49 protein-coding genes (1 of these 49 running past the window's edge) are annotated in these 57,671 nt (G+C 38.1%); 33 read left to right on the forward strand and 16 right to left on the reverse strand.

Translation table 11 applies throughout. From position 1 onward, the window contains the following. Positions 1–370: 370 nt before the first annotated feature. Genes RM541_RS14385 through RM541_RS14395 form a run of 3 tightly spaced genes read left to right on the forward strand, consistent with a single transcriptional unit; the run spans position 371 to position 1,920 of the window. Positions 371–916, forward strand: coding sequence for an RNA polymerase sigma factor (locus RM541_RS14385; protein ID WP_311500830.1), 546 nt, complete (start codon positions 371–373; stop codon positions 914–916). A gap of 32 nt (positions 917–948) precedes the next feature. After that, positions 949–1,473, forward strand: coding sequence for a hypothetical protein (locus RM541_RS14390; protein ID WP_311500831.1), 525 nt, complete (start codon positions 949–951; stop codon positions 1,471–1,473). Between the two features lie 6 nt (positions 1,474–1,479). Continuing rightward, positions 1,480–1,920 carry a hypothetical protein gene (locus RM541_RS14395; RefSeq protein ID WP_311500832.1) on the forward strand — a complete coding sequence of 147 codons (441 nt, stop codon included), beginning with the start codon at positions 1,480–1,482 and terminating at the stop codon, positions 1,918–1,920. 104 nt (positions 1,921–2,024) lie between these two features. Here RM541_RS14395 and RM541_RS14400 read toward each other — a convergent pair whose 3' ends face one another. Continuing rightward, complete coding sequence (locus tag RM541_RS14400; protein ID WP_311500833.1) at positions 2,025–3,092, reverse strand: WD40/YVTN/BNR-like repeat-containing protein; 1,068 nt, start codon at positions 3,090–3,092, stop codon at positions 2,025–2,027. A gap of 109 nt (positions 3,093–3,201) precedes the next feature. On the opposite strand from RM541_RS14400, the gene RM541_RS14405 reads away from it, so the two are divergent. Together RM541_RS14405 and purL are read left to right on the forward strand one after the other, a co-directional pair. Continuing rightward, complete coding sequence (locus RM541_RS14405; RefSeq protein WP_311500834.1) at positions 3,202–4,416, forward strand: RsmB/NOP family class I SAM-dependent RNA methyltransferase; 1,215 nt, start codon at positions 3,202–3,204, stop codon at positions 4,414–4,416. A gap of 507 nt (positions 4,417–4,923) precedes the next feature. Continuing rightward, complete coding sequence (purL, locus tag RM541_RS14410; protein ID WP_311500835.1) at positions 4,924–8,595, forward strand: phosphoribosylformylglycinamidine synthase; 3,672 nt, start codon at positions 4,924–4,926, stop codon at positions 8,593–8,595. A gap of 350 nt (positions 8,596–8,945) precedes the next feature. On the opposite strand, the gene RM541_RS14415 is transcribed toward purL, so the two are convergent. After that, entirely contained in the window at positions 8,946–9,542 is a 597-nt protein-coding gene (locus RM541_RS14415; protein ID WP_311500836.1) for a DUF4136 domain-containing protein, read from the reverse strand. Positions 9,543–9,863: 321 nt separating this feature from the next. Between RM541_RS14415 and RM541_RS14420 the strand changes: the two genes are divergently transcribed. The 7 genes from RM541_RS14420 (at position 9,864) to RM541_RS14450 (ending at position 18,600) form a co-directional block, all read left to right on the forward strand. Continuing rightward, positions 9,864–11,639 carry an AMP-dependent synthetase/ligase gene (locus RM541_RS14420; RefSeq protein ID WP_311500837.1) on the forward strand — a complete coding sequence of 592 codons (1,776 nt, stop codon included), beginning with the start codon at positions 9,864–9,866 and terminating at the stop codon, positions 11,637–11,639. Positions 11,640–11,803: 164 nt separating this feature from the next. After that, positions 11,804–12,268, forward strand: a complete 465-nt coding sequence (locus tag RM541_RS14425; RefSeq protein ID WP_311500838.1) for a MarR family winged helix-turn-helix transcriptional regulator — start codon at positions 11,804–11,806, stop codon at positions 12,266–12,268. A 43-nt stretch (positions 12,269–12,311) separates the two neighbouring features. After that, positions 12,312–14,717 (forward strand): 3-hydroxyacyl-CoA dehydrogenase/enoyl-CoA hydratase family protein, encoded by a 2,406-nt coding sequence (locus RM541_RS14430; RefSeq protein WP_311500839.1) that lies wholly within the window; start codon positions 12,312–12,314, stop codon positions 14,715–14,717. Positions 14,718–14,759: 42 nt separating this feature from the next. Next, complete coding sequence (locus tag RM541_RS14435; protein WP_311500840.1) at positions 14,760–15,110, forward strand: four helix bundle protein; 351 nt, start codon at positions 14,760–14,762, stop codon at positions 15,108–15,110. Positions 15,111–15,150: 40 nt separating this feature from the next. After that, complete coding sequence (locus RM541_RS14440; RefSeq protein WP_311500841.1) at positions 15,151–16,341, forward strand: acetyl-CoA C-acyltransferase; 1,191 nt, start codon at positions 15,151–15,153, stop codon at positions 16,339–16,341. A gap of 49 nt (positions 16,342–16,390) precedes the next feature. Next, complete coding sequence (locus RM541_RS14445) at positions 16,391–16,747, forward strand: four helix bundle protein (RefSeq protein ID WP_311500842.1); 357 nt, start codon at positions 16,391–16,393, stop codon at positions 16,745–16,747. A gap of 41 nt (positions 16,748–16,788) precedes the next feature. After that, on the forward strand, positions 16,789–18,600 hold the full coding sequence (locus RM541_RS14450; RefSeq protein ID WP_311500843.1) for an acyl-CoA dehydrogenase FadE: 1,812 nt from the start codon (positions 16,789–16,791) through the stop codon (positions 18,598–18,600). A gap of 71 nt (positions 18,601–18,671) precedes the next feature. Here RM541_RS14450 and RM541_RS14455 read toward each other — a convergent pair whose 3' ends face one another. Beyond that, on the reverse strand, positions 18,672–19,577 hold the full coding sequence (locus tag RM541_RS14455; RefSeq protein WP_311500844.1) for an SMP-30/gluconolactonase/LRE family protein: 906 nt from the start codon (positions 19,575–19,577) through the stop codon (positions 18,672–18,674). A 238-nt stretch (positions 19,578–19,815) separates the two neighbouring features. On the opposite strand from RM541_RS14455, the gene RM541_RS14460 reads away from it, so the two are divergent. Next, positions 19,816–20,871, forward strand: coding sequence for a mechanosensitive ion channel family protein (locus RM541_RS14460; protein WP_311500845.1), 1,056 nt, complete (start codon positions 19,816–19,818; stop codon positions 20,869–20,871). On the opposite strand, the gene RM541_RS14465 is transcribed toward RM541_RS14460, so the two are convergent. Beyond that, positions 20,857–22,656 (reverse strand): glycoside hydrolase family 15 protein, encoded by a 1,800-nt coding sequence (locus RM541_RS14465; RefSeq protein ID WP_311500846.1) that lies wholly within the window; start codon positions 22,654–22,656, stop codon positions 20,857–20,859. The genes RM541_RS14460 and RM541_RS14465 overlap by 15 nt on opposite strands. A 95-nt stretch (positions 22,657–22,751) precedes the next feature. On the opposite strand from RM541_RS14465, the gene RM541_RS14470 reads away from it, so the two are divergent. From RM541_RS14470 to RM541_RS14490, 5 genes are all read left to right on the forward strand, one after another. Beyond that, complete coding sequence (locus RM541_RS14470; RefSeq protein WP_311500847.1) at positions 22,752–24,959, forward strand: bifunctional alpha,alpha-trehalose-phosphate synthase (UDP-forming)/trehalose-phosphatase; 2,208 nt, start codon at positions 22,752–22,754, stop codon at positions 24,957–24,959. 140 nt (positions 24,960–25,099) lie between these two features. Next, positions 25,100–25,387 carry a YtxH domain-containing protein gene (locus RM541_RS14475; RefSeq protein WP_311495416.1) on the forward strand — a complete coding sequence of 96 codons (288 nt, stop codon included), beginning with the start codon at positions 25,100–25,102 and terminating at the stop codon, positions 25,385–25,387. A 124-nt stretch (positions 25,388–25,511) separates the two neighbouring features. Continuing rightward, complete coding sequence (locus RM541_RS14480; protein WP_311500848.1) at positions 25,512–26,864, forward strand: M28 family metallopeptidase; 1,353 nt, start codon at positions 25,512–25,514, stop codon at positions 26,862–26,864. Between the two features lie 278 nt (positions 26,865–27,142). Next, positions 27,143–27,382 carry a hypothetical protein gene (locus RM541_RS14485; RefSeq protein WP_311500849.1) on the forward strand — a complete coding sequence of 80 codons (240 nt, stop codon included), beginning with the start codon at positions 27,143–27,145 and terminating at the stop codon, positions 27,380–27,382. A gap of 53 nt (positions 27,383–27,435) precedes the next feature. Continuing rightward, positions 27,436–28,428, forward strand: a complete 993-nt coding sequence (locus tag RM541_RS14490) for a YlmC/YmxH family sporulation protein (protein ID WP_311500850.1) — start codon at positions 27,436–27,438, stop codon at positions 28,426–28,428. Positions 28,429–28,592: 164 nt separating this feature from the next. Here RM541_RS14490 and RM541_RS14495 read toward each other — a convergent pair whose 3' ends face one another. Both RM541_RS14495 and RM541_RS14500 read right to left on the reverse strand, forming a co-directional pair. Beyond that, positions 28,593–30,713: a Tex family protein gene (locus tag RM541_RS14495; RefSeq protein ID WP_432264683.1), complete on the reverse strand. Its 2,121-nt coding sequence runs from the start codon at positions 30,711–30,713 to the stop codon at positions 28,593–28,595. 81 nt (positions 30,714–30,794) lie between these two features. Then, positions 30,795–31,760, reverse strand: coding sequence for an App1 family protein phosphatidate phosphatase (locus RM541_RS14500; RefSeq protein ID WP_311500851.1), 966 nt, complete (start codon positions 31,758–31,760; stop codon positions 30,795–30,797). A 68-nt stretch (positions 31,761–31,828) separates the two neighbouring features. On the opposite strand from RM541_RS14500, the gene RM541_RS14505 reads away from it, so the two are divergent. The 3 genes from RM541_RS14505 (at position 31,829) to RM541_RS14515 (ending at position 34,299) form a co-directional block, all read left to right on the forward strand. Then, positions 31,829–32,704: a diacylglycerol/lipid kinase family protein gene (locus tag RM541_RS14505; protein WP_311500852.1), complete on the forward strand. Its 876-nt coding sequence runs from the start codon at positions 31,829–31,831 to the stop codon at positions 32,702–32,704. A gap of 156 nt (positions 32,705–32,860) precedes the next feature. Continuing rightward, positions 32,861–33,436, forward strand: a complete 576-nt coding sequence (locus RM541_RS14510) for a hypothetical protein (protein WP_311500853.1) — start codon at positions 32,861–32,863, stop codon at positions 33,434–33,436. Positions 33,437–33,456: 20 nt separating this feature from the next. Beyond that, complete coding sequence (locus RM541_RS14515) at positions 33,457–34,299, forward strand: PRC-barrel domain-containing protein (RefSeq protein WP_311500854.1); 843 nt, start codon at positions 33,457–33,459, stop codon at positions 34,297–34,299. Positions 34,300–34,384: 85 nt separating this feature from the next. On the opposite strand, the gene RM541_RS14520 is transcribed toward RM541_RS14515, so the two are convergent. Both RM541_RS14520 and RM541_RS14525 read right to left on the reverse strand, forming a co-directional pair. Then, a complete protein-coding gene (locus RM541_RS14520; protein ID WP_311500855.1) occupies positions 34,385–35,062 on the reverse strand; it encodes a gluconate 2-dehydrogenase subunit 3 family protein in 678 nt (225 codons plus the stop codon). Between the two features lie 7 nt (positions 35,063–35,069). After that, positions 35,070–36,770: a GMC oxidoreductase gene (locus RM541_RS14525; protein WP_311500856.1), complete on the reverse strand. Its 1,701-nt coding sequence runs from the start codon at positions 36,768–36,770 to the stop codon at positions 35,070–35,072. Between the two features lie 143 nt (positions 36,771–36,913). Between RM541_RS14525 and RM541_RS14530 the strand changes: the two genes are divergently transcribed. Both RM541_RS14530 and RM541_RS14535 read left to right on the forward strand, forming a co-directional pair. Beyond that, entirely contained in the window at positions 36,914–37,930 is a 1,017-nt protein-coding gene (locus RM541_RS14530; protein WP_311500857.1) for a sugar phosphate isomerase/epimerase family protein, read from the forward strand. A 260-nt stretch (positions 37,931–38,190) separates the two neighbouring features. Then, on the forward strand, positions 38,191–39,405 hold the full coding sequence (locus tag RM541_RS14535) for a bifunctional alpha/beta hydrolase/OsmC family protein (protein ID WP_311500858.1): 1,215 nt from the start codon (positions 38,191–38,193) through the stop codon (positions 39,403–39,405). Positions 39,406–39,421: 16 nt separating this feature from the next. Here the strand turns inward: RM541_RS14535 and RM541_RS14540 are convergent, their stop codons facing one another. Then, complete coding sequence (locus RM541_RS14540; protein ID WP_311500859.1) at positions 39,422–40,516, reverse strand: AI-2E family transporter; 1,095 nt, start codon at positions 40,514–40,516, stop codon at positions 39,422–39,424. 325 nt (positions 40,517–40,841) lie between these two features. Here RM541_RS14540 and RM541_RS14545 point away from each other — a divergent pair, with 325 nt between their 5' ends. The 3 genes from RM541_RS14545 to RM541_RS14555 all read left to right on the forward strand — a co-directional run bounded on the left by RM541_RS14545 (position 40,842) and on the right by RM541_RS14555 (position 44,814). After that, complete coding sequence (locus tag RM541_RS14545) at positions 40,842–41,450, forward strand: superoxide dismutase family protein (protein ID WP_311500860.1); 609 nt, start codon at positions 40,842–40,844, stop codon at positions 41,448–41,450. Between the two features lie 214 nt (positions 41,451–41,664). After that, a complete protein-coding gene (locus RM541_RS14550; RefSeq protein WP_311500861.1) occupies positions 41,665–44,208 on the forward strand; it encodes a cellulase N-terminal Ig-like domain-containing protein in 2,544 nt (847 codons plus the stop codon). Between the two features lie 240 nt (positions 44,209–44,448). Further along, entirely contained in the window at positions 44,449–44,814 is a 366-nt protein-coding gene (locus tag RM541_RS14555) for a DUF2200 domain-containing protein (protein WP_311500862.1), read from the forward strand. A gap of 731 nt (positions 44,815–45,545) precedes the next feature. Here the strand turns inward: RM541_RS14555 and RM541_RS14560 are convergent. The 4 genes from RM541_RS14560 to RM541_RS14575 form a co-directional block, all read right to left on the reverse strand. After that, positions 45,546–46,295 carry a LytR/AlgR family response regulator transcription factor gene (locus RM541_RS14560; protein ID WP_311500931.1) on the reverse strand — a complete coding sequence of 250 codons (750 nt, stop codon included), beginning with the start codon at positions 46,293–46,295 and terminating at the stop codon, positions 45,546–45,548. Between the two features lie 13 nt (positions 46,296–46,308). Further along, positions 46,309–46,620, reverse strand: coding sequence for a 2TM domain-containing protein (locus tag RM541_RS14565; RefSeq protein ID WP_311500863.1), 312 nt, complete (start codon positions 46,618–46,620; stop codon positions 46,309–46,311). Next, the gene (locus RM541_RS14570; RefSeq protein ID WP_311500864.1) at positions 46,620–47,942 is read right to left on the reverse strand and encodes a 2TM domain-containing protein; all 1,323 of its coding nucleotides are present in this window, start codon (positions 47,940–47,942) and stop codon (positions 46,620–46,622) included. Before RM541_RS14570 ends, RM541_RS14565 begins: the two co-directional genes overlap by 1 nt. A gap of 384 nt (positions 47,943–48,326) precedes the next feature. Continuing rightward, entirely contained in the window at positions 48,327–49,631 is a 1,305-nt protein-coding gene (locus tag RM541_RS14575) for an NAD(P)/FAD-dependent oxidoreductase (RefSeq protein ID WP_311500865.1), read from the reverse strand. A 134-nt stretch (positions 49,632–49,765) separates the two neighbouring features. On the opposite strand from RM541_RS14575, the gene RM541_RS14580 reads away from it, so the two are divergent. Both RM541_RS14580 and RM541_RS14585 read left to right on the forward strand, forming a co-directional pair. Beyond that, positions 49,766–50,260: an RNA polymerase sigma factor gene (locus RM541_RS14580; RefSeq protein ID WP_311500866.1), complete on the forward strand. Its 495-nt coding sequence runs from the start codon at positions 49,766–49,768 to the stop codon at positions 50,258–50,260. A gap of 7 nt (positions 50,261–50,267) precedes the next feature. Continuing rightward, entirely contained in the window at positions 50,268–50,906 is a 639-nt protein-coding gene (locus RM541_RS14585) for a DUF8845 family protein (RefSeq protein ID WP_311500867.1), read from the forward strand. A 589-nt stretch (positions 50,907–51,495) separates the two neighbouring features. Here RM541_RS14585 and RM541_RS14590 read toward each other — a convergent pair. Together RM541_RS14590 and RM541_RS14595 are read right to left on the reverse strand one after the other, a co-directional pair. Further along, the gene (locus tag RM541_RS14590; RefSeq protein ID WP_311500868.1) at positions 51,496–52,293 is read right to left on the reverse strand and encodes a lysophospholipid acyltransferase family protein; all 798 of its coding nucleotides are present in this window, start codon (positions 52,291–52,293) and stop codon (positions 51,496–51,498) included. A gap of 74 nt (positions 52,294–52,367) precedes the next feature. After that, positions 52,368–53,009 (reverse strand): NUDIX hydrolase, encoded by a 642-nt coding sequence (locus tag RM541_RS14595; protein WP_311500869.1) that lies wholly within the window; start codon positions 53,007–53,009, stop codon positions 52,368–52,370. On the opposite strand from RM541_RS14595, the gene RM541_RS14600 reads away from it, so the two are divergent. After that, positions 53,008–53,748 (forward strand): peptidylprolyl isomerase, encoded by a 741-nt coding sequence (locus tag RM541_RS14600; protein WP_311500870.1) that lies wholly within the window; start codon positions 53,008–53,010, stop codon positions 53,746–53,748. The two genes, RM541_RS14595 and RM541_RS14600, sit on opposite strands and share 2 nt — an antisense overlap. A gap of 30 nt (positions 53,749–53,778) precedes the next feature. On the opposite strand, the gene RM541_RS14605 is transcribed toward RM541_RS14600, so the two are convergent. Next, complete coding sequence (locus RM541_RS14605) at positions 53,779–54,492, reverse strand: RDD family protein (RefSeq protein ID WP_311500871.1); 714 nt, start codon at positions 54,490–54,492, stop codon at positions 53,779–53,781. Positions 54,493–54,526: 34 nt separating this feature from the next. Here RM541_RS14605 and RM541_RS14610 point away from each other — a divergent pair, with 34 nt between their 5' ends. The 4 genes in view from RM541_RS14610 to RM541_RS14625 are tightly spaced (each overlapping or abutting the next) and all read left to right on the forward strand, a layout consistent with a single transcriptional unit that may run on beyond the window. Beyond that, positions 54,527–55,510 carry a stage II sporulation protein M gene (locus RM541_RS14610; protein ID WP_311500932.1) on the forward strand — a complete coding sequence of 328 codons (984 nt, stop codon included), beginning with the start codon at positions 54,527–54,529 and terminating at the stop codon, positions 55,508–55,510. Continuing rightward, positions 55,485–56,342, forward strand: a complete 858-nt coding sequence (locus tag RM541_RS14615) for a YciC family protein (protein WP_311500872.1) — start codon at positions 55,485–55,487, stop codon at positions 56,340–56,342. The genes RM541_RS14610 and RM541_RS14615 overlap by 26 nt, the downstream gene beginning before the upstream one ends. After that, entirely contained in the window at positions 56,342–57,106 is a 765-nt protein-coding gene (locus tag RM541_RS14620) for a DUF4129 domain-containing protein (RefSeq protein ID WP_311500873.1), read from the forward strand. The genes RM541_RS14615 and RM541_RS14620 overlap by 1 nt, the downstream gene beginning before the upstream one ends. After that, positions 57,099–57,671 carry the start of a DUF4350 domain-containing protein gene (locus RM541_RS14625; protein WP_311500874.1) on the forward strand. 657 nt of this gene lie beyond the right edge of the window, so the window shows 573 of its 1,230 coding nt (coding positions 1–573); the start codon lies at positions 57,099–57,101; the stop codon falls past the right edge of the window. Before RM541_RS14620 ends, RM541_RS14625 begins: the two co-directional genes overlap by 8 nt.

Consider the following 57,671-nt stretch of genomic DNA (forward strand, 5'->3'; position numbering starts at 1 on the left):
TCGATTAGCTGCTAGAGATTCTTACACCAAACATTTACAAATAAAAAATGGACGAAGTAGGTTCGTCCATTTTTAGATGTTACTTCCATTTTGGGGCTGATGAAAATAACACAATAAGTCTGATTTTATTTGGGGCAAAAAAAGACTATTCTCTTATTTTTGATGTTATAAAGATAAAACTTTATTCCGCAATTCCAAGAAAAAAGTGTTATTAAACTTCAAAATATGTATTTTAACGGAATAAATATACTTAATTAACAGTTTTTTCCTACAAAAATTAAAATGATCTGTATTTTCATGTTCTTACTTTTTCAATACCTTTACAAACTAAAGTCCTCATATTCTAAACGATAAGCAAACTTGAAGCAGATTGGAACTATCTGAAAAGGAATTCGTAAAACGCCTTAAGAATGAGGCTACAGCTCAGGAAGCTTTTAGAGAACTTGTCTCTGCATATAAAGAACGACTTTACTGGCAAATTCGGAATATAGTTAAGGATCATGACGATACCGATGATATTCTGCAGAATACTTTTATTAAAATCTTCAAAAATATTGGTAACTTTAAAGGAGAAAGTCAGTTGTTTTCCTGGATGTATAGAATAGCCACTAATGAAGCCATTACATTTTTAAACAAAAAAGCACGAAAAAAACATATTTCCTCACAGGAATTGCAAGAAAAAATCATCGATAATCTCGAAAGTGATGTCTATTTTGAAGGAAATGATATTCAGCTTAAACTGCAAAAAGCTATTAATAGCCTGCCGGATAAGCAGCAACAGGTGTTTAATATGAAGTATTTTCAGGATCTAAAATATAGGGAAATGGCTGAAATTCTTAAAACCAGCGAGGGAGCTTTAAAAGCTAGTTATCACATTGCCGCCAGAAAAATTGAAGATTTTTTAAAATCCCATTAAACCTTTTGAGAAATTAATAGTCAAAACATCAAATGGAAAAGAATAAGCTACCATACAAACCGGATTCGGGACTTAAAGTGCCTGATAACTATTTTGACGATCTCACCGATCGTATAATGGATAGCGTGAACTCCAGTGAACTTGGAGACAATCTTCATTTAAGTCAGGTAGACGGTAGTGGATTTAAAGTCCCGGAAGGTTATTTTGAGAATTTTGAAGTAAAATTATTTTCAAAAGAAGAGAAAGATCCTAAAGTTATCTCTCTGTTCAGCAAAAGGAATTTATACTATGCTTCGGGTGTGGCTGCAATCGTTATTGCGATTTTCAGCACCTTTCATCTTGATTCTTCACCTGAATCTACCTGGGATAATGTGAAGCTCTCTGCGATAGAAAATTATATTGATGCAGGCTATACAGATTTGTCGCCATTAGAAATTACCAATTTTTTATATGAAGGAAATTATGTTGTGGAAACAAATTTTGATAATTTAAATTCTGATGCGGTTTACGATTATCTGGACGAAAATGTTGAAGATCCGGCTTATATTCTTGAATAAGGTATTATGAAGAAGTTTTTATTTGTTTTATTTATGTTTTCCTGGTTCTGGCAAAGTAATGCGCAGGAGGATAAGGAGCGTATAAAAGCTCTGAAAACAGCTTTTATAACTCAGGAAATGAAAATGAGCAATAAAACAGCTCAAAAATTCTGGCCTGTTTATAATGATTATGAAACCAGGAGAAGGGAACTTCATGAAGAAGAAGATACTAAATTAAAAGATACAGAATGTATAAATGAGCAGGATGCAGGAAAAATGCTTGCTGAATATTTAGACATAGAACGAAAAGAATATGTTATAAAAAAGCAACTTTTGGAGGATCTGAAGAAAATATTTTCTGCAAAGGAGATTATAAAATTGCATCGACTCGAAGATGAATTTCATAAAAAACTAATTAGAGAATACAGGGCGAGGAAGCAAAGTGCAAGAGAGGAAAAGAAAAAATAGAATAATATAGTTTTTTGGTTGATTAGTTAGTAGTTAGTTGGGATATTCCGGATGATTAATTTTGTCCGGAATATTCTTTTAATACCTAAACCATCTTCCCCTTATCAATTAAATTTTACCATTGCTATTCTTCCTTTTCCCGCGGCATAAGCGGTAGAATCATTCACAAATCTCAGGGTATAAAAACTTTCATCTGAAAGTTTTACCCAGCTTTCGCCTGCATCTTTACTGTAGGAAATTCCGGTAAATCCAATAGCAATAACTTCATCACCACCCGAATTTGGCAAATATCGCACGCCGCTTTTATAGCCCGGCTCCTTCCCTTCTCCAACCAATTTCCAGGTCCTTCCACCATCCCGGGTAATGACTTTATTCCTGGAATTTTCTTCAGGAGCAGTATAATCACCTCCTATTATTATCCCTATGCTTTCATTGTAAAAATCCATGCTGTAACCTCCCGTTGTAGCGTTTCCCTGCACTAAGGGAGTATCAAAAACTTCCCAGCTTTTTCCTTTATTTGGAGAATAAAAAACCCTCGATTTCATTCCGCCGCTAAGAATCCAGGTATTGTTTCCCTGTATCGCAATATTAGAATTACTTGCCGCAAAAGCAGCTTCCCCTTCTTCAGTTTCCGGCAAGATCGAGCAATCTAATTTTTTCCAGGTTTGTCCGCCATCGCGGGTGATAATAACAGAAAGGCATTTATCGGTAGGGTCGCCAATTGCTATTCCCTCCTGGTCGTTCCAAAAAGCCAGGGCATCGTAAAAGACCTTCTCATTTTCCTCCTTATAAACCAGCTCCATCTGGCCGTTTTCCCCGGTTTTGTAGAGAAGTGCCGGATTTCCAACGCTCAGCATAAAAAAATCGTTCGCAGTACTCGCTACAGCCCTAAATTCTGGAGTTGTACCATTATATTCCTGCACATTCGTTTTCCAACTTCCTTCCGCAGCATTATATAGTCCGTAGACCCCATTGTTTCCTGCAAAGGCCAGGTTATTTCCAATAACTTCAATTGCTCTTACACTCAGCGAATCGTCCTCCAAAATTGTCTGTACATGAACATTAGCAATAAATGTTTCTCTATCTTTTTCTTCTTCGGAAGGATTTCCAGATTTATTTTCAGATTTACAGGAAATGATCAATAATATGGATAGGTAAAGGAGTTTTTTCATATTCAGAATAAGTTATTCAGTAGGCCGAAAATTGCCATTCTAAGCAATGCTTCAAAGATAAATTTTTCCGAAGCAAAAAACCGTACCTTTGCAGCCTTAAAATTTATTTATGCGCTTACACAGAAATTTGGTTTTTGCCACTATCGATGCTTTATCAGATATTTTTAATGAAGGAAAATATGCAGACAAAGTGATCGCAAATGCCTTGAAAAGAGACAAAAGATGGGGTTCCCGTGATAGAAGTTTTATTGCTGAAACCACTTATGATATCGTGAGATGGAAACGTCTTTATGCTGAGATTGCCGAAGTTAAAGAACCTTTTTCCCGTGAAAACCTATTCCGACTGTTTGCAGTTTGGGCAACCCTTCGCGGAATCGAATTGCCGGACTGGAAACAAATTGAAGATACGCCAACCCGAAGAATTAAAGGGAAGTTTGACAGCCTTAGCCAGATAAGAAAATACAGAGAATCCATACCAGACTGGCTGGATGAACTGGGTGTGCAGGAACTTGGAGAAGAATTATGGACAAAAGAAATTCATGCTCTTAATAACACTGCTCCTGTTGTGGTACGCGCAAATTCCCTGAAAACTTCCAAAGAAAATTTGAAGGAAGAATTTTTGAAAGAAAATATTGAAACCCATCCTTTAAAAGCATATCCTGAAGCTCTTGAACTTAATGAAAGAGCAAATGTTTTCAGAACAAAAGCATTCCAGGACGGCTTTTTCGAGGTACAGGATGCATCTTCACAGCAAGTGGCCCATTTTCTTGAAGTGGAACCGGGAATGCGGGTTGTGGATACTTGCGCCGGTGCTGGTGGAAAATCCCTTCACCTTGCTGCACTAATGGAAAATAAAGGACAGATTATAGCGCTGGATATCTACGGAAATAAACTGAAGGAACTGAAGCGGCGCGCTAAACGTGCCGGGGCTCACAATATCGAAACCCGCGAAATTGACACTACCAAAGTGATCAAGAAGCTGTACAACAGTGCAGATCGTGTTTTGATTGATGCCCCTTGTAGCGGACTAGGAGTACTTAGTAGAAATCCTGATGCTAAATGGAAATTGCAACCGGAATTTATCGACAGGATCAAAGCCACGCAATCTGAAATCCTCGATAGCTATTCCAAAATTGTAAAATCTGGAGGAAAAATGGTCTACGCAACTTGTTCGGTTTTGCCGTCTGAAAATCAGGAACAGGTAGAGAAATTCCTTGCCCGGGAAGAAGGAAAAAAATTCAGGTTGATTAAAGACCAGAAATTGCTTTCTTCAGAAACCGGCTACGACGGATTCTATATGGCTTTGCTGGAAAGAACAAGTTAGATTTAAGAGGAGAGAGAAGAGAAAAATTTCAAAAAGACTTCGTTCCTCGTACTTCTAACTTCGTACCTCAACAAGGTCGATAATACATTTTTAGGGCTTCTCTTTTTTCTTTATACTATCAAGGCCAGAGGAATACGTTTCTATCCTGCAAGGTCTTTTTTTGACCTTGTAGGTATAATTTCCAGAAATTTTCTTTTTATGGACTGAATCTAACCAGACCTAAGAGGTTTTAAAACCTCGCAAGAATTTTTTACTTCCCTTTCTTTAGTACAGGTCGATAATTGCCATTTTCAGCATGCCCCTTTCCTGAAATTCAAGAATTTCTTCTGCGAAAATCAGCGACATCTTCGAGAGTTTAAAAACCTATTCGTGGATTCGTGGTAAAATGCCGAAAATTGCCATTTTCAGCATGTCGCTTTCCCTCAAAAATTTCCCAATTCCCAACAATTAAAATTCAGCTGAAAAGCCTAAATTTGTCCTTTCTTAAACATCATTAAACAACCAGGAATGATCCTTTTCTTCGGAACCCAAACTACTAAGGTTTTTGCAGTAGAAACGCACAACAACCTTTCTGCACAAGATATTTCAAAATTAAACTGGCTTTTTGGCGACGCAAAAAAATACAACAAATCTGCTCTGGCAGATTTTTTTGTTGGTCCGCGTGCCGCAATGATCACTCCGTGGAGTACAAATGCCGTGGAGATCACCCAGAACATGGGAATTGAAGGTATTGTAAGGATCGAAGAGTTCCTGAAAATCGATGAAAATTTCTCCGATTTTGATCCTATGCTTTCGCAAAAGTATAACGGACTGGATCAGGATATTTTTGATATTCACATCAATCCCGAAGCGATAATCGAGGTGGATGATATTGAAGCTTATAACCAAAAAGAAGGACTGGCATTAAATATTGAAGAAGTAGCTTACCTTCAGGGTTTAGCAGATAAACTAGGCCGAAAACTGACAGATTCTGAAGTTTTTGGTTTCTCACAGGTAAATTCTGAACATTGCCGGCATAAAATCTTCAACGGAACTTTTGTAATTGACGGGAAAGAGAAACCTTCTTCCCTCTTTAAACTCATCAGAAAGACTTCAGAAGAAAATCCAAATGAAATAGTTTCTGCATATAAAGATAATGTTGCTTTTGTAAAAGGACCAAGAATTGAACAATGGGCACCTAAGTCGGCTGACGTTCCCGACTATTACCAGGTTAAAGATTTTGATTCGGTTATTTCCCTTAAAGCTGAAACCCATAATTTCCCGACTACCGTAGAGCCTTTTAACGGTGCGGCAACAGGTAGTGGCGGGGAAATAAGGGATAGGCTTGCTGGTGGAAAAGGTTCATTACCTCTTGCCGGAACCTCGGTTTACATGACGTCCTATTCAAGATTGGAAGAAAACCGTAACTGGGAACAGGGAATGAAAGAAAGGGAATGGCTGTATCAGACTCCTATGGATATTTTGATAAAAGCCTCTAACGGAGCTTCAGATTTTGGAAATAAATTCGGACAACCTTTAATTTCCGGTTCCGTACTCACTTTTGAACATAGTGAGCATGAGCGGCAATTGGGCTATGATAAAGTAATTATGATGGCCGGTGGTGTTGGTTATGGAAAAGCAAATCAGGCACAAAAAGATATTCCGAAGAAAGGAGATAAAATCGTAATACTTGGTGGTGAGAATTACCGGATTGGAATGGGCGGTGCCGCAGTATCTTCTGCCGATACCGGGGAATTTGAAAGCGGAATCGAATTGAACGCAGTACAACGCGCCAATCCTGAAATGCAAAAACGTGCGGCTAATGCAATCCGCGGAATGGTGGAAAGTGAAGAAAATCCAATTGTTTCTATTCACGATCACGGTGCGGGGGGACATCTGAATTGCCTTAGTGAACTGGTAGAAGAGACCGGCGGAAAAATCGATCTTGAAAAACTTCCTGTAGGCGATCCAACCCTTTCAGCAAAAGAGATTATTGGTAACGAATCCCAGGAACGTATGGGCTTGGTGATTGGCGAAAGTAAGCTGGAAATGCTGAAGAAAATAGCCGACCGTGAGCGCTCTCCAATATATGAAGTTGGGGATGTTAGCGGAGATCACCGCTTTACTTTTGAAGGAAAAACTTCCGGAGAAAAGCCTATGGACCTGGCGCTGGCAGATATCTTTGGCAGCTCGCCCAAGACTATAATGACAGACAAAACGATAGAACGAAATTATGAAGGGTTGGAATATTCTTCAGAAAAAATAAAAGGTTATCTACAGGAAGTGCTTCAATTGGAGGCTGTTGCCTGTAAGGACTGGTTGACTAATAAGGTAGACCGTTGCGTTACAGGTCGTGTGGCGAAACAGCAAACTGCTGGTCCGTTGCAACTTCCGCTAAATAATTGCGGAGTCATGGCGCTGGATTACAAAGGGAAAGAAGGTGTGGCAACTTCTATTGGCCACTCCCCTGTTTCGGCTTTAATAGATCCCGTTGCGGGCTCTAAAAATTCTATTGGCGAAGCGCTTTCGAACATTATTTGGGCGCCGCTGGAAAAAGGATTAAAATCTGTTTCCCTTTCGGCTAACTGGATGTGGCCATGTAATAATGAAGGTGAAGATGCACGTTTGTATGAAGCGGTACAGGGAGTTTCGGATTTTGCGATTGCTTTGGGAATAAATGTTCCCACGGGAAAAGATTCGCTTTCTATGAAGCAAAAATACAAAGACAGCGAAGTGCTCTCTCCGGGAACCGTAATAATTTCTGCTGCCGGGCATTGTGACGATGTTACTAAAGTTGTGGAACCTGTGCTTCAAAGAGATGCGGGGGACATTTTTTACATCAACTTATCCCAGGATTCTTTTAAACTTGGAGGCTCTTCTTTCGCTCAAATCCTGAATAAAGTGGGCAATGAAGTCCCAACCATAAAAGACGACCAGAAATTTGCCGATATTTTCTATAATATCCAGGCGCTTATCAAGAAAGAAATGATCGTTGCCGGCCATGATGTCGCTTCGGGAGGGTTAATTACAACGTTACTGGAAATGTGTTTTGCCGATGTGAATTTAGGAGCAGAATTGGATCTTTCCGCTTTAAATGAGAAGGATACGGTAAAACTTCTGTTTAACGAAAACTGCGGAATTGTTTTCCAGGCCAAAGATGATTTAGCTGAAAAAGTTTTAGCTGAAAATAATATCGAGTTCTTTAAAATTGGCCGTGCAACTGAAGGGAACGAGCTCAAAATCAAGAACGGAACAGAAAACCTGAAGTTCAATATTTCAGAACTAAGGGATGTATGGTACAGAACTTCATTTTTACTGGACCAGAAACAAAGCGGAAAAGATAAAGCAACGGAACGTTTTAATAACTACAAAAATCAGCCACTGGAATTTAAATTCCCGGCAGATTTCACCGGAAAGCTCCCGGTTCTCGACTCCTCCCGAACTGAAAAAAGGATTAAAGCCGCAATAATTCGCGAAAAAGGATCAAATTCTGAACGTGAAATGGCAAGGGCTATGTACCTCGCCGGTTTTGAAGTAAAAGACGTCCATATGACCGACCTTATTAGCGGCCGGGAAACTTTGGAAGACATTAAATTTATCGCCGCGGTAGGCGGATTCTCAAATTCAGATGTATTGGGAAGTGCCAAAGGATGGGCAGGAGCTTTTCTTTATAATGAAAAGGCAAAAACCGCTTTGGATAATTTCTTTAAAAGGGACGATACCCTTTCTATAGGAGTTTGTAACGGCTGCCAGCTCTTTGTAGAGTTAGGACTAATTAATCCAGATCACGAGGAAAAACCGAAGATGCTGCATAATGATTCGGGGAAATTCGAATGTACATTTACTTCAGTAGAAATAAGCGAAAACAAATCGGTTATGCTGAAATCGCTTTCCGGAAGCAAATTAGGAATCTGGGCTGCTCACGGCGAAGGAAAATTCAGTTTTCCTTATGCAAAAGAACGTTACAACATTGTTGGGGAATATGCTTTTGATACTTATCCTTCCAATCCTAATGGTTCACATCACAATACCGCTATGCTAACGGACGACAGCGGAAGGCACCTAGTTATGATGCCGCACCTGGAGCGCTCTACTTTTCAGTGGAACTGGGCATATTATCCAAAGGACCGAAAAGATGAAGTGACGCCGTGGATAGAAGCTTTTGTAAATGCCAGAAAATGGCTTGAGCAAAAAGCATAGTTAAACCTTGTAATTTAGAATATTCATATTTTCAGAAGCCTCTCAAGTTCTATTTTGGGAGGCTTATTTATTTAAAATGCAGGAAAAACCTATTTTGCTCATTTAGGTTTAAGGCATGCACAAGAAGACTTCACCTACCATACACATCACCCTGTTAAGAATGACTTTAAGTTTTGAATCCTTTAATTGCCATGTACTTAAAATTTAAAATTAGCTATTATAGAATGAAATTATGTGGCGACAAGGCTCTTACATAAAAGATAATCTTCAACCAAGACCATATAAAAAACACCTTTTTCAGAAGAATTCCCGAAAAAGGTGTTATTAAAGGTTTTAAAATAAAATTAAGATTAATTATTATTCAACGGGTATTCTTCAAAAATTTCATTTACTAAATCACGCATGGCTGCAGTATTCCTCTGGTCATACAGGGCATCTGAAGTAATTCCTTTCCAGACAGTTTCCTTGGTCTGCCTGTCTACCAGGTTAATGATCACAATACCTTCTTCATAAGCATAAGTATCCGTATCATAACCCATTATTCCTCCTCCAAAAGTATTATATCCACGGTAGTAATAAGAACCATAATAAGGACTTACCGCGCCTACCCCTGCGGTATAGGGATAAGTTGCATATACCGGATCTGTAGTAGTTTCCCTTTCAATTTCTGTAGAAGTGCTAATTAGCACCAAAAGATCTGGATTATCTCTATCTAAGGTATAACCAGTCTGTTCCATATTTTGATTAACTGTTTCTACAATCATGCGGTTTACATTTTCATCATTGTAACCTTTGCCGGGAACTTCGACATTGGTATTAGGCAGGTAAGCAAAAGTTTCATATTTACTAAGATCTGTGTTCATAGGTTTAACCGTTTGTACCCGTGGTCCACAACTTACCGCCAGAAGTATTACGGCAGTGATTAAAACTGTTTTAAGTGTTTTCATAGTATATTTTTTTATGGTTAATATTATAATTTACATATAACCGCGAAAAAGGCACAGGATCTTAACGTAGTTTAAATGCATTTTAACGCTTCATCAAAAATTTTAATATATGTTGAAGGACACAAATGTGGACTTGAAAAATAAGTATACCTCTAAAAAAGGAAGCCTTTGGCAGATCACCTATTAGAGAAAATATCAGAATATCAGAATTCCCCAATAGCTTTCAATACTTTACAAAAAATTACTTCTTTTTTTATAAATTCCATTTGATATAGGACGGAAAATTGCTATTTTGCAGAGAATATCACATTAGCAAAACGAATGACTGAGATAAAAAGACTTTTTGATTTTCCTTATTTTCAGCTGGAGAATCATCCTTTGAAAAAAGCTTTAGTTACGAAATACAACAATTCCTGGAATTCAATTTCTACGCAGCAATACATCGATAGGGCCAATACGATTAGCAGAGGCCTTCTAAGACTTGGGGTTAAACCAAACGAAAAAATTGCGGTTATCTCCTCCTCAAATAGAACGGAATGGAATATTTTGGATATTGGGATCTTACAAATAGGTGCTCAAAATGTGCCCATCTATCCTACTATTTCTGAAGAAGATTATGAGTATGTTTTAAATCACAGTGAAGCTACCTACTGCTTTGTTTCTGATGAAGAAGTTTTGGGAAAACTAAACGCAATAAAAGCCAACACCGGTCTAAAGGAAGTTTACAGTTTCGATGAAATTACGACATGTAAGAATTGGAAAGAGATTTTGAAGCTGGGAGAAGATAAAGGCAATCAGGATGAAGTAGAGAAGTTGAAGAAATCTGTAAAACCCAGTGATCTCGCAACCTTAATATATACTTCAGGCACTACGGGAAGACCTAAAGGTGTGATGCTCTCTCATGAGAATATTGTCAGCGATGTGCTTAACAGCGCTCCACGGGTTCCATTTGAATTTGGAACTTATGTAGGATTAAGTTTTCTTCCTGTGTGTCATATTTTCGAAAGAATGATTCTTTACCTCTATCAATATTACAGTGTTTCCATTTATTTTGCAGAATCCATTGATACAATTAGTGAAAACCTGAAAGAAGTAAAACCACATGTAATTACTGCCGTCCCAAGATTACTGGAAAAAGTTTACGATAAGATTATAGCCAAAGGAAATACGCTTGGAGGCGTGAAAGGAAAACTTTTTTACTGGGCAGTAGAATTAGGATTGAAATACGAACCCTATGGAGCAAATGGCTGGTGGTACGAGACACAGCTAAGCCTGGCACGAAAATTAATTTTTTCTAAATGGAAAGAAGGACTGGGAGGAAATATTGAATTAATCGTATCTGGTAGTGCTGCTCTCCAGCCCAGACTCGCAAGAATTTTTGCCGCAGCCGAAATTCCGGTGATGGAAGGCTACGGGTTAACAGAAACTTCTCCTGTAATCGCTGTGAATGATCAACGAAACAAAGGCTTCAAAATAGGAACTGTAGGAAAGATCATTGATAACGTTCAAGTAAAAATTGCTGAAGACGGAGAAATTCTTACCAAGGGTCCTAACCTGATGATAGGTTATTATAAGGATGAAGAGAAAACCAGGGAAGCCATAAATTCTGATGGGTACTTTCACACTGGTGACATAGGAGAAATAGATGAGGAAGGTTTCTTACGAATAACCGACAGGAAAAAGGAAATGTTTAAAACTTCTGGCGGAAAATATGTCGCTCCACAAATTATCGAGAACACTATGAAGCAATCCCGCTTTATTGAACAGATAATGGTAATTGGAGAGGGTGAAAAAATGCCTGCAGCTTTTATCCAGCCAAACTTTGAATTTGTAAGGGATTGGGCCGAACGAAAGAAAATTGACGTTGGGGACTCCAACGAAGCCCTTATAAAAAATTCTGAAGTAATTGCGAGAATTCAGGAAGAGGTAGACTTCTATAATACCAAATTCGGACATTGGGAAAAAATAAAGAAATTTGAGTTAACACCAGAGGTATGGGGTATAGACAACGATCAGCTAACTCCTACCATGAAACTTAAGAGAAGAAACATAAAGGAGCGTTATTCCGATCTATATAATCAAATATACCAGCACTAAATACTGGAAATCAAAATATTATCTGTATTTTAAACTCTCCTCTTCTGGAGAGTTTTTTATTTCAGCCTTTAACTTAAAACTTTCAGGTTCTCTTATTTTTTGATCAACTTTTATTATGCATGCATAATATTTTTTATTAACTTTGGAAATCACTGATAAATAAAATGAAGGAAAAAACTATAGATCACGTACTAAGGGCAACATGGATGGCCGTTTCCAAAATGTATAATGAAGAAGCCGGTAAAGCAGGAAGCACGATGGCTACAGGTTTTGCGCTACTGACTATAGATCCTGAAAAAGGAACGCCTTCTACCTCTCTTGGACCCAAAATGGGAATGGAAGCCACCAGTTTATCACGCATCCTTAAGACAATGGAGGAAAAAGGCTTAATCATTAGAAGAAAAAATCCAGAAGATGGTAGAAGTGTCCTTCTACACCTTACCGACTTTGGAAAGGAAATGCGTGATTTTTCAAAAAGAGTAGTTTTAAGGTTTGATGAAGCCGTTAAGGAAAACGTTACTCAGGAAGAACTTGCCACCTTTATCAAGGTTGCCAATACTATGACTGATTTAATCTCAGAAAGAAAAATTTACAAGGAAGAAATAAGCTTAAAAACCAGACAAGTCTAGATTATAAAACCATTCTTGATATATCTGCCAAAAAATAAAATGTATGAAACGAAGAATAAATAAAGTTGCTGTTGTAGGTTCCGGAATTATGGGAAGCGGGATTGCCTGCCACTTCGCCAATATTGGTGTGGAGGTATTACTGCTGGATATTGTTCCCCGCGAACTGAATGACAAAGAAAAAAAGAAAGGGCTGACTCTTGAAGATAAAGCTGTAAGAAATCGTATTGTTAACGATTCTCTCCAGGCCTCTTTAAAATCCAAACCTTCTCCAATTTACCATCAGGATTTTGCACGACGAATAAAAACCGGAAACCTGGAAGACGATATCTCTAAAGTTTCTGAAGTTGACTGGATAATTGAAGTTGTTGTAGAACGGCTTGATATTAAACAACAGGTTTTTGAAAACCTGGAGAAGCATAGAAAAGAAGGAACTTTAATTACTTCGAATACATCAGGAATTCCAATCCAGCAAATGAGTAAAGGAAGAAGTGAAGATTTTCAGAAGCATTTCTGCGGAACCCACTTCTTCAATCCACCACGATATTTACGGTTATTCGAAATAATTCCGGGTCCAAAAACTTCAGAAGATGTTCTTCAGTTCCTAAATGAATATGGAGAAAAGTTCCTCGGAAAAACTTCTGTAGTAGCCAAAGATACTCCGGCATTTATCGGAAACCGGGTTGGGATTTTCAGCATTATGAGCCTTTTCCATACGGTTAAAGATATGGATATGACCATTGAAGAGGTAGATAAACTTACAGGGCCGGTAATTGGCCGCCAGAAGTCGGCTACCTTCCGTACTGTGGATGTTGTTGGGCTGGATACCCTGGTTCATGTTGCAAACGGACTCTATAAAGGAGTTCCAAACGATGAAGCACACGATCTTTTTGCCCTTCCAGACTTTATCCAGACCATGATGGACAACAAATGGCTGGGAAGTAAAACCGGACAGGGCTTTTACAAAAAAATCAAAAAAGACGACGGTTCCAGCGAAATTAAATCTCTTGATTTAAACAAGCTGGAATACCGGGATCAAAAAAAGGCAAATTTCGGCACACTGGAGCAGACTAAGACGATTGATAAAGTCGAAGATCGCTTTGAAGTGCTTATAAACGGAAAAGACAAAGCAGGCGAATTCTACAGAAAGAACTTTTCAGCTTTGTTTGCTTACGCTTCAAATAGAATTCCGGAGATAACCGATGAGTTTTACAAAATAGACGATGCCATGCGTGCCGGTTTTGGCTGGGAGCATGGTCCTTTCCAGATATGGAACGCCATTGGCGTAGAAAAAGGAATCGAAATGATGAATGCGGAAGGTTATGAACCTGCCGCATGGGTAAATGAAATGCTGGAAAGCGGAAGTAAAAGTTTTTACACCGTAAAAAACGGTAATACCTATTATTATGACATTTCGAAGAAAGAACAGGTAAAAGTTCCCGGCCAGGATGCATTTATTATCCTGGACAACATCAGGGAGTCCAAAGATGTCTTTAAAAACAGCGGAGTTGTAGTTGAAGATCTGGGCGACGGGATCCTGAATGTGGAATTTAGAAGCAAAATGAATTCTATTGGCGGTGATGTTTTGGATGGAATAAATAAAGCGCTAGATATTGCTGAAAGAGATTATCAGGGACTGGTAGTTGCCAATAATGGTAAAAATTTCTCTGTGGGTGCAAACATTGGGATGATATTTATGATGGCTGTAGAGCAGGAATACGAAGAACTGAACATGGCCATTAAATATTTCCAGGACACCATGATGCGTATGCGCTACTCCTCTATTCCTACAGTTGCCGCACCACACGCAATGACGCTGGGCGGCGGATGTGAACTTTCGCTTCACGCAGATAAAGTAGTTGCCGCAGCCGAAACTTACATCGGTCTTGTTGAATTTGGTGTTGGTGTTATTCCCGGTGGTGGTGGTTCTAAAGAAATGACGGTAAGAGCTTCAGACACTTATCAAAAAAATGATGTGGAACTTAACAGATTGAGAGAACATTTCCTCACTATTGGAATGGCAAAAGTATCCACTTCAGCATATGAAGCTTTTGATACAAACATTCTTCAGAAAGGAAAAGATATTGTAGTTGTGAATCCAGACAGGCAGCTTGCAATTGCAAAGAAACACGCTTTACTAATGGCAGAAAACGGATATACTCAGCCTGTGCACAGGACAGATATCAAGGTACTTGGAAAACAGGCACTTGGAGCTTTTCTTGTAGGTACCGATCAAATGTTTGCAGGAAAATACATCAGCGAACACGATAAGAAAATTGCCAACAAGCTGGCCTATGTGATGGCCGGAGGAGATCTTTCTGAAGCATCCTATGTAAGCGAACAATATCTGCTGGACCTTGAACGGGAAGCATTCCTTTCTCTTACCGGAGAAAGAAAAACACTGGAAAGACTTCAGCATATGTTGCAGAAGGGGAAACCGCTTAGGAATTAGAATTGAGCTCTTAGTAATGAGTATATAGTAAAAAACAGGGAGATGCATAAATTGGAAGATTTAAAAGTCTGGATAAAAGCCATGGAAGTGGCTCGGAAAATTTATGTTCTTTCTGCACAATTTCCTAGTGAAGAAAAATTTGGATTAACAAGTCAAATTAAAAGAAGTGCGATTTCTGTTCCTTCCAATATAGCTGAAGGTGCAGGTAGAAATACCAAAGGAGAATTTCGAAATTTTCTAAGTATTGCAAATGGTTCTTCTTATGAGCTTTATACTCAATTAATACTATCTTATAAATTAGAGCTAACATCTGAAGAAAAGGTAACTCCGATCTTAAAGGAAGTAATCGAGATACAGAAAATGAATTTTGCATTAATAAAGTCGTTAGGATGAGCAATCTCAATTCTCAATACTAACATCTAAATACTAAGACATGAAAACAGCATACATAGTAAAAGCATATAGAACCGCAGTGGGAAAGGCTCCCCGCGGAGTGTTTCGGTTTAAAAGACCAGATGAACTGGCAGCTGAAACTATAGAATATTTAATGAAAGAGCTTCCGCAACTGGATAAAAAATGTATTGACGACGTGATGGTTGGAAATGCCATGCCGGAAGCTGAACAGGGACTTAACATGGGGCGTTTAATCTCCTTAATGGGATTAGATATTGAAGATGTTCCCGGTGTAACTGTTAACCGCTACTGTGCTTCAGGAATTGAAACTATCGCAATGGCTTCGGCTAAGATCCAGGCAGGAATGGCAGACTGTATCATTGCAGGTGGTTCAGAAAGTATGAGTTACATTCCTATGGGTGGTTATAAGCCGGTTCCTAATTACGAAGTGGCGAAAGAAGGTCATGAAGATTACTATTGGGGAATGGGTTTAACTGCAGAAGAGGTTGCAAAAAGGTACAATATCAGCCGGGAAGACCAGGATGAGTTCGCCTACAATTCTCATCAAAAGGCATTAAAGGCGCTCAAAGAAGATAAGTTTCAAGATCAGATCGTTCCTATAGAAGTAGAAGAAAACTTTATTAATGCTGAAGGAAAAAAAGAAACCCGAAAGTATACCGTGAATAAGGATGAAGGACCGCGTGCAGATACTTCTGTAGAAGCGCTTTCCCGTCTAAGACCGGTTTTTAGAGAAGGTGGTAGTGTAACCGCTGGTAATGCTTCTCAAATGAGTGATGGTGCTGCTTTTGTGATGGTAATGAATGAGGAAATGGTGAAAGAACTGAATCTTGAACCTATTGCACGACTTGTAAATTACGGCGTCGCGGGTGTAGACCCGAGGGTAATGGGAATTAGCCCTGTAATTGCCATTCCTAAAGCTTTAAAACGCGCCGGACTCAAACTGCAGGATATGGAACTTATAGAGTTAAACGAAGCTTTTGCTTCTCAGTCTCTTGCTGTAATTCGTGAAACAGGATTAAACCCAGATCTCGTAAACGTTAACGGCGGCGCAATTGCAATGGGTCACCCTCTGGGATGCTCGGGAGCAAAACTATCGGTTCAGATTTTTGATGAAATGCGCAAAAGAAACCTCAACAATAAATACTGCCTTGTGACCATGTGTGTTGGCACCGGACAGGGAGCTGCGGGAGTGTATGAATTTTTAAATTAGATTTAAAAGGGAGACAAGAAGCAGGAAACAGGAATCAGGTAGTCACAAAATGAAAAGGCACAATTTTAAAAATCTTAAAATTTGGCAGGAAAGTATCGTTCTGGTTCAGGAAACATATAATGTCGTAAAAACATTTCCTGATTCTGAAAAATTTAATCTTGTTTCCCAGCTTACGAGATGTGCTGTTTCTATCCCCTCTAACATTGCTGAGGGCACGAGTAAATCTACAAACAAACATTTTAGAACCTATCTGGAAGCTAGCCTTGGCTCTTCCTTTGAATGGGAAACACAGATAATTATCGCATATAAAGAACAGTATATAACCAAAGAAAAATTTGAAAAATTAGAGGAAAAGGTTCAACAAATTCAGCGAATGATTTTTAAATTCATCGATACCTTGTCCTAATTCCTGGCTCTTTTTTCTTGATTCAATTAATAACAAACAACATGAGCAATACAACATTAAATTCAAAAGAATTACTCCGCGGTGGCCAGTTCCTGGTAAAGGAAACCAACTGCGAAGATGTTTTCACTCCTGAAGACTTTAACGACGAACAAATTATGATGCGCGAATCTGTAAAGGAATTTGTGGAACGTGAAATCTGGCCGAACAAAGAAGAGTTCGAAAAGAAGAACTATAAATTAACCGAAGAAATAATGCGCAAAGCCGGGGAACTTGGTTTCCTTGGAGTAGCAGTTCCGGAAGAATACGACGGGCTCGGAATGGGCTTTGTTTCTACCATGTTGGTTTGCGATTATATTTCGGGCGCAACCGGATCTATCGCCACTGCTTTTGGTGCGCATACGGGAATTGGTACAATGCCAATTACTCTTTACGGAACCGAGGAACAGAAGAAAAAATATGTTCCGAAGCTCGCTACCGGAGAATGGTTTGGTGCTTATGCTCTTACAGAACCTGGAGCGGGAAGTGATGCAAATTCCGGAAAGACAAAAGCGGTTCTTTCTGAAGATGGAAAACACTACAGCATTAGCGGACAAAAAATGTGGATTTCAAACGCAGGTTTTGCCAATGTATTTATTGTTTTCGCAAGGATTGAAGATGATAAAAACATCACCGGATTTATAGTTGAAAATGATCCGGAAAACGGGATCACTTTTGGAGAGGAAGAGAAAAAACTGGGGATCCACTCCTCCTCTACCCGCCAGGTATTTTTTAACGATACAAAGGTTCCGGTTGAGAATATGCTTTCTGAAAGGGGAAACGGTTTTAAAATTGCTATGAACGCGCTGAACATTGGTCGTATAAAGCTTGCCGCAGCTTCTTTGGATGCACAACGAAGGGTTACAGATCTTTCAGTAAAATATGCTAATGACCGCGTACAATTTAATACTCCAATTGCCAAATTTGGTGCTATAAAATCGAAGCTTGCAGAAATGGCAACTTCAGCATATGCAGGAGAGGCGGCGTCTTACAGGGCTGCGAAAAATATTGAAGATCGAATTAACATAAGATTGGAAAGCGGAAGTTCCCATGCTGAAGCAGAACTTAAAGGTGTCGAAGAATATGCTATTGAATGCTCTATTCTAAAAGTAGCTTGTTCTGAAGATGTTCAGAATTGTAGTGATGAAGGAATTCAGATTTTCGGCGGAATGGGATTCTCTGCAGATACCCCGATGGAATCTGCCTGGAGAGATGCCCGTATTGCCAGGATTTATGAAGGAACAAACGAGATTAACCGGATGCTCGCTGTGGGAATGTTGGTTAAGAAAGCAATGAAAGGGCATGTTGATCTTTTAGGACCGGCTACTGCTGTGGGAGATGAGTTGACGGGAATCCCTTCTATGGATAAACCTGATTATTCTGAATTATTCGCAGAAGAAAAAGAAATGATCGGCAAGTTGAAAAAAGTATTCCTTATGACCGCAGGAAGTGCCGTCCAAAAATTCGGACCAGATTTGGAAGAACATCAGCAGCTTTTAATGGCTTCCGCAGATATTTTAATTGAGATTTACCTGGCAGAATCTGCCATTCTAAGAGCTGAAAAGAATGCAAAACGCTATGGAGAAGATACTCAGAAAGAGCAAATCGCCATGGCTAAACTTTATTTGTACCACGCTGTAGACACGGTGAATCAAAAAGCAAAAGAGGGAATTGTTTCTTTCGCTGAAGGTGACGAACAGCGCATGATGCTAATGGGACTAAAGCGTTTTACAAAATACCAGAATCAGCCGAATGTTGTTCAATTACGAAATACCATTGCAGAAAAACTGACTTCAGAAAATAAATATTGCTTCTAAGCATGCTGTTTATTGCAAAAAAAGCCGTCTCTTCAGACGGCTTTTTTTATATAATTCAGCTAAAAACTCTTCTACCATCTCACTCCTTTTACGTCCATTTTAAGGCTGTATAATGCATCCATTGCAGTAATAAATAAAGTCTGTCCATCTTTTCCTCCAAAAGTTACATTTGCAGTCCAGTTCTCATTTACAGGAATATGCTTAATTTGTTCTCCGTTTTTATTAAAAACAGTCACTCCATCACCGGTTATGTACAAATTTCCCTGGTTATCTAAAGTCATCCCGTCTGAACCCATTTCTACAAATAAAGTTTTATTGCTTAAACCGCCATCTTCAGCAATCGTATAGGAATATGTTTTTTTATCTTTAATATCTGCTATATAAAGCGTTTTTCCATCTGGTGTTCCTATAATTCCATTTGGTTGCACAAGGTCGTTTGCTAACATAGTGAGCGAATTTGACCCCGGTGCCAGATAATATACGTTTTGACTTTCCAGATCGGGAGATGAACGATCCCAGTACGGCCTTTGGTAATAAGGATCAGTCAGGTAAATCCCTCCATCTTCAGCTATCCAGAGGTCATTGGGGCCATTTAAGTTTTCTCCTTCAAAATTATCTACTAAAACTTCAACATTTTTATTCGAACTTATCCTGATTAGTTGATATTCTTCATCTGCACAGGCTATAAGATTACCATCATTATCAAAGTAAAGTCCGTTTGCCCTTCCCGCTCCTTCCATAAAAACAGAAACAGAATCAGTTTCTACATCATACTTCAGAATTTTGTCATTCGGTTGATCGGTAAAAAAGACATCCCCTTTTCTATTTGCCGCCGGTCCCTCGGTAAAATTGTATCCATCTGCAACGAGAAGAAGTTCTGCTCCTTCAGCAACGATGCTACTATTCTGTGCACCGCAACTTTGTACGCCAAACATTAGAGTAATAATTCCGAAAAATAAAATAAAATTAGCTTTCATATGTATCATTTTTAAGATCGAAAATTGGCATTTTGTGGCCTCCTATTTTTAAGGTTAACAAATATCTCTAATATAAAGGAACCATGGCAGATATTCTTCAGAAATGACAGAGAAAGTATTACCGTCATAAAAACAACACCTTTTAAAGTTAAAAGGAGCTTAATTTGAGCTGCTTTAGTTCAAAAAGAAGCATTTTTTCTATAGTTTTAATGGAAATGAAGTGAAAAATACCCTCTCAATGGAAGAATTAGACCAGGAGTTTATCCAATATACAGTTGCAGGTATAATTGCTCTGATTATATGCTTTGTGGCGAGCTTTTATATCCTGAAAAGAATAGGTAAAGATCCTAATAATATTTTACCTGTTAATTTTGCAAATCGAATAAGGGTGCCGCTATTGATTTTCCTCGGAAGTCTCCTCTTGAAAATTGCAATTCTTGGCAGGATATTCACCTTTGATTATACTTATATCATTGTTGGTCGTCTCAGTACCATTGGCATTATATTAAGCATTGCCTGGTTTCTTATAATTTTTCTGAAAGTGTTTAAAGTACAAATGCTTCGGAAGTACGATGTTGATACTGAAGATAATCTAAAAGCCCGAAAAGTTTATACTCAATTTATGATCCTGGAGAATATCATAATTTTCATAATTGTTCTTCTGGCACTAAGTATAGCTCTAATGACTTTTGAAAGTATCCGTTCTGTAGGGGTAAGCCTGTTAACTTCTGCAGGGATCGCGGGAATTATTATTGGTCTGGCAGCTCAAAAAGCCATAGGTACGCTGCTTGCAGGGATACAGATTGCCTTAACACAGCCCATAAGACTTGAGGATGTTGTTATTGTGGAAGGAGAATGGGGGAAAATTGAAGAAATCACCCTCACCTACGTTGTAGTAAGAATCTGGGATAAAAGAAGACTGGTCGTTCCTTCTACATATTTTATTGAAAATACTTTTCAGAACTGGACGCGACAGTCTGCCGACATTCTTGGAACCGTCTTTCTTTATACCGACTATCAAATCCCGGTTGAAAAATTAAGAGAAGAACAAACACGGCTCCTTGAAGCTACTCCGTTTTGGGATAAACAAGTAAATGTAATCCAGGTTACAGATGCAACTGAAAAAACTGTGGAAGTGAGATTATTGGTAAGCGCTAAAGATTCTTCAACGGCTTGGGATCTCAGGGTATATCTTCGGGAGAACATGTTAAAGTATATCCAGAAAAACTACCCTGAAAGCCTGCCGAAAACAAGAATTAGTATGCCTACAAAAAAGCCCCTAGAAAACTCCTAAAAAGTTTTCTTCAGAAACCAGTCCTTTACTAAAATTCGCTGCTGTTTCAATTAGTGCCAGATGAGAATATGCCTGTGGGAAATTCCCTAACAAACGTTTAGTTTCAAAATCTATATCTTCACTAAAAAGCCCTAAATGATTGCTGTAAGAAAGAAGCTGATCAAACATAGCCCTAGCTTTCTCTCTTTCTCCTATTTTATATAGACTATCAATAAGCCAAAAAGTACAGATGGTAAAGGATGATGTAGGTTCTCCAAAATCATCTTTGTTTTTATAGCGATACATAAGTCCGTCGCGGCAAAGTTCTTTTTCTGTCGCCCTCACCGTACTTTCAAAACGTGGATCTTCTGCTTCAATAAACCCATAAGACTCCATTAGTAAAGTGGAAGCATCAAGATCTTTTGAACCGTAGGATTGTGTATATGCCTGGATTTCTTCATTCCAACCATTGTTATAAATATCATTATAAATATCTGCACGCAGCGTTTTCCATTTGGTATCATTAATTCCCATGCGCAAAACCTCTCCAATTTTTATAGCCCGGTCTATTGCGACCCAACATAGAAGTTTTGAAAAAACAAAATGGCGGTCTTCGGTACGAAGTTCCCATATACCCTTGTCTGGTTTTTGCCAGTTTTCTTCCACAATCATTACGATCCCACGAACGATGGTCCACAATTCCTCGCTATTTTCCAGGGAAGTTTCAAACTGAAGGAACTGCTGATAAATTACCTCCATCAAAATTCCGTAGATATCATTTTGCTTCTGAATATATGCTGCATTACCGGTTCTAACGGGAGCGGAACCTTTATAGCCTTTTAAATGGTCCAGAATATGTTCAGTAAGTTCCTTTTCCCCATTTATACCATACATTATCTGGATTTTTTCATCTTTGTGCGGTATAATATCAATAATAAACTGAAGAAACTCTTTGGCAGACTGAACATGGCCTAGTCCAGCCATCACTTTTATCACCATAGAGGCATCTCTAATCCAGCAAAACCGGTAATCCCAGTTCCGTTCCTCTCCTATCGTCTCCGGCAAAGAAGTGGTAGCTGCAGCCAGAACAGCTCCAGATTTTTTATAGCTCAACGCTTTAAGAACCAATGCGCTTCTCATAATTTCGTTGTGATAATGAGAATACCTGGTTGTCTTTTCGCTCCAGTTCATCCAATAAGTCTTCGTCCTTTGGAATTTAAGGTATGACCTGTCCAGGGTTTGAGGAATAAGTTTTTCATGATAGGCGAGTAAACAGTAAGAATTTTCCTTCAGAACAATTTCCCTTTCTTCGAGAATACTGTCCAGATCAAAACTCGAATATAAAAAGAGGGAGTCATATTTCCCTTCTCTTGTAAAGCTCTTAATATAAGAGCCTTTATTCTCATTAAACGTTTTTTCCTTTGCAAACTCCAGGCGCGGATTGTAAATAATTTTAAACTTAGGAGCTCCTTTAAGTAACCGGAAAAACCTTATGATATCTGGCGGAGCGTAGTAAGAGCCATCATTGCGCGAGTAACGTGGCATAAAATCGATTAGCTGAAATGCATCCTCGCCATTATCAAACACTGTACTTAAAATATTGGTTTCCCAAAGATATTCCTGCTCTATATTATAATCATCACCTGTATTTATTTCAAAACTTCCTCCTATTTCATTGTCTAGTAATTTTGCAAAAACTCCTGGTGAATTAAAGTTGGGGAGACAACACCAGTCCATAGAACCTGTTTTAGAAACCAACGCGGCACTTTTACAGTTTCCAATAATTCCGTAATCTAAATTTTCCATATAATCTTAAAGTTCTTTTAAAAGAATGGTATTCTAATATGATTTTCGGAAATTTAAGAAAAATCAACTTTGCTGCAACAGAACCAACGAAAAATATGAGCAAAACTATAATTATCTCGAACAGATTACCCTTACAAATTAACCTTGAAAATGAGAAGCTGGAAGTTACCCCCAGCGTTGGTGGTCTTGCAACAGGTCTCAAATCATTTCACAAGGAAGGAGACAGTATCTGGATAGGATGGAGTGGAATGACTGTAGAAGAAATCCCCGAACATCTCCTTGAAGATGTTAAAAGCAAAGCCCGGGAAGAAGATTGCGTGGCGGTTAATCTTACTGAAGATGAAATTGAAGGATTCTACTATGGGTTTAGTAACCGTACCATCTGGCCACTATTTCATTATTTTATGGAATTTACCGAATCTGATGACTGGTACTGGGAAACCTATAAACAGGTAAATCAAAAATATGCCGATGAAGTTTTAAAGCATTATCAGGAGGGAGATCACATTTGGGTACACGATTACCAGCTGCTATTAGTTCCTAAAATGATTAGGGAACAGGCTCCAGATGCGATAATTGGCTTTTTTAACCATATACCTTTTCCTTCTTATGAAGTATTTAGAACGCTCCCATGGAGGGATGAAGTTCTGGAAGGAGTTTTAGGTGCCGATCTTATAGGATTCCACACCTACGATTATGAAAGACATTTCCTGAGTTCTGTTAGTCGGATTCTTCGGCACCAGGTAGATTTTAATGAAATTACGCTTCCAGACAGAATTGTGAAGGTGGATTCCTTCCCAATGGGAATTGATTACGAAAAATTTGAGAAAGCTGCACTTGATCATTTTGAAAAAACATCCGAAAATCAATCTGAATTACAACAAAGGCTGGATCACCACCTAAAAGCTACACCAGATGCCAAGCTAATTTTAAGTCTGGATCGTCTGGATTATACCAAGGGAATTGCTAACCGTCTAAGGGCTTTCGAATATTTTCTGGACAAATATCCAGAATTCATTGAAAAAGTAAGGCTTGTCATGCTCGCTGTTCCTTCCCGTTCCAATGTGCCGCAATATCAACGTCTAAAAAGAGAAATTGATGAACTTGTAGGGCGCATAAATGGTAAGTTCTCTACCGTAAGTTGGACGCCCATCTGGTACTTCTACAGGTCTATGCCTTTTGAAAATCTTATTGATCTCTATACTTCCTGTGATATTGCTTTACTTACACCCATTAGAGATGGGATGAATCTGGTTGCTAAGGAATATGTAGCCACCAGGACCAATCATACAGGTGTTTTGATCTTAAGTGAAATGGCAGGTGCTGCACATGAGATGAATGAAGCGCTTATTATCAATCCGAATAATTTTGACCAAATAGCCTCTACGCTTAAACAGGCTTTTGAAATGCCTGAAGAGGAACAAATTTCGCGCAACAAAATGATTCAGAAGAGGTTAAAACGCTACAGTGTAGAGAAGTGGGCACAGGATTTTATGAAAGCCCTGCGTAATACTGAAGATAACCGTCAGGCATTTGAGGCTATAAGAATAAATTCCAAAGTGTATGATGATCTTCTTGAAACTTATAAAAATGCGAAAAGCAGGATTCTATTCCTGGATTACGATGGGACACTGGTGAATTTTGCAGATAAGCCCGAAAACGCCCAGCCTGACGAAGAATTAATCACAGTTATAAAAAAACTAGCCAACCAGGAGAATACTGAAGTTATTCTTATTAGCGGAAGGGATAAAGATACACTTGGTAGATGGTGGGAAGATACACCTATCGATCTAATCTCTGAACATGGGACTTGGGTACGGGAAAAAAGAGCCGACTGGGTACTTTCAGAAAATGTAAAGAACGACTGGATGGAAGCTGTTCGACCCGTAATCGAAAATTTTGTGGACAGGACACCCGGTACCTTTATTGAAGAAAAAAATTATTCCCTGGCATGGCATTATAGAAAAGCCGATCCTGAATTGGGAGAAATAAGAGCAAATGAATTATCAAATGTATTGAAGGAGCTCATCTCAAACCATGGACTAAGTGTTCTAAATGGTAATAAAGTTCTGGAAATTAAAAGCAGTGGAGTTAACAAAGGAAAAGCTTCAAACAAAAAATTGAGAAATCAGGATTTCATTTTTGCTATAGGAGACGACTGGACAGATGAATACATGTTTAAGGAACTTCCTGAAAAAGCGTATACCGTAAAAGTCGGGATTAAACAAACCAGCGCCAGGTATTATGTAGAAGACACTAAAAAAGTGAGAACAATTCTGCAAGCTTTTACCGAAAACGGATAGAACATTTTTGTTAAAATATTGACATTTTAAATAAAAGTTTATACCAATGTTAACGAGCAGTTTATGGTCTTAACGCTTATTAGCGTTACTTTTACATTCTAATTAGAATTAGAAACCAAACTAATAAACTACGGACTATTATGAAATCAGGAAAATTGTTGATAGGATTAATTTCAGGGGCTGCTGCAGGTGCGGTTGCCGGTATATTATTTGCTCCAAAAAAAGGTGCTGAGACCCGTAAGGCAATCACTCAAACAGGAGATGATTATATTTCTGGCGCAAAAGGAAAGATTAACAACTTTACAGATTCTTTAAATCATAAAGTGGATGCGCTAAAAGCAAAAACTAAAGCTAATCTTAGCAAATCAAAATCGGAAGAAAAAATAAATGAAGCTAAGGCTGAAATTCATAAAATGAAAGCCAGCTAAAAGTTTCATTTCTAGTAAATTGAATAAAAAGCTTCGGAAACGGAGCTTTTTTTATGTCTTCTTCGGAAATATCACCCTTTTGTACGATCGCTAAAGAGGTGGTATCTTTACAAAAATTAAAAGCATGAAAAAGAAATTATCCCAAAGTCTAATTTTTCTCATTTTTAGCGTCTTGGTATCTTCTGCCGGTCTTTCCCAACAAACAGATGCACGCATCTATAAAATCATTGAAAAAGTCTCTGCCGACAGCATAGAAAACGATATCCGAAAATTGGCAAATTTCGGCACCAGAAATACTTTTAGCGATACTGTTTCCAGTACAAGAGGGATTGGTGCCGCCAGAAGGTGGATTAAATCTGAATTTGATAATATCTCTGGGGACTGCCAGAATTGTCTGGATGTTTTTTATCAGAAAGATTTTGTAACTCCCGAAGATGGCGAGCGAATCCCACATGAGGCGTGGATTGTTAATGTAATTGCCATCCAGAAAGGTACAAAATATCCTAATCGCTACATCATCATGAGCGGCGACATAGATTCCCGTAATTCTGATACTATGGACTATGAAGGTGATGCGCCAGGTGCAAATGACAATGCCAGCGGGATGGCCGGTACCATTGAAGCGGCAAGAGTACTTTCCAATTATGAGTTCGAAAATAGTATTGTTTACGTGGGACTTTCTGGAGAAGAACAAGGGCTCTTTGGAGGAAAAGGCCTGGCAGAATATGCCAAAGAAAATAACTGGGAGATCATAGGCATTCTGAATAACGATATGATTGGAAATATTGAAGGTGTTGATGGAGTAATAGATAACCGTACCTTTCGCATCTTTTCTGAACCTGTCCCTCCTACTGAAACTGAACAGGAAAGGACCATGCGCAGATTCTATGGTGGTGAGGTAGATGGAATTTCCCGGCAGCTCGCCCGCTATATTCACAATACTACAGAAACCTATATGCCTGAAATGAACCCGATGATGATTTACAGGCTCGATCGCTTTGGTCGCGGCGGCCATCACCGGCCTTTTAATGATCTTGGTTTTGCAGGTGTACGAATAATGGAAGCACATGAAAATTATAACCGTCAGCATCAGGATATAAGAACGGAAGATGGAATAGCATATGGCGATGTAATTGAAGGTGTTAATTTTGATTATGCTGAAAAATTGACTTCTGTAAACGCAATTAATCTTGCCAGCCTTGCCTGGGCTCCACCGGCACCAGAAAATGTCGAAATTGGTGGAATTGTGGAAGCTTCTGCAAGATTAAGATGGAAAGAAGTAGAAGGAGATATTGCCGGGTACAAAATTTACTGGAGAGATACGACTTCCCGTACCTGGTACCACTCCCGCTTTGTAGGTGACGTAAACGAATTTACTCTTGAAGGTATAGTTATTGATAATTTCTTTTTTGGCGTAGCTGCCGTTGGAAAAAATGGGCACGAAAGCCTGGTTGTTTTTCCTTCCGGTACTTATTAGATACCACGTTAATTATTAAAAAAATCCCGGAACTTTTAATTAAAGCTCCGGGATTTTTTTATTTACAAGTTCTGGAATTACAGGGAAAACTTTAGCTTCTGTATTCCGGCTACTCTTCTTCAGGGTTTTTCAATCTACTTTTCAATACCATTGCAGAGTTTGCCGCTCAGCAGCTTCAGAAAAATTCTTAAGTCTTAATTAACAATACTTTATATTAAGCTTAGATAATCTGAGACGTTTATGTACTTACCTTAGATAGAATTAAACCACTATAGGAGATGGCAGAGATAAATGTAGAGAAGAAAAAATCCAAATGGTTATGGATCATTTTGGCTGCGGTCATACTAGGAATAATTTTACTTGTTTTTTTATTTCAGGATGGCAATGTTGATGAAGAAAATCCTGACCAATTAGAAGAAGTTACCCTTGCCCCCAGATTGTTGCTCCATTCCTCAAATGTGAAATTTCTACAGGAGCTGCATGCGCCGTTCAGGATTAAAATTGAAGCACTGGTTTAGAAAATTATAACAACAGAAAAAAAAAAGATTTAGTTTAATAAATTATAATAGCTATGAGCACAAAAAATAAAAATCAGCATCTTTTCCACTTCAGTGAATTATCAGATTATAAAATCTCTAGTAAAGATCCCGATATTAGAGGATGGGCAGTGAAGGATTCAGACAATCGGGTTATTGGCAAGGTGGACAACCTTTTGGTCAATAAAGAAATTGAAAAGGTTGTTTATCTGGATGTGGAAGTAGACTCAACCATTATTGAAGCAAATCATGATCCCTATGGAAAACCAACTAATGAAGATGTTCATGAATTTGTAAATAAAGAAGGTGAGAACCACGTTATTATTCCAGTTGGAATGGTAGGAATTAACAGGGATCAGAAATATGTTTTTACCGATACTATAGATCATCGTACTTTTGCCGAAACAAAACGTTATCGATCTGGAAACCATATAGATCGCGGATATGAAGAAACGGTACTTCAATCCTATAACCGTCATTCTTCTTCAGATAGAGCAAAGGCGCGAAGAAACAGTACTCCCGAAGACCTGGAGTACGAAAGAACTTCTGCAAGCAGAATTCCTGATGAGGAAGTCCGTCGCAGGGAAATTGAAGAACGGGAGCATCCACGCCACCAGGAGTTTTCAGAAACCAGAAGAAGCAACGCGGTAACTTCTGAAAGACATGCCGATACTTCTTATGACAATGATTTGCGAAGTGACCGGGAGAAACGGCAATCACAGGATCATAACTTTACAGAAGAACGGGATTATGATGAAAACCGTGATCGCGATTATAAAGAAAATAGATTTGATGAAGACCGTGTTGCTGGAAATAATTCAAAAGCGCCTAAGCCAAGTTCTGCTTATGACCAGCAATACCAAAGCGAAGAGCAACAAAGAAGACCGGAAAACGAAGATTTTCTTGATGAATCTGATACAAACTCCTTCAGAAATAGAAGAACCAAAGGAAGAAATACTTCGGAAGATGATTTTTACGATAGAACCGAATTCCACAATAAGGATTATGACGGAAGACGGGAAGTCTAGTTAGAAAAAAGTAATATATCTGAAGAATAAAAAGGCAAATATCGGCTCTCGCTAGCCGATATTTGCCTTTTTTGATGCTCGTCTGTAAATGGTAAAATTGTTTACTAAATTCTACCACAAATCTCACTCCTTTAAGAGCATCAAAGACTCACCCTAGTTCAATTTTAGTCAATTAACGAAAGTTGAATCCGCTTTCGAGCCTCATCCAGAGCTATAATCGTCACCATAACCTCTTGGTTGAGCTTTACAACAGTATTTACATCACTTACATAGCTATTTGCCAGTTTTGAGATGTGAACCAGCCCACTTTCTTTAATTCCAATGTCTACAAAGCACCCGAAATTGGTGATATTATTGACCAAACCTGGCAGTTTCATTCCTTCTTTTAAATCCTGAAAGGTTTTTACAGAAGGATCAAATTCAAATTGAGAAATTTCGCTTCTTGGATCTAATCCCGGCTTCTCCAGCTCTCTTACAATATCTTTTAAAGTTGGCAAACCAGCTTCAGCAGAGATATAGGCCGATAATTGTAATTTTTGAAGCACCTCCTTATTTCCTGCCAATTCAGAAATTTTCATGTTATTGGTACGTGCCATTTTTTCCACAATATCGTAACTCTCGGGATGCACACCGGTAGCATCGAGCAAATTATTTCCATTCTTTATCCGAAGAAATCCAGCAGATTGTTCAAATACCTTAGGTCCTAACCTGGTGATTTTCAGCAAGTCCTTCCTGTTTTTTAATCCGGAATTTTTATTGCGATAGTCGATAATATTTGAAGCAATTGTAGGCCCGACACCTGAAACATAAGAAAGTAATTCTTTGCTGGCAGTATTCACATTCACACCTATTCTGTTTACGCAAAGCATTACCACATTATCCAGTTTTTCTTTTAGTTTCCCCTGGTCTACCTCGTGTTGGTATTGCCCTACCCCTATTGCTTTAGGATCAATTTTTACAAGCTCAGCAAGGGGGTCAGACAACCTGCGACCAATCGAAACTGCGCCCCTAACGGTAATATCACAATCTGGAAATTCCTCTCTCGCTACTTTTGAAGCAGAATAGACCGATGCTCCTGCTTCGTTTACTACAAAAATTGGGATATCGTTTCTTAAAGGGATATTCTTTACCATTTGCTCAGTTTCACGGGAAGCAGTTCCGTTTCCTATGGAAATAGCATCAATCTTATACTTTTCAACAAGGGATTTTATAGTTTGTTCTGCCTCGGTACTCTTATTCTGCGGAGGATGCGGATAAATATTTGTGTTGTGCAAAAGTTTCCCATTTTCGTCCAGGCATACCAGCTTACAGCCAGACTTAAAGCCGGGATCCAAGGCAAGAATTCTTTTATTTCCCAAAGGAGGTGCCATAAGTAGCTGTTCCAGGTTGGAAGCAAAAACCGCTATAGCTTCCTTATCTGCCTTTAGTTTGGCTTCATTTAAAAATTCCGTAGAAAAAGAAGGTTTTAATAATCTCTTATAGGAATCTTCTATTGCTTCTGAAATTACCGGAGAAGAAAAGTTTCTTTTTACGATTACTTGAGAAATGATCTCATATGCCTTCTTCTTTTCTACTTCTAATTTTATCCTCACCAGCCCTTCTTCCTGAGCGCGGTGAATAGCAAGAAAACGATGAGACGGAATTTTTTTCAGGCTTTCACTCCAGTCAAAATACTGAGAGAACTTTTGTGCTTCAGAAGTTTCTTTTTTCGATTTTACCACTTTAGAACTGATCACTGCAGTCCTGGAATACAACTGCCTTAATTTATGACGAACCACCTGGTTTTCATTAACCCATTCTGCAATAATATTTTTTGCTCCCTCTAAAGCTTCAGAAGTATTTTCTATCTCTCCCTTTACAAACCTCTGCGCGGCGTCTTCGGAATTTGCAGAATTCTGAGCCATTAAAATTTTCGCCAATGGTTCAAGTCCCTGCTCCCGTGCAACATCAGCTTTCGTCTTTCTTTTCTTTTTAAAAGGCAGATATAAATCTTCTAGTTGAACGAGATCTGAAGCATTATCAATTTGTTTCTTTAAGGGATCGGTTAAGGAATTTTGGTCTTCTATAGCCTTTAGGATAGTAGCTTTTCTTTTCTGAAGCTCGTCGAAAGACTTAATCAGACCTTCGATCTTTTCGATTTCAATTTCGTTAAGATTTCCTGTAGCTTCTTTTCTATATCTGGCAATAAATGGGATGGTTGCTCCCTCTCTTAAAAGATCGATTGCATTTTCAAGGTCCTTTCCAGGCAGTTCCATTCTGGTGGCAACGAAAGATATTGGTGTCAAGCAAAATATATTAGGGGTTATTAATTATACTTCTTAAACGGATTAAGGTAAAATTATATACATTATGATCGAAATTTTAATCTATATAATTTCAACTTTCTTAGAATGTGCAATTGCTTTATCACTGTTTTGGAAATAGCAGGTTTCCACTCCCATATCCTGCATATTCTTTAAGACAATCTTCACCTCCTCCTTTTTAGTTCTATTCGTCTGCCGGATATAAACGGCGCCAATACTTTTTGGATACATTTTAATCACTTTTTCATAAAGAAAAGGATCGTGCTGGGAATCATCTCCCAACAAAACATACTGAAGTTTCGGATAAAATGAAATGATATCGCTAATCTTATCAAATTTATGATCATGGCTACCTCTACCACTGGAAAAGAAATCCCGAATTCCGGTTTTTATTTTCTTCAGCTTAATTACTGCTTTTGGCAATTCATGAATTCTGGCGAATTCTTCAATAAATTCGTAAAGATTCCATTCGCTACTGGAAACATAGAAAAAGGAGTTTGATGCTTCCTTGCTATCCTGCCCTGCAATACTAAGAGCCTGATAATGACGAACCACGTCATTGAAAATTTTCCGTTTATTCACGTTTTTTGAGAGCATCACATACAGCTTTTTAAATACGCTGTTACTGTGCGAAATCAAAAAAGTATCATCTATATCTGAAATTATTCCGAATTTACTTTTATAAGGTTTAAGTAGCTCCCCTTTTTCTATAATTCCAAAATCGTGAAGTTCACATATAACAGTATATTCATGCCAGCCACTCTTAAGATCTTCATTGTAAGGAATTGTAAATTGGAAAAATCCATCTTCCTGAGTCTTTGTGGTAATATTTAGATCTCTAAATTTTAATCTTATTTCTACATTTTCCAAAGGTTTAATTCTAAACATATGTAATATGGAAAATGCGTGCTTAATACCTTTACGGTCCAGCCTGTATTTATCTGGAGCCCAGGATTTAAAAAGATGTCCAAAAACTACAAGTTCCTGGTCATTAACATAACCGCGATATAATTTTAAATCAAGTTTCAATTCTTTTATTTTTTCTCTAACTAAAGTTTCTTTTCAAAATAGTTAATTTTAGACATATGACTAAATTTATGAGAAGAATTAAAGAAATTTTATTAGTTGTAAACCCTATTGCGGGTGATATTGATAAGAAAGATCTGGTGGAAGATTTTAAAGCTATTGCTGCAAAATGTGATGTTGAGGTATTTATATACCATACTAAAGGCGAAAAGGACGTTAAACATGTAAGGAAAATTACAAGGGAAAGAAAACCCTTTAGGATCGTAGCTGCCGGCGGTGACGGAACTATTAAGATGGTAGCCGAAGCTGTTAAAGGATTGGATATCCCCATTGGCGTTGTCCCGAGCGGATCTGCCAATGCACTTGCTTTAAATTTAGATCTACCCAAAAGCCTGGAAGAGCAAATTAATGTTGCATTGGGACATCACTACCTCGATGTAGATCTTATTTCACTGAACGACGAAATCGGGCTGCATATGAGTGATCTGGGAATAAATGCTGAACTCATAAAAAATTATGAATCATCCACATTCCGAGGTAAGCTTGGATATCTTTTACAAACCATTCCTACCCTTATCCAAAGCAAGTATCCTTTTAACTTTACTGTAGAGACTAAAGATACGACTATTACAGAAAAAGGAGTTTTACTTGCTATTGCCAATGCCAGGAAATATGGTACGGGTGCAAAGGTTAATCCAGAGGGAAAATTAGACGATGGTGTTTTTGAAATCTTAATTTTTAAGAATCTGGATTTAATGGAAATCCTAAAAACACTAAGAAATGAGGTGCATTTAAGTTCCGATTTCATAAAAATTATTCATACAGAGGAAGCAAAAATTACCTGCAAAGAGCCTGTGGCCTTTCAGGTTGACGGAGAATATCTTGGTGAAACAAAGATTGTAAATGTTAAAATTCTCCCTGAAAAAATAAAAATCGCAGTACCCTAAGAAGGTAAAGCCTTTATTAACAAAGCTTTATTCTAACCTTAATAGATTCTGCCTTTTCCTTTTCTTACTTTGAACTACAACTAATTAATTAATTCCAAACCAAAAAATTTACATTATGGCAGAAATCAAAGTTGAAAAGAAAAAGCCCATTTGGCCATGGATAATTGCCGGACTCTTGTATTGGCAATTTTATATTTCCTTTTTGCAAATGGGGACGACGATGAGATAATCGATGAAACCGAGCAGGAACAAGTTATAGACACAACATCTATAGAAGAGGAAAATACCGCTAACTGGGACAACAACAGGAATGATACCGTGGGCGGTGTAGATGGCTACTTATCATATATAGGAGATGAGTCCAGAATGGGTATTGATCATGAATATACCAATAATGCAATTATCTATCTTATGAACGCCGTGCAGGCTAAAGCAAACGAATTAAATGTGGATATAGATGCGGATATGCAGGAGATCAGACAAAAAGCTGAACAAATCACTCAGGATCCTATGGCTACTAACCATGCTGATAAGATTAAGGACGCAGGAAGTGATCTCACTAATGTAATTGAAAATTTACAGGAAGAACAATTTCCTGATCTTTCACAAGACGTACAGGAAGTAAAATCTGCTGTACAAGACATTGATGGTTCTGTTCTCACTTTGGAACAGAAAGATAAGGTCAATAAATTCTTTGACGAAGCAGGTGATGTTCTAAATAAAATGAGCTAACAATTAAAAATTAAAAAATTATGGCAAATACTAGTAATAATAGAGACAATAAAAATAAACATTTGTTTTATTTGAATGAACTTTCCGACTATAAGGTTGCAAGCGATGACCCGGATGTAAGAGGGTGGGAAGTACAGGATAAAGATAATCGCGTAGTAGGAAAGGTAGATAATCTTATGGTCAATAAAAATACACAAAGAGTAGTGTATCTTGACGTTGAAGTTGATAAATCCATTATTGAGGCTAACCATAAGCCTTACAGGGACAGTGCCAATGATGGTGTTCACGAATTCATCAACAAAGATGGAGAGAATCATCTAATAGTGCCTGTAGGACTTGTTAGGCTTAATACTAATAAGAATTTTGTCTACACTGATAGAATTGATCACAGGACTTTTGCTCAAACAAAGCGAATGGAAAAAGGATCAAATGTCGACCGAGATTATGAGACTGTAGTACTGGCATCTTATGACAGATCTGGTAGCCGTACAAGTGAAAGTGGAAATGTTGTGAGAGATACAAATACAGAAGTAGATGACCTTTCAAACAGAAAAGCTGATACCCGTACAGGTAATAGTGGCAACTTAACTGAAAATCGTTCTACCGGAGTTGCAGACAATCAAAATGATCCTGCTTTTAAGGAAAGCCGTGGACATAAAGCAGATAGTTTAAGCGATACTCATACTAGAGATAAAGACTTAAAAGGGACTACTTCAAATACTGTTACTGGTAAAGAAAGTGATCCTGCTTTTCAGGACGATCAAAAACGGAGATCAGATAATGATCTGATTTCTAACGATGATGACTCTTTTTATAAACGAAAGGAATTTGATCGTACAAACTATAAGAGCAATAAAAACTAAATTCTCTCTAAAAGAGTAATGCAAAAGGAGAAGTTGAAAAGCTTCTCCTTTTTTTAGTATAATATATTTTTTAATTACGACATTATTATAATGACATAGCCTTACCACCACTTAGCTCTTCGACAGGACCGCAGGAAATATATTCACCCGGAATTGGATCATAATACAGGACATTTTCACCTACTTCTTCGCTGGTTTTCCAGGTCCATATCCCCATTTCCCTTACATTGCGAAGGTAAGAATCGGCGCCTGCATCAGCATCAATTCCGGAATTTTCCAGATTGGTATCTGCATCTGCTTTTTGTTCCGGATCTTTATCCTGAGGATCCTGGGTTTCAGTATTTCTTCTGGTGTAGCCTTCACTTTCTTCTGGTGTTGCACGTAAATATTTCGCGATAATCTGTTCATATTCTTCCTCGCTTCCCTCGCCTGTCCCTTTATCGAACATATCTTCAAAAGCTCTTGAAAATGCATCTGCAGATTCGCTGAATTCCTTCTGACTTTCTTCAGAAGCTACTTCATTAATATAAGAATCCAGAAATTGTGCGATATTAAGATCTCCTGCACCAGGTGTATCTGTTGTAGGAAGTATCACATCAAGAATTCTTGTAAGGGCAAAGCCATTAGCGGCGCTTAAAAACGTTGGTTCCCATTCGTAGTTTCTTTCATTTTTACAACTCTGCAATAGTCCCAGCGTGGTTGGTCCAACCACCATTACACCTGCTCCAAGTCCTATATTTTTTAATGCCTGTCTTCTATTCATTTCCGGATTAAGAATTAGATTTTTTAAAATTCCTCGATGCATGGTCCGCTGCCCTTGCTGTCATTGCCATATATGTAAGAGAAGGATTCTGGCATCCTGCAGATGTCATAAAAGCACCATCTGTAACATATACATTTGAAACTTCGTGAACCTGATTATTACCATTCAAGACTGAGGTTTCTGGGTCTCTACCCATTCTGGCAGTACCCATTTCATGGATCCCCAATCCTGGTGCACCAAGCTGGTCATAAGGACTTATATCTTTAAAGCCTCCTTTTTCAAGCATCGCCACCGCCTGCTCCTGCATATCTTTGCGCATTTTCAGTTCATTCTCTTTAAATTCTGCATCAAAAGTCACGGTTGGCAATCCCCATTCATCGGTTTTATCATAATCCAGGAACATTTTATTTTCGTGGTAAGGCAATGTTTCTCCAAAACCAAGAAGACCCATAGTCCATCCTCCGGGTTTGGTGATAGCTTCTTTCAATTCTGCTCCATAAGCTGCTTCAGCAATATTTTCTTCCCAGTTATCACGACTTGCTCCACCTTGATAGCCATAACCTCTTGTAAACCCAAGATTTTCGTTCCCATTTAAATTTCTGAAGCGCGGCAAGTAAACTCCGCTGGGTTTTCTTCCTTTAAAGTAGAAGTCTTCCATACCATCCAGCTTTGCCGACGCTCCAACTCTAAAATGGTGATCCATAACATTGTGCCCAAGTTCACCGCTGTCGTTACCTAATCCATCGGGAAAACGATCAGATCTCGACTGTAATAAAATGCTTGTCGAAGCCATTGATGAAGCACATAGAAAAATAACATTGGCATGATATTCTATTGCTTCTTTAGTCTCGGCATCAATAATTTTAACTCCTGTAGCACGTTTGGAATCGGCGTCATAGACTATTTCATGAACAACAGAGTTAGGACGCAAGGTCATATTACCTGTACGGCTTGCTGCCGGTAAAGTAGAAGAATTACTACTGAAGTATGCTCCATAAGGGCAACCTCTTACACAACGGTTCCTAAACTGGCATTTAGATCGTCCCTCGAATTCTTTATCACCGGTTAGATTGGCGACCCGTCCTGGAGTTAACACCCTTCCGTTAAAATTTTCGGCTATGCTCTTTTTTAAATGATCTTCAACACAATTAAGTTCCATGGGAGGCAAAAACTGACCATCAGGTAACTGACTAAGTCCTAGCTTTTCCCCACTTACTCCTATATAAGATTCTACGTAATCATACCAGGGAGCGATATCCTTATATCGTATAGGCCAATCTACACCATTACCGTCGTTTTTATTGGCAGTAAAATCGAGGTCGCTCAAACGGTAGCTATGTCTTCCCCACATAATAGATCGTCCACCTACATGGTATCCCCGCATCCAGTCAAATCTCTTTATTTCATTGTAGGGATGCTTAATATCATCCACAAACCAGTGGGCGCTCGCCTCATTAGTAGTATAGCCTGTCCTGGCTTGTTTGTACTGTCTCTTTTTATCTTCACGAGTTTGTTGTCCCTTAAATTTATAATCCCATGGATCATCATTCATAGTAGGATAATCTTTCACGTGCTCTACCATAGGCCCCCTTTCCAGCACCAGTGTCTTAAATCCTTTTTCACAAAGTTCTTTAGCAGCCCAACCCCCACTAATACCGGTTCCAACGACTATAGCATCATAGCTATCGTTCTCGTAAATATTACTCACAATACAGTAATTAATTATAGATTAAAAAATAGATATAGCGTCAAATATAGAAATTTATACTTATAATTTTTAACCTATAAAAAAAAGTCTACTTTTAAATTTCAAAACCATGTTAACCAAACACCTTTACTCAGTAACCTATTATGAAGATTTCTTTTTTAAAATTACCCGGAATAGCTTCCTTTATAATGCTTTTCAGCCTCGGCTTTATTTCCTGTAAGGATTCCAGCCAAAAAGCTTCCGACCAGAAAACTGTTCAGGAAAATGAAACAATAGATACAGAAGATCCTTTTTTTAAAATTTCCCTTGCTCAGTGGTCACTTTCAGGTCCTATGCGAGATGGGAGTATGGATCCTGTAGATTTTGCTCAAAAAGCAAGCGAAATGGGCTTTGAAGGTATAGAATATGTCACTCAACTTTACACCGATAAATATGCAGATGCTGAAGATCCTAAAGCGGCTTTACAATTACTCCTGGACACCCTTAAGGCAAAAAGCGAGGAATATAATGTCGAAAACGTTCTTATAATGGTAGATCATGAAGGAGAATTAGCCTCTTCAGATGAAGCCGAAAGAAATGAGGCAGTAGAAAAACATAAAAAATGGGTAGATGCGGCAAAATTTCTTGGCGCTCACGCTATACGTGTAAACCTTTTTGGAAGTGAAGACGAGCAGGAATGGAAAACTGCTGCCACAGATGGCCTAAAAAAACTTTCAGAATATGCTGCCGGTAAAAATATTAATGTTCTTGTTGAGAATCACGGTTATTATTCCTCCAATGCTGCCCTTCTGGCTGAAGTTATAGAAGACGTAAATATGGAAAACGCCGGCACTTTACCGGACTTTGGAAATTTCTGCCTCAAAAGAGAAGGTGGCGAACTCTTTGAAGCCAAATGTTTGGAAGAATATCCGAAATACCAGGGAGTAGAAGAAATGATGCCTTACGCAAAAGCCGTGAGTGCAAAAGCCTATGAATTTAATGACGAGGGAGAAGAAACTACGATAGATTTCGAAAGGATGTTAAAGATTGTCAAGAATTCAGGTTATACAGGCTACATAGGTATAGAATACGAAGGCAGTAATCTTACTCCTGAAGAAGGGATTCTTGCCACTAAAGAACTTTTAATTGAAAAAGGAACTGGTTTAAATACAAATAATTAATACCTGTTAAATCCAAGTGGTATCCTCCTCCGCGTAGCTTCTGCTATATATGATAAGTATGAAGTAGTGGATGGTGCCTTTAACACGGTCTGGAAAACAGCATCAGTTTCGTCAGGGCTTCAGAATTTTCAGAATTAAGGAGCTGAAATAATTATTTTCGCTCTTCCCGTAAAGCTGTATAGATTAGTCTGTACAGCTTTTTGTTTTTTTTAATGACTTTGGAAATAATTTTTCCTAATTTATAATTTAAAGTTTTGACTATGAAAACTACAAAAGTTACTTTTAAAAATAAGGAAGGAAATGAGCTGGTTGGATATCTGGAGCTACCCACAAATCAAAACCCACACAATTTTGTCTTGTTCGCTCATTGCTTCACCTGTAATAAAAACTACTTTGCACCAAAAAATATAAGTCGCACAATAGCTGCATATGGCTTTGGAGTACTACGATTTGATTTTGCAGGGCTTGGTGAAAGTGAAGGTGATTTCTCTGACACGAATTTTTCAGGTAATGTACAGGATTTGGTTGCTGCTGCAGAATATTTACAAAGAGAGTATAAATCTCCTTCTGTACTTGTGGGACATTCTTTGGGGGGAGCCGCTGTCTTAATGGCTTCCGAAAAAATTGAATCTGTAAAAGCCGTCGCTACTATAGCTGCACCATCTACCATTACACATGTAGAAGGCCTGCTTTCTGAACAAATGGATAAGCTAAAAAAAGATGCAAATGCAACGGTTAACATTGGAGGGCGTCCCTTCAAAATAAAGAAACAGTTCCTGGAAGATCTACAACGACATGACCTGGAAGCTAAACTTTCAGAACTGGAGAAAGCAGTTCTAATACTTCATTCTCCGCAGGATAAAATTGTGGAAATCAAGAATGCTGAAGAGCTTTACAGAGCAGTAGACCATCCGAAAAGTTTTGTTTCCCTGGATGGTGCAGACCATCTTTTAAACGACAGGGAGTATTCCACTTATGCAGGAAAGGTAATAGCCACCTGGGCAGAAAAATACGTCGAACTTGAAAAAGCTCCGGATCTTGAAACAGACCATCAGGTAGTAGCAAACCTGGGAAGCGATGGTTTTACCACTCAGGTAAAGGCAGGCATTCATAATTTTATTGCAGACGAACCTGTAAAAGTGGGTGGAAACAATTTTGGACCAACACCTTATGAGCTACTTTCCGCAGGACTGGCGGCCTGTACTTCTATGACCATTCAAATGTATGCAAAGAGAAAGAAGTGGCCGGTAGAAAATGTAGAGACCCATGTTAGTTATGCTAAACAGCACGCAAGTGATTGCGAGGACTGCGATAAAGATGGATCAAAAATTGACATTTTCGAAAGGGAAATAGCTATTTCAGGAGACCTGGATGAAAAACAGGTAAAACGTCTGCTAGAAATTGCAGACAAATGTCCTGTTCACAAAACACTTAGCGCTGAAGTTGTAATCACCACAAAACTGGCTAACGCCTGACATGCAAAAATTTAATTTAGTGTTTTATCTTTTTCTGAATCTTTTCTATGAAGGTATCTTTTGCTCCGGGTCTGTTGTAACCCATTAGAAAACCTATAGGCCGTAGTTCTTTGCTGTGATCTGCAATTATTTTTATAATCCCAAATATAGGAACAAAAAGAATAAGCCCCGCTCCGCCCCATATTGCGCCTCCCAGGAGAACGGCGATAATAATAAATAATGGACTTTGCTGTACCTCAGAGCCTATAATAATGGGTTCAAAAACATAACTTTCCATTAATTGAATGATGGTGATAATTATTATAAATGATATAATTTCGACGGAACTTCCACCAAATACAATCATAAATATAATTGGAAGTATGCCGCTTATAAAAGGTCCTATATATGGAATAATAGTAATCACAGTACCAAAAAGTATGAGAAGCGCGGCATGTTCAAGACCATAAGCGGTAAAAGCTATTGTATAAAGAATGGCTAGCAGTATCATGACCTGCACTCTTCCCCAAAGATATTTATGAGCTACCTTTTTTGTTTCACTTAATATTTGTCTGGTCTCCTTCTTTTTATCCTCCGAGATATACATCATCAGGAACTGTTTAAACTTATCTCTGTTTATGAGAAATAGAAAAACATAAATTAATACCAACAAGAATTTAACCAATATCTCAGTCACACTAGCCAGCACTTGAGAAATAAATCTTTGAATCCAGTTAATTATGGAAGTCATCTCATTCTGAAATAATTCCTTTTGCTGCTCCAGTGTAAAACCTGTTGCACCCATCAGCCTTTCCTGAAGCACCGTTACATATGCTGCAATTTCTTGCTTTCTTTCAATAAGATCATTTAAAAAAAAGCCCAGTTGACGAAAAAGAAAGAATAGCACCAATCCCACACCTATAAATAAAATGAACGTGCTTACAAAGGATGATGTAATTCGTCCTGCCTTGGTCTTTTTTTCCAAAAATTTACTTACAGGAACCATTAAAGTAGATAAAAAGACTGCAAACACTATGGGTATAAGGAGTGCTGCTCCAAAATACAGACCTGCAATTACTAAAAAAAGTGTAAATAATATTGTGTTCGTTTTTTGAAAATTTCTTCTTACCATTTTCTTTAATTAACTCCGGCGATTAAAAATCTAAAAACCGTTTATCTTATCTTAAGGATTTCACCTCGGAAAAATAAAGGTAATTAAAAAATCCTCTTTTTGCTGATGGATCGCTGCGCGAAATATTCCTCATTACCTTAATAAATTTCCCTTGGGCCGGGTGAGTCAATCATGTTTTAAATTCATTATTAAAATGGATGAAAATACATCGTAAATGAGCAAACCACCCTCTCTACTTCACTGTTAAGCTATCCTTAAATCTTTGGTCAGCGCTTTTATTAGATTTAATTTAGTGTAGTATAACCAGAAAATTAACTACAACATTATGAAACGTACTAGTATATCTTTACTTTTTTGTGCTTCTGTTTTTGTCTTTGGTTGCAAAAATGAAGGAGAAAAAAACGAAAATGACCTGGAAACAACAACAGGTACAGAATTAACCACGGAAGAGGATGAAATGGACTCTGCTGAAGAGATGAAAGAAATAATCGTAGATCTTGAAGCTAAAAGTGGCAGCGACCTTTCAGGCACTGTAACTTTTACTGAAGAAAATGGAGAAGTAAGAATGGAAGGAACAATTAATGGCCTTTCTGAAGGCACCCATGCCATTCATATTCACGAAAATGCAGATTGCTCTGCAGAAGATGGATCTTCTGCCGGAGGACACTGGAACCCAACAAATGAGCCACATGGAGAATGGGGTGATAGTGAAGGATATCACAGGGGTGATATTGGCAATTTTCAGGTAGATAGTAATGGGGAAGGAAATGTGAGCATGTCTACAGACCAGTGGTGTATAGGCTGTGACGATGAAAACAAGAACATCGTTGGTAAGGCTGTAATCGTACATGATGGCGTAGACGATTACACTTCACAACCATCTGGAGACGCAGGAACAAGAGTAGGCTGTGGAGAAATTGAAATGGAAATGTAATATTTTCATTAATAGCAGAAGATTATACCCGAAGAGTCTGACTTAAAAGTCAGGCTCTTTTTAGTTTGAGGGTACAGACAAAATTTTTTTATCAATAGAGGAAGTTTTAGCATCTACTACCTGTAGGAAATATTTTTTACATATAGTATTTAGGACTGTTTGTCTTATCTTTACAGATTAACCAACCTATCTATAGAAAATTGTGATAATCAACATGAAAAAATTGACATTTTTAACAGTAATATTGGTGCTACTGGGTACATCTAATTATGCATGGTCTCAGGATCTAAAACTTAATGATCTTGAATATTTTGAAACACAGGGCGTAAATGTCCTTGTTTACAATAATCTCTTTACAGGTGGTTTTAACGATGAAAAGAATGCCGGTATAGAATTAATCCACCATGGCGTAAGAACCGCTCAGGGTGGTGCGGTGAGGCTTTCCAGCACTCCAGAGCAGTGGGATCTTGTTCCGCAGATACCAATGCGGGAAGTAAACCGCGAATCCAACAGTATTGAATCCATCTTGAGATACGAAGATTTCGATTTTGAATCAAGAGTGGTTGTTACTCCTAAGGGCGAAGGTGTAGAGATATCTGTATATCTTGATAATCCCGTTCCTGAGAAACTTGAAGGAAAAGCCGGATTTAATCTTGAATTCCTTCCCTCTCAATATTGGTCAAAGGCTTATTTAATGGATGGCCGCCTCAATCGTTTCCCCCGCTATGTGGTAGGTGAGACCACTACAAAGCCTGATAGTGAAAAGCTTAAGCAGTTTAAGGGTTATGAAACTTACGACGACAGGGGAACCGGTGAATTTATTGAACCTCTTCCTCTTGAAACCGGAAATACCCTTCTTCTTGCTCCAGATGAATCTTCACGTATGGTAAAAATCACCTCACAGGATGCCGATCTTATGCTTTTTGACGGTCGTGTACTGGCACAAAACGGCTGGTATGTTGTTCGCAGTTTATTGCCGGCAGGAAAAACAGGTAAGGTTTTGACCTGGACAGTTGAACCTAATGCTATTAAAGGTTGGAAAAGAGAACCAAATATTGGTTTAAGTCAGGTTGGCTACCTTCCTACGCAACCTAAAGTCTCTGTCATAGAACTTGATAAGAATGACACACCACTTGAGAAAGCGTCAATACACAAAATAAATGAAAATGGTACTACTACTGAAGTCTTTAGTGGCGATATCAAACCCTGGGGTGATTATTACAAATATCACTATGTGGAATTTGATTTTACACCGGTTAACACCCCCGGAATTTATTATATTCAGTATGGTGATCATAAGACAAATAATTTCATAATAGATAAGAGCGTTTACGAGAACATCACAGACGCCACCAGCGATATATGGATTCCAATACATATGAATCACATGTTCGTAAAAGAAGGATACAGGGTGTGGCATGGCGAAACCTTTAAAGAAGGATATCTTCAGGCTCCTCCTAACACAGATCATTTTGACCTTCACGACCAGGGACCAACTACAGATACCGAGTATGAAGCACTGGAATTGATTCCGGGATTAAACGTGGGTGGCTTCTTCGACGCCGGAGATTTTGATATCGAAACGCATTCCAATATTAGTGTGGTGCAGAATTTTGTACAGACATGGGAATCTTTTAAACCTTTACGCGATCAGACTTTTGTTGATCAGGAAGCGCGCCATGTTGTCCTTCACCGTCCGGATGGAACTCCAGATGTACTGCAATTTATCGAACATGGGACTTTGAATCTTGTTGCACAGGCCGAAATCATTGGTCATATGGCACAAACGCTTTCTAACTCTGTTCTACACAATTACCATCACCTTGGTGATGCAGCCTCCTTAACAGACGGGCTGCCTTATAATCCGGAACTAGGACCGTACGAAGTAGCTGCCGATGGGCAGTCCAGCGGAGTTAAGGATGATATGTGGGCGTTTACAAGCCGTAATCCCGGGCTTGACCTTAGAGCTGCAACTATGTTTGCCGCAGCAAGCCGGGCACTAAAAGGTTACAACGACGACCTTTCTGAAAGAGCGCTTGTACAATCGAAAAGACTTCTAAAAGAAGCTACAGAATTACTTGCCAATCAGCCGGAGGATGACAAAGCAAGACAATGGGCATCCATAGGAGATATTTCTACAAACCTGCAGCTGTACATCTCCACCGGTGAGCAGCAATATGCAGATAAATTTCAGGAACTTTTATGGCCTGTACTGGACCGTAACGTGAGTTTCGTTATTCTAACGGCGCTACATGGCATACCTCATATGGACGCATCTTACAAGGAAAAGCTTCGGCCATATGTTGTAAAATATAAAGAGTATATAGCAGAGCTTGAAAACGATAATCCTTACGGAGTTCCAATTGGTTTGGGTAACTGGGCAGGTAGTGGATCCATTGTTAATTTTGGAACTACCATTAGCTTTGCAAATCAATATTTTCCTGAAATTATCGATGCCGATCATGCTTTTAAAACCACCGACTGGCTATATGGAAACCATCCTTACCACAATTATTCATTAGTGGCAACGGTGGGTGCTACCCGGCCAAAAGAAGTGTTTTATGGTAATAACAGGGCAGATTTTTCTTTTATTCCGGGAAATGTTGCTCCTGGTATTTTATTCAGAAAACCAGATCACTTTGAAAACTATGATGACTGGCCATTTTTGTGGGGACAAAATGAAGGTACAATTGGTGGAAATACCAGCTATCTCATTTTTGGATCAGCTTTTAAAAACCTGATAAAAGAAACAAAATAAATTAAACTTATTTAATTAATAGGTTCTTCAGAACCATTATTAAGCGCAAGTTTTAAGTACTAATCATACTTAGAACTTGCGCTTTTTTTTAAAAATTATAGAAAATAAAATTTATTAACCGTGAATCGGGTAGAAGAAAGAGTTACCAAAAGAACAATTGTAAACATCCTTACTCTGAAAACCAAAACTTTATTTAAATTGGTAGATAAAAACACACATTTTTAATAACGGAAGAAAAATTTGAAGGTAACCCCTGAACATAACGAGCGAATGGCAAAAATGACTTTTGCATCTGTATACCCTCACTACGTTACAAAAGTTGAGCGAAAAGGCAGAACAAAAGAGGAATTGCATCAGGTCATACAATGGTTGTCAGGATTTAACGAATCAAAAATTAAAGAACTAATTGATGACAATGTAACTTTCAAGAGGTTCTTTGAAGAGGCTAATCTTAACCCAAATGCTCACTTGATCACAGGCGTTATTTGTGGTTACAGAGTAGAAGAAATTGACAATCCGCTAACTAAAAAAGTCAGATACCTGGACAAATTGGTAGACGAATTAGCAAAGGGCAAAAAGATGGAAAACATCTTGCGAACGGCGTAAGATAGCAATAGCCGAAAAGATATCACAGTCAGCACTAAAGCCTGCCGGATTAGATACCGAAAATTGCCAATTTTTACCATCGGCTTTAATTGAGTGTTCCAGGGCAAGCCTGCGAAGCATTCCAATAGAACATGTTCTGGAACTTTATGTTATTCACTGACGAGGCAAGCCTAGGATATTCTTCCCTCTTAGAATAAACAACTTTATAAACCTGAGCTTTTATCCCAGTGGCTTAGTTGCGCGGTCCCCTACCCTCGAAAATTACCATTCTGAACTGCCACCGCAAATTCGCATGATCTGAAATCTTTCTCTACAAATTGGATTTTTGAATCTGCCCAAAAATATTTTCTTAAAAATTTTCTGGTTTTCTGAATATTTGGTTTAGTTTTAATAAAATTCCCTACACGCATAAATGACAGGCATAGTTGTGCTGAAAAAAATTCAATAGCACTTTTCGTCCTCGTCCTTTTTTCAATATTGATAATCTACAAACTATGAGCTTTTTTACTTTTTTATTTCCACTGGTAATTGGTACTGTTTATTTGGCAATCCTGTTTGGAATATTGTATTTGATCTATAGATGGGTGAATAAATTTATCTCCTTAAAACAAGAACAGAATGACCTGCTAAGAGAGATCATTAATAAAATGGGAAGTAAATAAGGGGATGCCGAAAATTGCCACTTTTCAACCCTCTCTTAAAATAGAAACAAAACCTCCTTCCCCAAGTAGCTAAGAAAGCCACTGCTTAAAATCCTTAACTTTTTCCCTACTCACAATTAACGGAAGTTCATTAAAAGACTTTAGACTAATGCGCAGTCGGGAATTAGAATAAGCTACGATATCTTCAATAGCCGAAATATTTACAATACATTGTCTATTAATCCTGAAAAAATTTTCGGGATTTAATTCATTCTCAAGTTTCTCCAGGGAAAAATCGAGGGGATAATTCCGCTTGTCCATTGTATGGATATAAGTAGATTTATTTTCAGAACTAAAGCAGCTGATTTCCTCAACATTAATCAGTTTAATATGCTGGCCTACCTGTACCGTGAATCTCTTCCTGTGCTCTAAGGTGGGCAGGTTAAAAATAGATTTCAGATTTTGCACGCTCAGTCCACCATTAATAGCTGCGGTGTTTTGATAAAATTTTTGCATTGCAGCAGCAAGCTCTTCATCATCTATAGGCTTCAGCAAATAATCCACACTATTCAGTTTAAAAGCCTTCAGCGCATATTCGTCATAAGCAGTAGTGAAAATAATGGCACTCATAATTTCCACATTTTCAAAAATTTCAAAAGACAATCCATCGCTTAACTGAATATCCAGAAAAATAATTTCGGGATGTTCATTTTGCAGGAACCATTCGGTAGCCTCTTCAACACCATGCAGCGTTGCAATTACATCTACCTTCTGTTTCTCCAACATACGTTGTAAACGTCGCGCGGATGGCTTTTCATCCTCAATAATTAGTGCCTGTATCATCTAAAAAGTGCTATTCCCAGTTTCTGTTTTTTTCTTTTTCCATTAGCTCCCGTACTTTACGCTCTTCCCAATTTCCAAAAAATTTATTGGGACCAAACACAGAGAGCCAATGTGCAAATAATCCTATTCCCCAGAAAAAAGCTGTGGAATACGTCCAGATGTTACTTAAAGAACTCCAGTCGCCATTATGATAGGACGATACTGTAACTATAGCGATATTCACAAAAAGATAGACCAAAAGGTGTACGTAAAAACCTTTTATCTCTTTCACTTTCTTTTTTGCCGACCAGTAACTGGTATTTTCTTGCTTGTAATTTTCCATTATTTCCAGGATTTTTGTTGTTGTTGTTCCTTCTCCATAATCTCCTGAATTTTACGCTCCTCCCATGCAGAGCCGTAACCAAACACAGAAAATCCATGGATTGTCAATCCAATTCCCCATCCAAATAGCGGAAACCAAAACCATTGAAAGCCCCAGAACGTATAATAATTAATAAAAATTAGGAAAGGAATTACCACACAATAAGAAATGAGGTTTCCATAAAATTCTTTCATTTCTTTTACGCGCTCTTTCGCCTTGAAATACGCTTTTTCTTCTTTAAAATCATGAGTTTCCATAATTGCTATTTGTTTAGTTAGTACAGGTAACTTCACCCTGAATAGTTCCTGATTTTTTTCTATAAATACTTTTCTTCTTGTAACTATTCCGTAGCGATCTACAATATTTTGAAGTCCAACTCCTTTTCGCTGGTGCAATACTTCTTTCTTCTGAAAATTATTTTCTACCACCAGGTAACCATCTGCTTCATAAATTCTAATTCGTAAAGGTTTAGCTTCGCTGACTACATTGTGCTTTATGGTATTCTCCAGTAATAACTGAAGGGATAGCGGCACTACTTTAGCCTCTGGAGTAGAAAGTTTTTCTGGTACTTCATAAAATATACTATTTTCAAAACGCATCCTCAACAACTTCATGTAGGTGACCGCAAAAGCAAGTTCCTCTTCCAAACTCACCAGTTCCTTGTCCTTTTGTTCCAGAACATATCTGTAAATCTTGGAAAGAGAAGTGGTAAATTTTTGCGCCTGGTCCGGATTTTCATCAATAAGAGAGGTTAAAACATTAAGACTGTTAAACAGAAAGTGGGGGTCTATCTGGTTTTTTAAACTCTCAAATTTTGCTGAAGCAGTTCCTGCTATGATTTTTTGTTCAGTTACTTTTCGCTCCTGCAGGGCTTTATAGAAATAAAAGATATGAAAGCCAAGGGAAATGATGATGGTAAACAAAAGTGGAGCAAAATAATACTTCAAGCTTTCATTTTCCAAAAATTCACTTACTGTTACATCGTTAAAAACTGTACTATCTATAAGACGGCAAAAAAAGTAGCCAAGAAGGGTAAGAACAATAGACCCCGCCGAGGCGATAATTGCCCTTTTTAGCCCTGCATTTTCCCATCCAATTTTCTTATTAAAAAATGCAAAATAAAGACCGTTGATAGTGGTAAGAACAAAAGCATAGAAAAAATAAATCCCCCACACTTCAAAACGAAGAAGCTTTTCTGTACTTACGCTGAAAATGGAATCCAACAGAAGGATAACTACAGAAATTACAATTGAAGTTTTTATTATTTTGAAGATAATTTTCATCCCAGCTCTTAATTTGAAGCTAATATCTGGTTATTGTGCCTTTCACGAAAAATGTTTTTACTGAACCGTCAAAATTTAATGCTGAATTGTAATTAAAACAGACAGAACAGAAAATTTATCATTTTCTGAAGTAGTTGAAGCACCTAAACAACCAAAATAGCTAAATTTAAGTTAAAAACTGAAGAAAAATAATAGAACAGAAGATGCGCCCGCAAAAAAAGAATACGTTGTGGCCAAACTTAAACTGCTGACCTTCAGAAAAAAAGGAGATATATTTTAAAGTATAGGGTCGAAAATTGCCATTTTCGACCCTATACTATTTCGGTGGCCAGATTTTTACCTGCACCACAATATTTTATTCCGAAGAAATTAAAATTATGCTAATTAGACGTCCTCATCTACTTCCATAATTTTTTTATTCGCTTTAAATGGCCTGATAATAAGACGTGCCGCTTTATCGAAGTTAATATAATTGTAAATCCAGTTAAAGAAGGTCACAAACCTGTTTCTAAAACCAACCAGGAACCACAAGTGCACAAACATCCATACAAACCATGCAAAGAAACCTCCAAATTTAAATTTTCCCAAATCTACCACCGCGCGATTTCTTCCTACCGTCGCCATGGTACCTTTATCATTATAATTAAAAGGTTCTAATTTTTCGCCCTTTACCAGTCGCTTGAGATTTTTGGCCAGGTGCCTCCCCTGCTGTATAGCGGGTTGGGCTACCATAGGATGTCCTCTGGGAAAATCACCACTTTGCATTAACGCGATATCTCCAATTGCAAAAATATTCTCGTAGCCGTTTACCTGGTTAAAAGTGTTAACTTCGTACCGGTTCGCTTTCTCGACCATAGCCGAAGCATTTAATCCTTTAACAGGAGCGCCTGTAACGCCGGCAGACCAGATAAATGTTTCTGTTTTTAAAGAAAGGTCGGTATTGGTTGTGACAAGTTCTCCATCGTAATTTTCTACCATGGTGTTTAAATGGATGTGAACCCCCAGTTCTTCCAAAAATTTCTGTGCTCTTTTAGAAGATTCTTCACTCATTGGCGGTAGAACCCGTGAAAGTCCTTCCAGGAGATGGATATTCATTTCGTTAGGATCAATATCTGGATAATCGTTGGGAACCACGTTATTTCGTATTTCCGCAAGTGCGCCGCTAAGCTCCACTCCTGTTGGGCCTGCTCCTACCAGCACAAAATTAAGTAGCGCTTTCCTTTTCTCAGGATCATCTGTTATGACTGCCTGTTCCAGGTTTTCCAGAACCAGGCTCCTTATATTTAAGGCTTGCGGAACTGTTTTCATCCACATTCCGTTTTCTTCAATACTTTTATTTCCGAAGAAATTTGTTTTTGAACCTGTAGCAATTACCAAATAATCGTAGGTAATATCGCCAATATTGGTATGTATTAAATTTTCTTCCGCAGAAATTGAAGAGACTTCGGTAAGCCTGAAAAAGCATTTTTTACTATCCCGTGTAATCTTCCTTAAAGGATAAGCTATAGAATCTGGCTCCAGGCTGGCAGTGGAAACCTGGTACAATAAAGGCTGAAAAGTATGGTAATTATGCCGGTCCAGTAAAACCACCTGGAAATCTTCCTTAAGTAGTTTTCTTGCAAGTGCCAGGCCAGCAAAACCTCCTCCAATTATTACTACTCGAGGTAAATCGCTACGGGGAATATTCATATAATAAACGGTTTAAAACGTAATTTAGGATTTATCCTGCTTTATCAGAAAAATTCGGTGCGCATTAACTATAATTTATAGTTTTTTGTAACATTGTACTTCTTCGGGCTACATATAGCAGCTAACCAAGTAATGTGAACAAGGACCTAGAACATCAGTTTGTTACCAATCTGGAAAAACACCAGAATATTGCGCACAAAATATGTCGCATTTATACGAACGATCAGGCTTCTCACAACGATTTATTCCAGGAAATCACCATTCAGCTTTGGAAAGCTTATCCTAAGTTTCGTGGAGATGCAAAATTTAGCACATGGATGTACAGGGTCGCTCTTAATACGGCAATTACACTTTATCGTAAGAAAAAGCGTGGAATTCAGACTCAGGACTACGACACTGTTCATTTTAAAATCAAGGCCGAAGAGTACGACGATGAAGCAGAGCAGCAAATTAAACTAATGTACGATGCTATTAAAGAATTAAATGATATTGAAAAAGCACTGGTTTTTTTATATCTGGAAGACAAAAATTACCGCGAAATATCCGAAACCCTCGGTATATCTGAAGTAAATGCAAGAGTGAAAATGAATAGGGTAAAAACAAAATTGAGAACAATATTAAATCCTTAAAGAGTTGATGGATGGATTGGATTTATTAAAGAAAAACTGGAAAAAGCAGGAAGATAATCTTCCGCACCTTTCCTATGATGATATTTACAAAATGCTGTGGAAGAAATCTTCTTCTATTGTAAAGTGGATATTTATCATCAGCATTATAGAATTTCTTCTGGGAACGCTTTTAAGCATTGTCCTGGCTGACAAGGAGTACTGGCAACAGATGGAGACGCTTCACTTAAAAAAGTTTATGATTTTTGCTGAAGCAGTTAGCTATCCTATTACCCTCTATTTTATATACCGTTTCTATAGGAATTACAGGAAAATATCGTCTACAGATAGTGCTTCAAAACTTATGAAGGACATCCTGAAGACACGAAAAACTGTAAAATTCTATATTGCCTACGTTTTAATTTCGATTGCCATTATTACCATGGTGTCCATATATATTTTAATGCACTATCACGTTCTGGAAGTAAACGCGAACGAAGCATCAAAATACGTTTTTGATACGGTAGACTGGATTAAGATGATTGCAATTCTAAGTATTGCACTTATTTTACTTCTGGGCGTTATCTGGTTATTCTACAAGTTGCTTTATGGAATTCTTTTAAAAAGATTGAATCGTAATTATAAAGAGCTGAAGAATCTGGATGTTTGAATTTAAGTTTGGAGTTCGGAGTTTGGAGTTCGGAATTCGGACATAAAGTTAAAGCTTTAATAGCTACATCTTCATTTGTACCCTCTGCGCAAATCTGCAATATCTGCGGGAGAAATTTGAGAACCTATTTTTAAAGTTTGCAGTTAAATGTATAACAGAGATCAAAAATGTCAATTTTCGACATTCTTAAAAGAGTTCGGAGTTTGGAATTTGGACCTAAAGCTAAAACTTTAATAGCTACCTCTTCGTTTGTACCCTCTGCGCGAATCTGCGATGTCTACGGGAGAAATTTGAGAATTTATTTTTAAAGTTTGTTGTTAAATTTGTAACGACATATTAAAAAACCTTCATAAAAGAGTTTGGAGTTTGGAGTTCGAAAAGTTAAAAAGGTAAAGAGTTAAGGAGGGAAAAATTATTTTCTTGGAACAATCGATAGGTATCTCTCTTGAACTTGTTTTGTGGATAGTACTTTTTCTTCTGATGAATTGTGAGGTGAATCTTTCCTCTCTTCTCTTTCCTCTAAAAGTCAACCTCAAAAATGCCAATTTTCGACCTTCAGAAATACAGAACCTAAAATTTAAATTAATTTCTAATATTCCCTTTTCTTATTAAGCTCTTCCATAGTATTTAAAGCTTCTGTAGGAATTACTTTTGAAAAAGAAGCGTGTTGTTCTATTGCATATTCCAGTTTCTCAACAATTTCCTCTATAGATTCGTTCTTGTAATCTATTTCCAAACGTTCTTTTATCTGAAATGATTGCAAAATTCCGCGTTTTTTAATCCGTAGGCCTTTTTTATCAAAAGACCTGCGAAAACCATCAATAACAATTGGAATTACAATTGGTTTATGGTTTTTGATAATATGAGCGGTACCTTTTCTAATAGGCTTAAATGGCTTTGTGGTACCTTGCGGAAAGGTGATTACCCAGCCGTCATTTAAAGCATCTGCAATATTTTCAGAATCCTGCGGATTCACATTCCGCTGAATTTCCTTTCCTTTTTCCCGCCATGTCCTTTCTACCGTAATTGCGCCGGCATAGGCCATGATCCTGGTGAGCAAACCCGCCTGCATAGTCTCTTTTGCAGCTACATAATAAATATTGAGCTTTGGATTCCAGATATATCCCACATTTTTAATGGAATCTACCCTCCCGCTCAAACTGGCATTAAAAACATGGAACATGGCTACAACATCTGCAAAATAGGTCTGATGGTTCGATACAAACAGAACGTTGGTATCAGGAAGATTCTTTATAATATCAGATCCTTCAATTTTTAGTTCGTTAAAGCCGCGGTATCTCCTGTGGGTAAGCAAACCAAATATGCGAATAAGCCACTTCTTCAGAAATAAAATATGTCCAAACGGATTTTTTTTAAAAAGGCCCATTATCTGAAACTACAAATTATAACTAGTTTTTAGAAACATATTTTTAAACGGAGGCAAATATAATGATTAGTTCCTTACAGGACCTTCACCAGCATTTCCTTTATTTCACTCAGCATCATTCCTGTGGCACCCCAAACGATATGACCATTAAGGCTGAAAGCCGGTACTTCTACATTTTTAGCATAGGACGTGCTTAGCACTTGTTTTACCATATTATTTTCGTCCAGAAAATGCTCAAGGTCGACTTCAAGGATATCTTCTACTTCAGATTCCTGCGCAACCAGAACCGGCGTAGTTTCCATAATCCCAATAAAAGGATGAACCCAGAAGTTACTAGGGGGAATGTAAAGTTTTGTCAGTTCTTTAATAACCGTTACTGCTTTTGCAGGAACTCCTACCTCTTCTTCTGTTTCCCGAAGTGCAGTTTCTGAAAGATCCTTATCCTCCTCTTCCACCCTTCCGCCGGGAAAACCGACCTGATTGGAATGAACGCCCCTATAGGTTTTCCTTAAAATTAAAACCAGTTTGGTTTGTGAAAGCTCATCAGGATAAAAAAGTGCCAAAACACCTGCTTCGTTCGGTTTTTGCTTTTCAATATCAACATTGGCAAGCTCCTGTGTTCTCATTAGAGGAGCTAATTTATGATGTGCAGTCTCTCCCGGTAATTCAATTTTTTTTAATTTTGATATCTTAGATTTAAAGATTTTGAAGTCCATGAGATATAGCCTTTCAATAATTGCCGGTTTTCTGATTCTTTTTTTTGCAAGTTGTGAAGATAAGAATTCTTCTCAGAAAAGTGCTGCCGAAACTGTAGCCGAGAAAATGGAGAATGATAGTACAGCAATAGAAGTTGCCAAAGATTATACAGAAGAAGAAAAAATAGAAGAAAAGGGGTTGGGAGAAGCTTATCCCATTCCGCAGGAAGAACTTATTCCGTTTTTAACTCAATATGGGAAAGAAAATCCTGAAAACCGGGTAAGGATCGTTACCAGTTTTGGCGACATTGAGGTTACGTTATTTCGGGACACACCTTTGCACCGGGCAAATTTTATAATGCTGGTCAAAAATGGCTATTTTGACAATACTTATTTTCATAGGGTTGCACCTGGATTCGTGATTCAGGGAGGAAATTCTGATAACGAAGCTACTTACGAAATGAGGCAGGATGTTGGCAATTATTTGATCCCAAGTGAATTTGCTGCCGGCCATAGGCACACCTATGGCGCATTTTCCGCAGCAAAATACAGTGAACAAAACGTAAGCAAAGCTTCTTCTCCTTTCGAATTTTTTATCGTGGTAGACAAAGGTGGATCACCTCACCTGAATAATGACCACACTGTTTTTGGCGAAGTTACCAGTGGAATGGACGTAGCTGAAAAAATTGCTCAGGTCGAAACTGGCCAGTCAGAATGGCCTATTGACAATATTTATATGGATGTAGAAATCATTGAATAGCATGTGGTCTTAAGGAGTGGTTTTTACTTCTTACTGTTGCGTATAGTAATTATAATCAGAAATCACCCTGTTTAAAAATTCCATCGGTCTTTCTTCATATTCTACATCCATTAATGCGGAAACCTTTAATGCAAGGGACAAGATAATATTATGATTTCCGTTTGCTCTCGCCTTCCTATAAATTTCTTTAATCTCCTGAATATCCGCATCACTTAAGACCGTTACCTGTGAATATTTAGGAGTGTAATCTCCGGGCAAATCAACGGCAAGGGTGTTTTCTATTCCCATACGTTGTTTTTCAGATATTACCGTGGTCTTTGCCGCAAGATCACCAAGTCGCTGACCTTTACCATTTATCAAAATCATGACTACTGCCACAGCCCCGCTACTTAAAGTAATATCAATAAATCTAAGCAGCCACCTTATGAGATAATTGGAAAAAGCAGGGCGGGAACCATCTTCTTTGACCACTCTTAAGTGCATGGTTGCTTTCCCGGGAGTTTGCCCGTTCCAGAATGTTTCCCAAAGAAGGTAGTATAGAAGAACAGGTAAGCCCAACACCAGATAATACATCCAGGTACCTCCACTGTCAAGATCTGTTCCCGAAATTATAAGCCCGGTTATGATGGTGTAGAGGATGAGTATAAAAGTATCTACAATATAAGCAACTATGCGTTCTCCAATCCCGGCCACATTCTGTTTAATACTAATATTTTGAGCCGTTTCTATTTGAAAATTATCCATTTAATCTGTTACTTTGAGTTCTAATTGGGAAACTATGCGCGAGGCCGCTTTTGTGAAGCAAAATAAGGATAAATGGTTGAAGTTTGAAAGCCTCCTTAAAAATAAAAACAGCATCCCCCCGGAGGAATTATCTGGAATTTATGTAGAGGTTAGTGATGACTTAAGTTATGCACAAACTTTCTATCCCAACAGCAATACCACTACCTACCTCAATGGACTTGCATCTACAGCTCATCAAAAAGTTTACAGAAATAAAAAAGAATCACGAAACCGGTTCGTAAGCTTTTTTACTGAAGAATTTCCGCTATTCTTTTACCAATACCAAAGGCAATTACTGCTGAGCTTTTTAATATTTGCTTTATTCTCTGTTGTAGGTGCATTTTCTGCAGCTAGCGACGGCTCCTTCATTCGAGGCATTCTTGGCGATTCTTATGTTAATATGACCCTGGAAAACATCGCTAATAATGATCCAATGGCGGTCTACAAAAATGCTTCAGAAGTTGATATGTTCCTGGGAATCACCATTAATAATATTAAGGTAAGCCTTTTTGCTTTTACTCTGGGGATTCTTGCCGGTTTGGGCACAGCTTTTATTTTAATGCAAAATGCCGTGATGCTCGGTTCTTTTCAGTATTTTTTTTATGAACAGGGCCTGCTATGGGAATCAGCCAGGACAATCTGGATTCATGGTACCATAGAAATTTCGGTGATTATAGTTGCGGGATGTGCTGGTCTGGTGGTAGGAAAAAGCATTTTGTTCCCTGGAACTTATTCCAGGCTCAGGTCGTTTATTTCCGGCGTAAAAGATGGATTAAAAATTGTCATTAGCACAATTCCTTTCTTTATAATTGCAGGTTTTCTGGAAGGATTTGTTACCAGGATCACCCAGATGCCAGACTGGCTGGCAATTACAATTATTTCACTTTCTTTGGCTCTTATCCTTTTTTATTACGTCTTTTATCCAATTTATCTACATAATCAAAAATCAAAAAATGAATCCGGACTACATCAGGTTTAAAAAACAAAGGGAACTTGGGGAGATCCTTAGCATCCTTTTTAAATTCCTTCGGGAAAACTACAAGCTTCTTTTTAATGTCTTCGCTAAATTTGTTTCCCCGGCATTTGTGCTTCTTATAGCAGCAGTAAGCTATTATACGTATTCCACAATAGGAAGCCCCGTTTTTGCCACAGGAGTCTTTAGCGGTGGCGAATTTATACTGTCGTTTATTCTTATGTTAATCGCTGTTCTTATATATATGGCTGCTTTAAACGGAGCAATATTTCATGTTATCAGTTCTTACATTAACAATAATGGAGATGTACAGGTTTCAGAAGTAGGGAAAGGATTAAAAGAAGATTTTGGGAAATTGCTTGGAATAACACTTATTTCCTGGGTTCTAATAGTGGCGGGAACTCTCCTGTTCATAATTCCCGGCGTTTATCTAACAGTTCCATTAACAATGAGTGCCGCTATTCTTGTTTTTAGAAGAGGTAACATCATGGACAGCATCTCAGATTCTTTTCAATTAGTTAAAGATAACTGGTGGATGACCTTTTTCAGCCTTTTTGTTATTGGAATGCTAATATATTTAATAAGCTTTATCTTCCAAATCCCATTATTAATCTACACCATCATAAAAACTTTTACGGTGATGCAGGAAGGTTCGGCGGCAGACCTTTCGGGAATGTTTGATTGGGTTTACATCACCCTTTCCATAATTGCTTCGCTTATTCAATACATGTTGTACGCAATTATGCCCCTGGGAATTTCCCTTATATATTTTCATCTGAATGAAAAACAAAACTTCACGGGAACATTTGAATCCATAGAAAACCTAGGAAGAAGATAATGATCAGATTTATTTTAGCAATTTCACTCTGCTTCTTATGCTTCGGAAATGTTTTTCCACAAGCTGAAGGAACCACAGATTCTATTGCTGAAATAAAATATGATCGCAATGAAGACCTGAAACCGGCTACCTTTAATAAATCTGAGATTGAAGCCTATAAAAGCCTGGAAGAATTTGATTATCTGGATCTTGTAGAGAACGATTCGTGGTGGACGCGTTTTAAGCGGTTTATTAATTTGAAATACGAGCAGTTTACAGCTTGGTTGTTTGGGGATTATACACCCGGAGGCTTTCTTCAATTTATCATAATGATTTTCCCTTACGTTATCCTGGCAATTGTGCTCGGCTTCGTTTTCTGGCTCATTACACGGCTGGATCCAGGAAGTTCGCTACTTAGTACTCCGGTAGAACCTGAGGTTTTTCTAAGTGAAGAGGAAGAAATCATCCAGTCTAAGGATATAAATCGATTAATTGAAGAAGCCATTGCCAACAAACAATACCGGCTTGCCGTACGTTATTACTACCTTTTAAACCTAAAGCGATTGGATGAGAACGGAATTATATCTTATCAGTTCCAGAAAACAAACCAGGATTATTCTGCTGAAATCCAGAAGGAAACTATAAAACATCAATTTCGGAAGATTACCAGGCTTTATGATTTTATCTGGTATGGTGATTTTAAAGTTTCAGAAACAGATTTTCGCTTAGCTGAAAGAGGTTTTATTCAAATGAATTCAATATTAGAAAATTCATCAAATGAATAAGACATTTAAATTGACATTTGCTCTTTTCCTATTGCTGGTTCTCGCCCTTACCTGGCTGGAAGCTACAGAGCCGGAACCGGTGAACTGGTCTCCCAGCTACGTAGCCAAAGATAAGATTCCGCTGGGAAGCTTTGTTTTTTTCGAGAGCTGGAAAAAGAGTATTTCTTCAGAAATTGAAGAAATAAAAATTCCACCTTACGAGTTTTTTATGCAGGACAGCCTTCCGCAAGGCACCTATTTTTTCCTGAACCATTACATTGCCTTTGATGATGATGAACTTAACAATCTTCTGGAATGGGTAGAAAAAGGTAATTCCGCGTTTATTTCGGCAGATTATCTTAGTATGAATCTTCTGGACACGCTGGACCTGGAAATAAATGAATTTATAAGTAACAAAGATTTTACTTCCCGGCCAAAGTTTAATTTGGTGAACCCGGAGCTTAAGAGTGCAGAATCTTATAAACTTGATCATGATATTGAAGCTATCTTCTTCAGTAAAATAGACACTGCGCGGCACACTGTTCTTGGCGTGGCAAATCTCGAAGAAGAAGTTACTTCTAAAGAA

This window comes from Autumnicola psychrophila (assembly GCF_031846645.1).
Taxonomy (GTDB): Bacteria; Bacteroidota; Bacteroidia; order Flavobacteriales; family Flavobacteriaceae; genus Autumnicola; species Autumnicola psychrophila.

Bases quoted from the DNA above. Each gene is read 5' to 3' on its own strand.
- RM541_RS14585 (WP_311500867.1), top strand. From the start codon at position 50,268: ATGGATGGATTGGATTTATTAAAGAAAAACTGGAAAAAGCAGGAAGAT.
- RM541_RS14490 (WP_311500850.1), top strand. From the start codon at position 27,436: ATGAGCACAAAAAATAAAAATCAGCATCTTTTCCACTTCAGTGAATTA.
- RM541_RS14395 (WP_311500832.1), top strand. From the start codon at position 1,480: ATGAAGAAGTTTTTATTTGTTTTATTTATGTTTTCCTGGTTCTGGCAA.
- RM541_RS14430 (WP_311500839.1), top strand. From the start codon at position 12,312: ATGAAACGAAGAATAAATAAAGTTGCTGTTGTAGGTTCCGGAATTATG.
- RM541_RS14435 (WP_311500840.1), top strand. From the start codon at position 14,760: ATGCATAAATTGGAAGATTTAAAAGTCTGGATAAAAGCCATGGAAGTG.
- RM541_RS14505 (WP_311500852.1), top strand. From the start codon at position 31,829: ATGAGAAGAATTAAAGAAATTTTATTAGTTGTAAACCCTATTGCGGGT.
- RM541_RS14610 (WP_311500932.1), top strand. From the start codon at position 54,527: ATGCGCGAGGCCGCTTTTGTGAAGCAAAATAAGGATAAATGGTTGAAG.
- RM541_RS14470 (WP_311500847.1), top strand. From the start codon at position 22,752: ATGAGCAAAACTATAATTATCTCGAACAGATTACCCTTACAAATTAAC.
- RM541_RS14415 (WP_311500836.1), bottom strand. From the start codon at position 9,542: ATGAAAACACTTAAAACAGTTTTAATCACTGCCGTAATACTTCTGGCG.
- RM541_RS14455 (WP_311500844.1), bottom strand. From the start codon at position 19,577: ATGAAAGCTAATTTTATTTTATTTTTCGGAATTATTACTCTAATGTTT.
- RM541_RS14590 (WP_311500868.1), bottom strand. From the start codon at position 52,293: ATGGGCCTTTTTAAAAAAAATCCGTTTGGACATATTTTATTTCTGAAG.
- RM541_RS14475 (WP_311495416.1), top strand. From the start codon at position 25,100: ATGAAATCAGGAAAATTGTTGATAGGATTAATTTCAGGGGCTGCTGCA.
- RM541_RS14515 (WP_311500854.1), top strand. From the start codon at position 33,457: ATGGCAAATACTAGTAATAATAGAGACAATAAAAATAAACATTTGTTT.
- RM541_RS14390 (WP_311500831.1), top strand. From the start codon at position 949: ATGGAAAAGAATAAGCTACCATACAAACCGGATTCGGGACTTAAAGTG.
- RM541_RS14420 (WP_311500837.1), top strand. From the start codon at position 9,864: ATGACTGAGATAAAAAGACTTTTTGATTTTCCTTATTTTCAGCTGGAG.
- RM541_RS14620 (WP_311500873.1), top strand. From the start codon at position 56,342: ATGATCAGATTTATTTTAGCAATTTCACTCTGCTTCTTATGCTTCGGA.
- RM541_RS14565 (WP_311500863.1), bottom strand. From the start codon at position 46,620: ATGGAAAATTACAAGCAAGAAAATACCAGTTACTGGTCGGCAAAAAAG.
- purL (WP_311500835.1), top strand. From the start codon at position 4,924: ATGATCCTTTTCTTCGGAACCCAAACTACTAAGGTTTTTGCAGTAGAA.
- RM541_RS14605 (WP_311500871.1), bottom strand. From the start codon at position 54,492: ATGGATAATTTTCAAATAGAAACGGCTCAAAATATTAGTATTAAACAG.
- RM541_RS14600 (WP_311500870.1), top strand. From the start codon at position 53,008: ATGAGATATAGCCTTTCAATAATTGCCGGTTTTCTGATTCTTTTTTTT.
- RM541_RS14460 (WP_311500845.1), top strand. From the start codon at position 19,816: ATGGAAGAATTAGACCAGGAGTTTATCCAATATACAGTTGCAGGTATA.
- RM541_RS14550 (WP_311500861.1), top strand. From the start codon at position 41,665: ATGAAAAAATTGACATTTTTAACAGTAATATTGGTGCTACTGGGTACA.
- RM541_RS14530 (WP_311500857.1), top strand. From the start codon at position 36,914: ATGAAGATTTCTTTTTTAAAATTACCCGGAATAGCTTCCTTTATAATG.
- RM541_RS14520 (WP_311500855.1), bottom strand. From the start codon at position 35,062: ATGAATAGAAGACAGGCATTAAAAAATATAGGACTTGGAGCAGGTGTA.
- RM541_RS14575 (WP_311500865.1), bottom strand. From the start codon at position 49,631: ATGAATATTCCCCGTAGCGATTTACCTCGAGTAGTAATAATTGGAGGA.
- RM541_RS14485 (WP_311500849.1), top strand. From the start codon at position 27,143: ATGGCAGAGATAAATGTAGAGAAGAAAAAATCCAAATGGTTATGGATC.
- RM541_RS14440 (WP_311500841.1), top strand. From the start codon at position 15,151: ATGAAAACAGCATACATAGTAAAAGCATATAGAACCGCAGTGGGAAAG.
- RM541_RS14465 (WP_311500846.1), bottom strand. From the start codon at position 22,656: ATGGAAAATTTAGATTACGGAATTATTGGAAACTGTAAAAGTGCCGCG.
- RM541_RS14595 (WP_311500869.1), bottom strand. From the start codon at position 53,009: ATGGACTTCAAAATCTTTAAATCTAAGATATCAAAATTAAAAAAAATT.
- RM541_RS14545 (WP_311500860.1), top strand. From the start codon at position 40,842: ATGAAACGTACTAGTATATCTTTACTTTTTTGTGCTTCTGTTTTTGTC.
- RM541_RS14445 (WP_311500842.1), top strand. From the start codon at position 16,391: ATGAAAAGGCACAATTTTAAAAATCTTAAAATTTGGCAGGAAAGTATC.
- RM541_RS14540 (WP_311500859.1), bottom strand. From the start codon at position 40,516: ATGGTAAGAAGAAATTTTCAAAAAACGAACACAATATTATTTACACTT.
- RM541_RS14615 (WP_311500872.1), top strand. From the start codon at position 55,485: ATGAATCCGGACTACATCAGGTTTAAAAAACAAAGGGAACTTGGGGAG.
- RM541_RS14535 (WP_311500858.1), top strand. From the start codon at position 38,191: ATGAAAACTACAAAAGTTACTTTTAAAAATAAGGAAGGAAATGAGCTG.
- RM541_RS14480 (WP_311500848.1), top strand. From the start codon at position 25,512: ATGAAAAAGAAATTATCCCAAAGTCTAATTTTTCTCATTTTTAGCGTC.
- RM541_RS14400 (WP_311500833.1), bottom strand. From the start codon at position 3,092: ATGAAAAAACTCCTTTACCTATCCATATTATTGATCATTTCCTGTAAA.
- RM541_RS14570 (WP_311500864.1), bottom strand. From the start codon at position 47,942: ATGAAAATTATCTTCAAAATAATAAAAACTTCAATTGTAATTTCTGTA.
- RM541_RS14405 (WP_311500834.1), top strand. From the start codon at position 3,202: ATGCGCTTACACAGAAATTTGGTTTTTGCCACTATCGATGCTTTATCA.
- RM541_RS14450 (WP_311500843.1), top strand. From the start codon at position 16,789: ATGAGCAATACAACATTAAATTCAAAAGAATTACTCCGCGGTGGCCAG.
- RM541_RS14425 (WP_311500838.1), top strand. From the start codon at position 11,804: ATGAAGGAAAAAACTATAGATCACGTACTAAGGGCAACATGGATGGCC.
- RM541_RS14510 (WP_311500853.1), top strand. From the start codon at position 32,861: ATGGATAATTGCCGGACTCTTGTATTGGCAATTTTATATTTCCTTTTT.